We start from the raw sequence: 57,671 nt of genomic DNA on the forward strand, positions 1-57,671 counted from the left end.
TCAAGATTTCAAAGCTGCCCTTGTCCGCTAATTCTGTGTAGAGTTCAAAGGCAGCTTTGAAATCTTGAGCGTTGTATGCGTCATGTGCTTTTTTTATCATCAGTTTAAACCATTGTTTAGAATATATTACGCAAATGATACTCAAAAATGATAAAATTCGGCTAAAGAAAAAAATATGGAAATTATATGAATTATGATGTATTGGTAGTAGGCGGCGGACATGCAGGAGTTGAAGCGGCACTTAGTAGTGCAAGAATGGGAGCTAAAACTCTGCTTGTCTCAATGCTTGCCGAAAATGTAGGTGCGACGAGCTGTAATCCTGCAATAGGTGGATTGGCAAAAGGTCATTTGGTTCGCGAAATTGATGCTCTGGGTGGCGAGATGGCTCTTATTACAGATGAAGTCGGCATACAGTTTCGTATACTAAACCAGACAAAAGGTCCTGCTGTTCGTGGAAGCCGTGCACAGATAGATATGGACAGATACCGTGTAATTGCCAGAAATAAAATCTTAACCACGCCAAATCTTGAACTTGTTCAAGAGATGGTAGAGTCTCTTGTTGTCCAAAACAGTGAGATAAAAGGTGTAAAAACCAACCTTTTAAACGAGTATAGCGCTAAAAAAGTGATTATCACAAGTGGAACTTTTTTACGCGGCGTTATACATGTAGGAGAGATAAAGCAAGTAGGTGGACGTTTTGGTGAGCAGAGTAGTGAAGGACTTAGCATATCGTTAAAAGAGTGCGGGCTTGAAATGGGAAGGCTAAAAACTGGAACATGCGCAAGAGTTGATGCTTCATCTATTGACTTTTCGGTTATGGAGAAGCAGGATGGTGATGAAGTTCCAAGTCCTTTTAGTTTTAGGACCGACCGTGATGAGTTTAGAAAAACTAAAAAGCAAATTCCATGTTTCATAGCTTATACAAATGAAAATACGCATAGTATCATAGAGAGTAACTTCTACCGAGCACCACTTTTTACTGGGCAAATAGAGGGAACTGGACCACGTTACTGCCCAAGTATTGAGGATAAGGTTAACCGTTTTAGAGATAAAGATAGACACCATCTTTTTATAGAGCCTCAAACCATGGAAAACACGGAGTGCTATATAAACGGTATGAGCACATCGCTTCCGCCTGATGTTCAACAACAGATGATTCACTCCGTACATGGCATGGAAAATGCAAAGATAGTTCGTTACGGTTATGCTATAGAGTATGATTTTGTGGACCCAAGAGAACTGAAACACTCCTTAGAGACTAAAAAAATTAGCGGTCTTTATTTGGCAGGGCAGATAAACGGAACAACAGGTTATGAGGAAGCTGCCGCGCAAGGGCTTATGGCTGGCATAAATGCAACTCTAAGTCTGCAAGGCAAAGAGCCTTTAATTTTGCGCCGTGATGAGGCGTATATTGGTGTTTTGATAGACGATTTGGTTACAAAAGGCACAAAAGAGCCTTACCGCATGTTTACATCACGCGCTGAGTACAGACTACTTTTGCGTGAAGAGTCGGCAGATACAAGACTGAGCCGCTACGGACATGCTCTTGGACTTATTGATGATGAAATTTATGCAAAAGTAAAAGTAAAAGATGAGCAGATACAAGAGGGGTTAAGACTTTTAAACGAGACTGCTTTTACTCCAAGCAAAGAGTTTCTAGCTGTTTTAGAGAGCATGGGTGAAGAGAAGATAAAAGATAGTATTACAGCTCAGCAACTCATAGCAAGAAAAAGTTTTGATGTACAAAAGATGCTAAAGCTAGTTCCGGAGTTATCGAAATATGCACCGTATATACTTGAAGAGATTTTAGTAGAGGGAAAATATGCTCGCTATGTAGATAAGCAAAGCGAAGAGATACAGAAGATGAAAAAGTACCTCAAGATTGAAATTCCACCAAGTTTTGATTTTAGAAAAATCAGCGGGCTTAGTAAAGAGATAGTTGAAAAGCTAGAAGCTTTCAATCCACCAACACTCCAAGCAGCTTCGCAGATTTCGGGTATTACTCCGGCAGCGATAGAGATACTGCATATATTTATAAGAATTTCTATGAAAAATCAGAAATATTAACAATTTCTTGACCTACTCTACTACATGTAAGCTGTGTGTTAAATTTTTATGACAGCCTTTGTATAGTTCTTGATTTTTTTAACATTATCATAAGAGACAATCCATTTTATAACGTCTTCGGCAACAGTTCACACATATCTATTTCAAGTACATAAGCGATTTTTGCCAGATGCTCTATATTGAAGTGCTGTTTATTATGGTAAATCTCCGCAAGAGAAATGATAGAAACGGATTTATGCCCTATCATCTGCGCTAGTTTTAGTTGACTGAGTCCTTTTTCTGTACGTGCTTTTTTAACATTATTGCCTATTTCTACATGTAGGTCATCTATAAAATCTTCGGGTAAATCTAAAATATCTTTCATTTAATCCAACTTGTTATAAGAAGTTGTAAAGTTTATTAGGATAAAATTTTTCTATCAACTTGTAATAACAAGTTAAAATATAAAAAGTGAATTGAAAAGCAGTAATTTAAATGAAGTATGAATCTTATTTACAATATATTTCTTTAATAGGAAAACATGTACCTATTTCCGTTACCAACACACACGGTGTCATAACTTGCGTAAGTGATGCCTTTTGCAAAATGACGGGTTATTCAGAGCACGAACTTATCGGACAGAAACATTCCCTATTGCGTCATTTTGATACAAGAGATGAAATTTATAGCGACATGTGGAGCAAGATATCACAGGGAGTATCTTGGTATGGACGTCTGAAAAATAAGACCAAATGTAAAAAGACTTTTTTGGTGGACGAATATATAGAACCTCTGTTCAAAGCCGGCGAAGTCATCGGCTATATGGCTATACGAAAAAACGTCACCAATGAAGCGGCATTTGAAAAACTTGCAAAAATAGATCCTTTGACGGGGCTATATAACCGTTATGCTATCGAAGAGTTTTTACGTTTGTTCATAGAAGAAGCCCACAGATATGAGGTAGAGTTCTCCGTTATTATGATAGACTTGGATGATTTTAAAGAAGTAAATGACATGTATGGGCATTTGGCAGGGGATGAAGTTCTAAAAAGCTTTGCGACTATTTTTCAAAAAACGATTCGATTGTCCGACCGTGTAGGTCGTTGGGGCGGAGAGGAGTTTTTAGTTCTGCTTCCGCATGCATCATACGAAGAAGCGTTTGAGTTGGCTGAGCGCGTGCGCGTAAAAACATGCTCTTGTCGATTCGATGAAATAGGATATAAAACCGCAAGTTTTGGAGTTGCGTTGTTTGAAAAAGGAGATACTCTGACATCATTGATAAACAAAGCAGATCAAGCATTATATATATCTAAAAAAAAAGGTAAGAATCAAGTACGTTGTTTTAGATAACCTTGCAATCTCCTCAATATAATCGAACACGAGTGTTATATTTTCGAACTTAAAGATATACCTCTCTTTTGCGTCGTCGCCCCTCTTGGAACTCTGTAAGTTTTACGTATATAGGTTACAGAGACCGCATGAAATTTTTTGTCTTTTTTTATGAGAATTATCCTTTTGAAGTTCTCGTTTAGTTATTTTGATATAAGCAGTATTAATCAGCAAAACAGGTTAAAAGGATAAAATTTTAAAAATTATAAGAGAGATAGAGAAATGAATATCTACTACTATGTACATACTGGGCACAGAATAGGGCTTGACAGATTTAGAAGAGCATGTACGATAATCCGCTTGTTAAAAGATATGGATATTACGCTTCTTTGTTCGGATTTTCGTATTGCAAATGAGGCGAGACATTTTGGTGTGGATAAAGCGGTTGGAATAGATGTGATTAGGAACATTCCTCAAATTGCAAAACATGGCGATAAACTGATATTTGACTCTGAAGAAGCAAATCCTATCATGCTTGATGATATGAGAAAATTTTTCTCCACTTTTATCCGTGTAAGCGATGATAAAAATGATAAAAAAGAGCAGGGAGAATTTTTAATTTCTCCTTATTTAAGTGGCGAGGGCATCTGTAATGCTGTTGCAATAGATGATAAATATTTTCAAGATAAAGAAAAAACAATCAAGCTTTCATACTTTTTCGGCGATGATGATTATGAGAAGGATTTAGAGAAAAATTTAGCTTTTGTTGAGGATTTAAACCCTGATTTACTGCTCGGTTTTTATTACTTTTTGGATTATGAAGATTCCCTAAAAGGGAAGTTTAATAAGCATCATGAGTTTGAAGAGTATGACGATGTCATTCAAAAGTCAGAAATTCTCATAACATCATCCCCTCAAGCCGTTTTAGAAAGTTTAGCATCAGGTGCTAAACCAATATATATTCAAAGAGAGGATTATGCTTCAGATTTTCAAGAATTGTTTAAGAAAATGAACATTCCAATCATCGAAAATTATGAAAAATGTCAACTCTTGACAACATTGAAAAGCCTTGAAACAAGGGAGTATTACAATGTGCAACATAATAGCGATAAATTACGAGATTTTATAAAAGAAAACTTAAATTTATAATTACTTAAAACTATTTTAGTATATAATCAGGCTTTAATTTTATACGAAAGAGAGCTTAGAGATGCATAACAGTAGCCGTAGAGGTTTTATGGGTAAAGCATTTGGTGCCGTTGCAGGTATCGGTGCTGTTGGTTCATTGGTTGCAATGAAAAAGTCTTGGGACCCGCTTCCAAGCGTTAAAGCCGCAGGTTTTACCACTCTTGATATGACAATATATCCAGAAGGTGAACTAGTAACAGAAAAATGGAGAGGAAAGCCTATCTTTGTTTTGAAAAAAACAGCTGAAATGATTGCAAGCCAAACAGAGAGCCAAAAGGCAAGAGATGTTGTCGTTGGAGATTCTCATTTTATGATTGCTATTGGTTTATGCACACACTTAGGTTGTATCCCAGGTTACAATCCCGCAGAGAAGTCATTTTTATGTGCTTGTCATGGCGGTATGTTTAACTGGGCCGGTGAGGTAACTAAAGTTCCGCCACCACGTGCATTTGATATTCCTCCATTTAAAATTGAAGGTAACAATATGATTCTTGGCGAAGTAGGTCCGGAATTTCAAGCTATGAAAGATAGCGGAATAACGCTTTAAAGAGGGGGATGAATTATGGCACATTTTACAAAAGCAACAAGTGTTAAGGATTGGTTAAACCAACGCCTAGCAATTGAAAAAGTTGAAAAGGTTATGGCATCTGAGTATTGGATACCGAAAAATATTAACTTTTTATGGGCAATGGGTATGGTTTTGGCAATTACATTTGCATTACTATTAGTTTCAGGAATTTTTCTTTTAATGTATTATCAACCACATGTTGATTTGGCATTTGACAGTGTAAACTTCACTATCATGAGAGAGGTAGATTTTGGTTGGTTATGGAGACATGTTCACGGGGTAGCTGCATCTGTAGTTTTCTTGGTTATTTATATTCACATGTTTACGGGCATCTATTATGGTTCATATAAGAAGGGGCGTGAGATGATTTGGATCTCGGGCATGCTTTTATTTGTGACTTTTTCTGCTGAAGCGTTTAGCGGATATATGCTTCCTTGGGGACAAATGAGTTACTGGGCAGGTATGGTTATTACTAACATTTTTAGTCTTGGCGATTTGCACTTAAATGGTTTAGTTGAGTGGATTCGTGGAGATTATGTTCCTGCTCAAGCATTCTTAAGCCGTTTCTTTATGCTTCACGTACTTCTTTTACCATTGGCTATTATGGGACTTATAGGGCTTCACTTTGCAGCTCTTCGTATTCCACATGTTAATAATCAAGACGGCGAAGAGATTGATTTTGATGCAGAGAGTAAAAAATACCTAGCTGGCGATAAAGCTGGTTCTAAAGTTATGCGTTTTGCTAATGATTTTATGAGTAAAGATTTAATGGTTGTCGGTATATTCCTTATCTTTTTCTTTTATCTTGTATTTTATAATTACGGTTTTGCACTTGATCCTGTAAACTTTGACCCTGCAGATATGCTTAAAACTCCTGCACATATCTACCCAGAGTGGTACTTCTTGTGGTCTTATGAGATTTTACGTCCATTTTCTGTAAACATCGGTCTAATGGCTTTTGGTTTTGCACAAGTTATCTTTGTTCTTCTTCCATGGTTAGATAGAAGCCCAAATGCTGTTCCGGCAAGTCGTCGTGGTGCATTTAAAGTTTGGTTCTGGTTGTTATTAATCGATATGATTGTCTTGACAGCCATGGGCAAACTACCTCCAGAGGGTATATTCAGCACTATTGGTTTAGTTGCTGCATTAGCGTTTATAGTTTTATGGGTTGCACTTCCATTTATAACTATGAATGAAAAAAAAGTATAAGGAGAATAGGATGAAAAATAAAGAACCTTTAATATTGGTTATTGTTATTGCTTTTGCTCTCCTAACATACTGGTTAGTTGAGCCATTTGCACACTCTCAGATGCATAAACATGTAGAGGGTAAAAATTTTGCTTATGCAGATTTACCGGCTCTTACTAAAGTAGGTAATGCCGCAAACGGTAAAGAACTTACAATGGGAGCTGCCGGTTGTACCGGTTGTCACTCTATCATAAAAGAGGGAGCACCTGCTGGGATGGATCCTGTTACTGCTGCGCAGAGCTATGGTGTAAATCCACCAGATCTAGGTGAAGCCGGTGTTCTTTATGATGCTAAGTTTTTAGCAGAGCTGATTAAAAATCCTGCACATGCACTTAAAGTTGAGCATAAATTTGATGCCGCTAAAGGTCAAATGCACCCAATGGTTGCTTTTTACGGAGCAGGCGGAGATATTGATCAAGAAGTTGCAGACATGGTTGCATATCTGCAATCAATAGCAGTTAAAAAAGATGAACTAACGCCAAAAATGGCATATGAAAATGCTTGTGGTAGATGTCATGAGATGAGATATGAAAAATGGACACAAATAGGAACTAAACCTTCGTTTAAGTTTGAAAAAGATTTATTAGCGTTTGATATTCAAGTGTTAGAGTACCAAAATGCATTAACGGCGTATATGGGTAAACTTCCTCCGGATTTATCAATGTACATCCGTTCAAGAAGCGAGCATTTCTTAAGTACCTTTATCGAAAACCCTCAAGCACATTTAGCTGGTACAGCAATGCCTAGAGTAGGTATTACGGCAGACACTGCGCACAAAGTTATTGAGCATATGGCAAATTCTGGAGATACAAAAAGAGATGAAAGAGCGTCTATTGGAACCAATGTGATGTGGTATATTCTTGTTTTTGCTATCTTTGCATTCCTATGGAAAAGATCAGTTTGGAGAGATTTACACTAAACTATCCAAAATAACTTGCCTCTTCTGAGGCAAGTTTCCTTCAGCAACTTCAAACTCAACTCTAAAATAACAGTATATAAATCACTCAAAAAATTAAAACTACTCTTTTGTACTTACAACTAAAGTATTACAGATGATATCATGAAGAGCTTTTTTGTCTTTTCTATAAAATGGCACAAGGAGCCCTAAAAGTGTAGTAGCAGTAAACAAAAAGGCTACAAACCGCAACAGAGCTCTAAAAAAACTTAGATTTTTCCCTGTTTTATCATCTACAACTTTTAATTCGTAAGCTTTTTTCCCCGGAGTTTGCCCAAACTTGCTCAAAAGCACAGCGTAGATTAGCCCATAGAGAGACACACCAATAAGCGGTGCTAATTGTGAAGACTGAAACGCATCTTTACCATCTAAAGCAACATAAGTTATAAGGTAGAGTATGGGAGCATATATCATAAACAGATCTGTAATAAAAGCTTTTACTCTTGAACTATAATGTGCATAGTGGAGTTTATTTATCTTTTTTTTCTCTGTAATGTGCTTGTTTTTTTTTAGGTTTCTAAATCTCATGGCGCAATTATAACAAAGGAAAAGAACATTTTTAATGTCTAGAAGTATAAAGCAGTGCTTAAAATGTAGAATTAGCAAATAAAAGTCAACAAAATGACAATGAAAGGGTAAATTTAAACTAAATTTAAAAATTAGAGAGGTAGAATATGTGAGGTCGTAATTGCCTATAACTAGAAGTGATATACAAGCTATAAGATTTATAGCGTTATATATCACTTCTATAAAGAGGGTGATTAAGAGACAAAAAACAGGAGAATTAAATGAGAAATATGGTAAAAATGTCAATAGTGGCAGCTTCACTGATTGCAACTACAGCAATGGCTGCAGATAAAGGTATAGATATTACTACTACTGGTCAAGCGGTAGTTTATTATCAAACATTAGCTAATAATGGCGCTGGCGCACCAGATCTTTTTGATCAAGCAACCGGTAGAGCGAATGTGGGTATTCAGTTAAACTTAGATGCAGATCTTAAAAATGGGTTTACGTTTGGTTCAACAATTAACTACCTAGGAACTTTAGGTTTAGAAAAAAACATAGTTTCTGGTACTATGCAAAATACAAATGGTGGGATAGCTGAAAACAATATTGCTGATGATATCTACTTAAGTCAATTGTATATTGCTAAAAAGATTGCTAACACAACTGTAAAACTTGGTCGTCAAGAACTTCCACAATCTCTTTCACCATTTGCATATTCTGAGGGATGGAGTGTATTTAAAAATACTTTCGATGCTGCTTTAGTTGTTAATACAGATATTCCTGATACTACTTTGGTTGGTGCTTATGTTTCTAAAGGAAACTTTAACGCTGCTGCAAATGCTGATATGTCAAGCTATGGAGATCTTAGCACAACAGCAGGTGCTGTAAACAGTACTGCTTATATGGTTACTGCTCAAAATAAGTCTATTCCAGTGGCAACTTTAACGGGTACATATTATTCATTATCTGACGTAGCTGGGGTTGTAGATGCAGATGTTCTTTGGGGAGATGTTGCTATAGCTAGTAAAGATTTACCGTTGGGACTAAACTTTGGTATTCAAGGTGGATCTATCATGCCAGATTCTGGTTTAAAAGATACTGACGCTTTAGGTTTAAAAGCTGGCATGAAAATTGATGCTTTATCTTTAACTGCAGCATATACAACTGTTAATGATGGAGCTGTTGGTATAAGAAATACAGGTGGTATCAAAACTCCACTATATACACAAATGATTCTTAATCAAACTTCTCTATATTTAGACAATGACACTTACATGTTAAAAGTTGCTTATAGTTTTGGAGAAGCCGGTACTCTAATCGCTCAAGGTGCTATAACTGATGATAAATCAGTTGCTGATAGAGATTTAACTGACTTAGAGCTTGTATATAAAGTTAAAGCCGGCGGTGTTGATTTCTTAGCTGCTTACGTTAACCAATCATGGGACGCACCAGCAGGCGCTGCTGATGGTCAAGACTTAGTTCGTGTTGTTGCACGTTATAACTTCTAATAAACATTTAACACGCTAAATGTTTTCCTCTCTCAAGCTCTTGCTTGAGAGTACATCTTTTAAAATATCCGTTTCTTATAAAATATTCAACTCCTTATGATATAATCTAACATAAAAATAAAAAAGAGTAACTATGAAAAAAATTAAAATATTACTAAGTGCAACGGCATTGTTGCTCATAACCGGATGTGCAAATAAAGTTCCATTTGAAGAGAGTGTACCTCTTGAAAATGCATCTGTAGCTTATGTATATATGCCAAATTACAGTGAATTAGTTGAAGGCAGTTCTAATCAAAATTATTCTATAAGAATAAATGATAAAATGGTTGAAGGTAGAATTAAAAGCAATGAATATATGGTGCTTGACTTAAAGCCACAAAATATCAAATTTTCGGCAATAAGAGGTGCTATAGAGGAAAAAACAGTTACCTTAGATTTAAAAGCAGGGGAGACATACTATCTTAGAATCAGAGATAATCTGCAAAACGGTAGTTTCGGTTTTGAAAATGTTTCAAAAGAGATTGCAAAAAAAGAGATTATCAACACTGGTCTTGCCGGCTCAGTTATGGAAGATGCAAGCAATGTTCTTAGTGAACTTGTAGGAACTTCTGAGCCAAAAGAGGAAAAAATAAAAGCTAAAACAGTTACTTCAAAAACTGATGAATTGGAAAAAGCATATAACTTAAAACAAAAAGGCGCTCTAACAGAGGAGGAGTTTAAAGCTCTAAAGTCTGAAATCATCTCCAAATAACTATCTTCTTGTACCTAGTACAAGAAGCCCTCTTTTAATTTTTTCTGATTAGCATCAAACTTTATTTTAGCTCTACAAGATATAATACAAGCAACAATAAAATAGGAAAATATATGCTAATTGATAGCTTTGAGAGGGTAGTTGACTATCTTCGCATCTCCGTAACAGAGAGATGCAACTTTAGATGTCAGTACTGTATGCCTGAGAAGCCTTTTTCATGGGTGCCAAAAGAGAATCTGCTTACATTTGAGGAGCTTTTTTTATTTGTCAAAGTTGCCATTGACGAGGGAATTAAAAAAATCCGCATAACAGGTGGAGAACCGCTTCTAAGAGAAGACTTAGATAAATTCATAAAAATGATTTACGATTATGAGCCTAGCATAGATTTGGCTATGACGACAAATGCCTTTTTGCTCAAATCCACTGCACAAAAACTAAAAGATGCTGGATTAAAACGTTTAAACGTAAGCATTGACACACTAAAACCTGAAGTTGCGCAAAAAATAGCAGGAAAAGATGTTTTAAAGAATGTTTTAGAGGGTGTTGAGGAAGCAAGAGCAGTAGGTTTAAAGGTTAAGGTAAACATGGTTCCTATGAAAAATGTTAATGCAGATGAAATTATAGATGTTTTAAACTACTGCAAAGAGCGTGATATGACGATAAGATTTATAGAGTATATGGAGAACCAATATGCTTCTAAAGAGATAAGTGGACTTAAATCAGATGAACTTTTGGCAACTCTAAGAGAGCATTATGAGTTTGAAGATGAAGGATTTGATGGGGCATCTCCTTCACATTATTACCGTTTAAAAGATGGTTATAGATTTGGAATCATTGAGCCTTATGGGGATGATTTTTGTAAGCAGTGCAATCGTATTCGTTTAACTGCAGAGGGAAATCTTATACCATGCCTCTATTTTGATGAAGCTATGAGTATATCAAAATCCATAAAAGAGGATGATATTGCAGCGGCTGCTGAAGTTTTAAGAGAAGTTGTAAAGAGTAAGCCGGAAAAAAATCGTTGGGGTGGGGAAGATGGAGAAGTTTCATCCCGTGCTTTTTATGAAACAGGTGGTTGATGATATATTTAGTTGAACATTTTTACTCTATCCAAGGCGAGGGACGCTACACGGGTACGCCATCAATTTTTTTTCGTTTTGGCGGCTGCAATATGAAGTGTGAGGGTTTTGGCTGCCAAGAGAGAGCGCCTGATGGCACTAAAATTTTGGGATGCGATACGGTTTATGCGGTAAACAAAGAGCACTTTTTACAAAACTGGATTCCTATAAAGAGTGTAAAAGAGCTATTGGGTGTTTTAGATCTTTATGAGTTGCCAAAAAAAGTAGATATTGTCTTAACAGGTGGAGAACCGCTTATCTATGCAAGTGAGCATATTTTTATAGAGTTTTTAGAAGCGTTGCATGCAGCTGGGCATAGAATTACTTTTGAAACAAACGGTTCATTGGGAGTAGATTTTGAGCGCTATCCAATCTACAAAGAGTGCATTTTTGCGTTATCAGTAAAGCTCTCAAACTCAAACGAACCCTTAAGCAAAAGAGTTAGAGGCAGTGTTATAAACTCCATTGCTACAAATGCAAAGGAGGCTTTTTTTAAATTTTCTATTGATGCCGAGTCTATAAATTTGGGACTTGAGGAGGAGATAGAAGAGATTATTATACATTCGCCTACAACTTCACTTTACTGTATGCCTCTTGGCGGAACAAAAGAGGAAGTTGAAGCAAATACAGCTCCTCTAATAGAGTTTTGCAAGTCAAAAGGGTACAATTTTAGCGACAGACTTCATATACGAATATGGGACCAAAACAGAGGTGTTTAGTTTATGATAATAAGAAAGCTTTTTAAATTTGAAAACGCGCATATAGTCAGGGGATGCTCTAGCATAAAATGCAGAAGCTCTATTCATGGACACTCATACAGAGTCGAACTCCTATTTGAGTCAAATTTTTTAGATAACGGTCAGATGGTTTATGATTTTGGACTTATGAAGCAAAATATGAAAGATATTATTGACGGCTTTGATCATGCTATAACTATATGGAGCGGTGACGATAAAGAGTATATAACAGATATGAAAAAGCACTCTGCTAGATGGGTAGAAGTTCCTCTCTCCCCATCGGCAGAGCAGTTTAGCAGAATATTTTTTGTGCTTATTGACAGACTTTTAAAACTTACTAGTACGGTTAACGGAGAGAGGGAAGTAAAGCTTCACAGTGTAATAGTTCATGAGACGGCGACAGGTTATGCAGAGGCTTTTAAAGAAGATGCTTACTCAGATATAATGGGTAAAATTGACTTAAATGAGATTTTGTTCTCTTTGGAGATACAAAATAGCTGGCAAGACTCTAAGCTCTTTGAGAAGATTAAAAACGGTGAAAATTTCATAAATCCTAAGAGTGTTTAACTGCAGGAGAGGCTTTTTTGCTCTTTTGAGTTGAAACTAAATCTTGTAGAGATTATCTTAACCCTGCTATCCTTTTTTATCAGTTCACACTTCCCATCAGTTATAATATACGCGTTTGAGTGTGCTAAAGGTGTTATCATTCCGGGTGAAAAATTATCGTGTGGGGTAAACTCATAGCCGTCAAAGTAACCGGGAATCAGCGATCTTCTGCCGCCTCTTATGGTGCAGTCATTTGATATTTTTGTCTCTATTGTAGCAATGTATTTTTCCTCATCCCCGCTAAGAGCCAAGATAATGCTTTGAGCAAAAAGTTCAAAATTGAGTGCGGCGGCTAGTGGATTTCCCGGAAGATTGAGCACTAAAGTATCTTTTATGCGACCAAATGTTGTTGGCTTACCGGGTTTAATCTCAATTTTGTCAAAAAATATCTCATACCCGAACTTGCCAAATGCCTCTTTTGTAAAGTCCGCATCCCCGACACTTACCCCGCCTGAGGTTACTACCAAATCGCTCTCTAGAGCACTTTGAATATGTTCATATATAGCATCAAGCGAATCACATGCCGTTCCTATAAAGTCAACTTCGCATCCAAGCTCCTGCACTCTGCTGCAAAATGTAGGAGAGTTTGTGTTGTAGAGTTGATGAGATGCAACGCTCTCAAAGTGCATCTTTAGCTCATTTCCTGAAGCAAAAACAGCCACCTTTGGTTTCTTATGTACTTTTATATGGCTGATGCCCTGTGATGCTAAGAGTGTAATATGGTGCGCATGGATTCGTTGCCCTTTTTTTAGCAGGATGGTTCCGCTTTTGATATCTTCGCCGCATAAACGAATATGTTTTGATGCTTTTATAAAGCCGGGGAGTTTAACGCCGTTGTTAGTTAGCGTAACATCTTCTATGGGAACGATTGCCTCGCATCCTAAAGGAATTCTCGCGCCTGTCATTATTTTGATAGCAAACCCACCCTTTAATGCCTCTTTAGAGTCATCTCCCGCAAATATTGTATGCTCTACCGTTACCTCTTTAAGAGCATCTGCAACTTTTACGGCATAGCCGTCCATTGCCGAGTTGTCGTATGGTGGAAGATTGTGACTTGCCGTAATGTTCTCTGCCAAAACAGAGCCTAAAGCCTCTTCAATCGGTAATATTTTAAGTGATTTTGCCTTAACGTTTTTATAAATATAATCAAGCGCTTCTTCTATAGTAACAGCCATGTTTCTTCTTTTTCTCTTTTTATTGTAATATTCCACCATGAATGAAATGTATGATATGAGTATTGTAACACACAACTGGGGTGTTACGTTAGTGTTGGGCGTAATTTTTGTAAATATTTTTATGCTCTTTGGTATAAAAAGTTTAACAAAATATACAAAAGCAATGTCGCTTTTTACGCCGATTGTTGCAACGGCTATAGGTATGGTTGTTTTTACGGGTGTTGTTATGATGGCGGCAAAACATCTTGATTTTACGATAGAAAATATCATCATGATACTTTTTGCATTTCTGCTTATTTATCTTGAGATAAAGCGTGCAAAAGGGCTTAAGAAAATCAACAAAAAAGAGCCTGATACATTTAAAAACTTTAAAGCATATGCGTTTAAAATTTTTCTTTTGCAGATATTTGTGACACTTAGTATCTCATTTTGGATGTGGCTTTGATATATATACTTGATGATGAAGCAGGGAAGCAGGCGCTGCATGTAAAAGGGGAGCTGCATAAATATCTCATAAAAGTTCGTCGTCACAAAGAGGGCGATGAGATAAATTTCAGATCAAGACAAAACATAGAGATTTTGCACAGATATAAAATAGAGACAGTTGAACCAAGGAGTGCAGAGTTGTCTCTTATCTCTTCAGATATACATGAGGTCAAGAGTGAAAAATCGCTCCATATCGGCTGGTGCACAATAGATGCAAACTCTATAGAAAAGGTTCTTCCATCTCTTTGTGAGATAGGCGTTGCAAGAGTGTCGTTTATAACATGCCAGAGAAGCCAAAAAAACACTAAGCTTGATTTTAAAAGATTTCAAAGAATTATAGAGGCTTCAATGCAACAGTGCGGAAGAAGCACATATATTGAGTTTGATACCTATAAAAACGTGGAGGAGTTTGTGACAAAGTTTCCCGACGTAAATGTATTTGACTTTTGTGATGAGGTTTTAGAGGAGTATAGCGCCGTTAAAACGGTTTTAATTGGCTGCGAGGGAGGTTTCTCTTTAAGTGAGAGAGAGCTTCTTTCATCTTTAAAAAGATTCCGACTAAACACGCCGATGGTTTTGCGCTCAGAGAGTGCAGTTGTTGCGATAGCTAGTAAAATACTGCTTTAAGATATTTTTTGCTATAATCCGATTTCTAAAAATCCGCCCCCATACGGATTTAAAAAATATATAGATATTCGCACACAAACGAGTATCAAAAGGCAAAAAAATGAAAAAAGATCTTCACCCAAAATTAGTAACTTGTACAGTAACATGCTCATGTGGAAACACTTTTGAAACACAAAGCGCGAAAGAAGAGATGAGAATTGACATCTGTAATGAGTGTCACCCGTTTTTTACCGGTTCTGAGAGAATGGTAGATACAGCAGGAAGAATTGAAAAGTTCAACCAACGTTACGCAAAAAAATAATCAAGATTTTTCTTGCTTACACTTGTTCCAACTCCGATTGGAAATATAGGCGATATATCACTTAGAGCAATAGAAGCTCTAAGTGATGCCGATATACTTTTATGCGAAGATACTCGCGTTACGAAAAAACTTATCCACATACTCAAAGAGCGCTACAACACCTCTTTTAAATCCGAACAAAATTTTATCTCCCTTCATTCTCATAACGAAAAAGAGTTTATAGCCACTCTTGAGAGCTCTTTTTTTGAACAAAATGTTATCTATGTCAGTGATGCTGGGATGCCTGGAGTTAGTGATCCGGGTCAAGCACTTGTTAGATACTGCCAAAAAAATGGTGTCGTTTATGATGTTTTGCCGGGGGCTAATGCGCTTTTAACTGCTTTTGTAGCAAGCGGATTTGTAGAGACAAAGATGCTTTTTTGGGGATTTTTACCTCATAAAGGCAAAGAGAGGACAGCTTCGCTTCTTGGAGCACTCGGTAGCGGGTTTACCACGGTTGTTTATGAATCTCCGCATAGACTCGAAAAACTCTTAGATGAGCTAGCTTTCGAGGAACCGACAAGAGAGATATTTTTGGCAAAAGAGCTTACGAAAAAGTATCAGCGCTACTATTTTGGAACTGCTGAGGATATTAAACAAAAAGTTGATGCAAATCTTCGTGGCGAGTGGGTTGTAGTTATTAGTGCAGCTGAGGCACAAAATCCAAGCGCAATAAGTCAAAATGATATTTTAGAACTTGATTTGCCTAAGAAAGTTCAGGCAAAGCTTATCTCTAAAATAACGGGCGAAAATACAAAAGCCTGTTATGAGAGACTCTTAAAGCTATAGATATATACTATTTTCAATTTTTTGGATAAAATGCTCAAATGTTAATTTATGCAAAACAACCAATCAACTATATTATAAACAATCATCCTGCAAAGATAAAAACACTTTATCTGGCAAAAGAGATAGAGAAAAAAGAGTATTCTCGTCTTATGAAAATGGGTTTCGAGATAAAAAGAATACCCTCTGACGCAGCCGGAAAAATGTGCAAAAATGCCTCTCATCAAGGAATACTTGCGGAAGTGGACGAATACGAGCTGCAAGACTATAAGGCTTTTTTAAATTATGATTTTGTTCTTATACTTTCAGGTCTTAGTGATGTCGGCAATATCGGCGCAATTATCAGAACTGCTTATGCGCTTGGCGTTGATGCAGTTATTGCATGTGGTGTAAAATCACTTCCTCTTGAAGCCATTACTAGAACAAGTACCGGAGCGCTTTTTGATATGCCTTTTGCCATAGAGACCAATATCCATAATGTGATAAATGACTTAAAAATGTCAGGCTTTACTACATATGGCGCAGATATGGGAGGTGTTGACATAAGAGATATAAAAGTTCAAAGCAGACGCGCTCTCTTTTTAGGAAGTGAAGGCGAGGGACTTACTTCGCGGGTTAGCTCAAAGCTCGATAGCATCATAAGCATAAAAATGGCACACAAGTTTGACTCTTTAAATGTCGGTGCAGCGGGGGCAATTTTGATAGATAGGATGAGAAAATATGAGTGATGATTTTGAAAAATTAAAACGTATCGGTATACAGAAAATCCATGAAACAACTCATATCGCAAGAGCACATATTCAAGCGATATTTAATGAAAATTTTGAGGAGATGAGCAGTGTTCAGCTTTTTGGATTTATCTCTATACTAGAGAGAGAATATACTCTTGATTTAAGTGAATTAAGAGCTAACGCCAAAGAGTTTTTTAAAACCAATACTCTCCCTTTTGAAAACACAAGCAAAGTTAAAATTTTTGCAACACCAAAGAAAAAAAGCAATGCCACCTTTATCTATACCATTATAGCTCTTGTAGCTGCTGTTTTGACACTACTCTATTTTGCTTCAAGAGCGCCTCAAACTGAAGTTGCAGAAATTCACAAAACTATTGAGAGTGCCGCTATAATAGCTCAAGATGATGAAAATAGCTCAAAAATTGATGAAAATTCTACACAATTGCTCGAACCAACAGAAGTAGAAGAGGTACGAGTTCAAGCAGAAGCTAAGCCGATAACGCTGAAAATTATTCCAAAAACAAGGGTGTGGTTAGGCTATATTGATTTGTCTGATTATAAAAAGTATCAAAAAGTCTTTTCAGACGAACTTGAACTTAACACGACAAAAGATTGGCTTCTATCGTTTGGACATGGACATGTAGATATAGAGATAAACGGCGAAGTAAAAAGTTTTAAAGACCCAAAAAATATAAGATTTTCATATATTGATTCTGAGTTAAAAGAGATAAATTTTGAGGAGTTTAAGAGTTTAAACAAGGGTAGTGGATGGTAAAAATATTTTTATTTTTTGCTCTGCTACTCTCCCTCTCCTCTGCCGCCGAAGTAAAACAAAAGAGCAAAGATGACCCCTTGATTCAAAAAGTCAAAAGTTTGATAGCTCCTGCTACGTTTGCCAAAGATAGGGCTTATATAGATATTATTTTCTCTCCAAGAGCAGATTATTATAACAGCGAGGGAAGAGTAGATTCTGTAAAAGTTGTTCAAACACTCAAAGATAACGGCATTTTAAACCTCTTTTTTAAAACTCCACGTGAGATAAATATAAGTTTTAAAACCCAAGGGTTACCCCTGTTTTTTATAAAGATAATGAGTGATTCACTTAGAAATATAGGCTATTACAGGTATGTGACTAAGGAGTCGAGTTTTGATGAATCAGAATTTATTTGGAAGATAAGTCTTACCTCTGAATATGCTGCTGATCCGCTTATTCTTAGTCAAGAGCTAAGGAAAAGCAACTGCGAAATTGTTGATGTTGTAAGAGAGACGGAGAGTGACTGGTCGTATATTATTGATATGAAAAATGCCAAACTAAATGTAAGTGTACTTGAAGATTCTGAGGAGTTTAGGCTTAAGAGATCTCTGTACTCATATTGGCTTGATGTATCAAAGGTAGATGATATTGAGATAAGAAGTTCTAGTAGAAACGACTGGTATCCATATATAGCCTATTATGACAAATCTCTAAAGCTACTGCGTGTCATTAAAATAGATAAAAAAACAAGTAAAATTATGTTAAATATGAGAGAAAATACGCACTACATAAAGATTTCAGATATCTACTCTCTTAAAAATATCAAAGATGATTTGGTTTTAAAACCGACAGTTAAAGAAATAAACAAATTATAAAAATTTTCGATAGAATGTCATTAATAATTTAAGCAGGAATATTCATGTTTGACGAAATACAATTTGATAGAGTAAAAAGATTGCCAAAGTACGTTTTTGCTGAGGTAAATGAACTTAAAATGGCGCAGCGTAGAGCAGGTGCGGATGTAATAGATTTTTCTATGGGAAATCCGGATGGAGATACTCCTGAGCATATCAGACAAAAACTGATTGAGTCTGCACAAAAGACAAAGACACATGGGTATTCAACTTCAAAAGGGATTCCTAAGCTTTTATCAGCGATTGCGGATTGGTACAAAAGAAGATATGACTGTGATCTGGACCCTATGACTGAGTGTGTTGCTACAATGGGCTCAAAAGAGGGATATGCGCATCTCGCATACGCTATAACCAACCTCGGTGACGTTACTATTGTGCCCGACCCGACATATCCTATACATGAATACGCATTTATACTAGCAGGCGGAAGCGTAATCAAGTTTGGAATAGAGTTTGACGAAGATTTCAAGATAAATGAGGATAAGTTTTTTGAAGATCTTGTAAAAGTTTTTAAAGAGAGCTCGCCTAGACCAAAGTATGTTTTGGTAAATTTTCCTCATAATCCTACAACAGCAACTGTTACACAGGACTTTTATGTCAGACTCGTGGCACTTGCTAAGGAGCTTAGATTTTATGTAATTAGCGATATCGCTTATGGAGATATAACATTTTGTGATTATGTAACACCATCTATCATGAGTGTTCCTGGTGCAAAAGATGTGGCGGTTGAGAGTTTTACTCTCTCAAAAAGCTACAATATGGCTGGGTGGCGAGTAGGCTTTTTTGTCGGTAATAAGAAACTTATCGGCGCACTTCAAAAAATCAAATCCTGGCTTGATTATGGGATGTTTACTCCTATTCAAGTAGCGGCTACGATAGCATTAAACGGCGATCAGCAGTGTGTTAAAGATATTACTGCAAAGTACGAGCATCGCCAGGATATTCTTTTAGAGGCGTTTGATAGAGCAGGTTGGCATGTACGAAAAAATCGTTCAAGTATGTTTGTCTGGGCGAAACTTCCTGAGTGCGTAGCGCATCTTGGAAGCTTGGAGTTTTCAAAAAGATTGCTTGTAGAAGCTGGGGTGGCAGTTGCTCCGGGGATAGGCTTTGGCGAGTATGGAGAGGGTTATGTTCGTATAGCTCTTATAGAAAATGACAATAGAATTCGTCAAGCGGCACGAAACATAAAAGAGTTTTTAAAACAATTTGAAGAGAAAAAATAAATATGATTAAAGTAGGAATTATTGGCGTTGGGACTGTTGGAACGAGTGTAGCACAGATTTTAAAGGACAATGCCGATGTAATTTCTGCGCGTGCGGGAGTTGATATAGTCGTAAAAAGTGGGGTTGTAAAAAACCTAAACAAGGATAGGGGTTTAGATATAAAACTTACAGACAATGTTGATGACATTTTAGATGATGATGAGATTGATATTGTAGTTGAGCTTATGGGCGGCGTTGATGAGGCTTTTGAGATAGTAAAACGTGCGCTTAAAAACGGTAAAGCAGTCGTAACTGCAAACAAGGCGCTTTTAGCTTATCACAGATATGAACTTCAGGAGATTGCGCAAGATATAGCTTTTGAGTATGAAGCTAGCGTTGCGGGCGGCATTCCTATTATCAATGCTCTTCGTGATGGGCTATCGGCAAATCATATAGAGTCTATCAAGGGGATTATGAACGGTACGAGTAACTATATGCTAACTGAGATGATTCAAAACGGCATGAGCTATTTTGATGCCCTTAAAAGTGCACAAGATCTCGGTTATGCAGAGGCAGACCCGACTTTTGACGTAGGCGGCTATGATGCGGCGCATAAGCTTCTAATCCTTGCAAGCATCGCTTATGGCATAGATGCAAAACCAGAAGATATTCTTATAGAGGGTATTGAGAATGTCTCAAAAGATGATGTCGAATTTGCAAATGAGTTTGGATATGCTATCAAGCTTCTAGGCATTGCCAAAAAAGATGCAAACATGGTGGAGCTTCGCGTTCATGCAAGCATGATAAGCAAAGATGAGATGATAGCAAAGATAGACGGTGTTATGAACGGCATCAGCGTTGTTGGTGATAAAGTCGGCGAAACTCTATATTATGGACCTGGAGCCGGTGGAGATGCTACTGCAAGTGCCGTTGTCGCAAACATTATAGACATAGCAAGAAGCGGAAAGAGCAAACCAATGCTCGGCTTTGACAAACCGATGGAACGTGGACTTTTTTTAAAACCTGCGCAGGACATTGAGTCAAAATACTACCTGCGAATAAATGTCTCTGATAAAAAGGGAGTTTTAGCAAGAGTAACCAAAATGTTTGAAGATAACGATATCTCTATTGAGACTATGTTACAGCGCCCATCTTCAAAGGAGAGTGCAAATCTTCTTATCTCAACACATACAGCTTATGAGAGAGATATCCAAAAGCTTATAAAGGCACTATCTGAGTTGGAGTTTGTAAACTTCAAGCCTGTCATGATTAGGATAGTGTAAGGTTATTATCCTCTTACACTTTTAAAATAACTACATCTTTTTTTGAGTTTTCTAAGATGTCAAGGGCATAAAAACTTACACTGCCTGTTGTATGAACCGCCACTAGGTCAAAATTGATATCCTTGACTTCACTCTCAAATAGTTTCGGGTTTAGTGAACTTTTACGAACTTTGCCTGAGATATTTATATCTTTTGGTAGCTCTAAAGAGTTTATAAAAATATCTAACTTTTCTTCAGACTCCTGCATCAAAGAGAGTTGATAATCAATAATATCTGTATTATTAAAGCCATAAGTGTTTAATCTGTTTTCAAATGGGATTGTATAAAAGTTTAAAAGTTTTATATTTAAACTAGGAAATATATTGACTACTCTTCTTATAGCTTCTCTGGAGTCATTAGAAAAATCTGTAAGCATTAAAATATTTTTGTATTTTAACTCATGGTCGCTTTTTACAACCAGAACAGGAACAGGAGAATTTCTTATTATATCTTTTGTGTGTGACCCCATATAAGCATCGCCTAAAAAATAGGTCTCTCCGCTTTTGCCCATAATAATCAAATCACTGTTTAAAATTTGCGCAGCTTTTGCTACCTCGTTTTTTATTTTTCCATTTACACAGTGAAAGTTTTCATCGTTTATGCTAGGAAACTTTTCACTAAGTTTTTTTACACTATGCTCTCTAATATAGGAGAGATCTTTTTTTGGTGAAAAAAATGAGTTCTCAACAACATGAACAATATGCACGACTCCATTAAACTTTTTTGTAAAATTCATAGCCTTTTGTAGCACCCTAAGGCTGTCATCCGAAAAATCTACAGCTACTAGTGTCTTTAACTTATTCATGATTTTTCCCTGCTATTTTAACTAACATGTATTCTATCTTTTTATTGTAAAGAAATATGATAGAATTTATCAAATTTAAAGGAGCGGAAATATGAAATTTGTTGCTTTAGTAGTTATAGCATCTACGCAGTATGAGGAGAAGCTTAAAGATATTGCCAAAGAAGCAGGGGCAGGTGGCGGAACTATTTTACAAGGCAAGGGAAGTAGCTTAGGAGAAAAAAAGAGCTTTTTTGCCCTTACTTTTGAAGGGAACCAATCTGTGATTATTTATATCCTAGAAGAGAAGCTCTCAAGAGCAGTTCTCAAAGCTATAAACACAGAGATACAAAACAACCCAACAGATTGTATCGCTTTTACAATGCCGATTTCACACATGGTAGGGCTTGATAGAGAGCTGCTTAAAGTATTTGAAGATTCAATCAAACTTGAAGAGAACTTATAGGAGAAGATGATGATAGTAGAGAATGTTATGAAAAAGAGTGTAACCACAATTAAGCCATACGCAACTCTCAAAGAGGCACTTTTGCTTATGAAAGAGAAGAAGTTGAAATCACTAATAGTTGATAAAAGTTTACCGAGTGATGCTTATGGGATAATTACAAATACGCAGATATTAAAAGCAATATTGGCAGAAGATGGCGATATAGAGCTTCTGAATGTTTACGATGTATATAATAAGCCCGCCTTTAGCGTCTCTGCAAAAATAGATGTAAAGTATGCTGCAAAAATAATGATAGATCACAATATCAAAAGAGTCGTAGTAACCGACAATAACGAGCTCAAAGGCGTGCTCTCAATCACTGATTTAACTGATTATCTGATGAGTTTAGTGGATTAATGTTAGAATTAATAAAAGAGTTTAAAAAAACTTTTATTGAATCATTTTTAAATCTTATTCCGATTCTGCTTATTATTGCAGGGTTTCAAATCTTTGTTTTTCAAAGTGTTCCGGATGATTTAGATTCTATAGTTTTTGGCTTTTTTATAGTTATTATCGGGGTAACATTCTTTTTAATGGGGCTTGAGATTGGAGTGTTCCCGCTTGGAAACAGTCTCTCAAGTGAATTTTTGGAGAAAAAATCTATATTTTGGTTTGCACTATTTGGTTTTGCTTTGGGTTTTAGCGCCTCTGTCGCTGAACCTGCCATAATAGCCGTTGCTTCTCAGGCACAGACAATCACAAACGGTGTTCTTGATGCTTGGACGCTTAGGCTTATTATTGCGACAAGTGTCGGAACAATTACCGCTTTTAGCATTATTAGAACTATCTATGGCTGGTCGATTTCAAAGATTATTATCATAGGATATGCGGCAGTTCTGCTTATAACATACTTCGCCCCTCGTGAGATTGTAGGGCTCGCCCATGATTCAGGCGTTGTTGCTACTAATGTTGCGACTGTTCCTCTTATTGTAGCCCTTGGCATTGGGATAGCTTCGGCAATTAAAGAGAGAAGTGTTTTAAGAGACGGTTTTGGATTTGTGGCACTCGCTAGTATTACTCCAATGATCAGTATCCAGCTTTATGGTATATTTGTCCTTGATGATGGTTTCTCATCTCAAATCCAATATGTCGTAAATGAGGTAGATGGTAAGACTCATTATATCGGTGGCTTTAGTGTGATAAAGGTTCTTTTAGATCTCCTTGATACATTTACCAATATCTTGCCTATCATTGTTACTATCGTTCTTTTTCAATACTTTGTGATTAAAAAACCACTACCAAATATCAGTAGAGTTATATTTGGGTTTATCTTTTTAATTTTTGGACTTTATGGTTTTATTGTTGGAATCAAGCTTGGACTCTTTCCTATAGGAGAATCAATTGCCCAAAATTTGGTAATTATGAACAATGTATTTTTTATATATCTTTTTGCATTTTTGATAGGTTTTGGCACAACCATGGCCGAACCTGCTTTGGTGGCGGTTATAAAACAGGCAGATAAAATGTCGGAAAAGCAGATGAATGTTAAAATAATTAGGTTATTGGTCGCTATTGGTGTGGGAATGGGAATAGTAGTTGGTGCATATAAGATAGTAAATGGAGATGATATTTGGTTATATATTGCATTTTTGTATATGTTTGCAATTTTGCTTGCTCTGTTTGCTCCAAAAGATATTATAGCTTTTGCTTTTGATTTAGGTGGCGTTACAACTTCAGCGATTACAGTGCCAATAGTTACGGCATTTGGGCTTTACTTAGCGATAAATATAGAAGGAAGAGACCCTCTTATGGATGGATTAGGACTTATGGCATTTGCCTCCATATCTCCGATGATAACCGTAATGGGATATAGTATCTTGGTAGAAAAGTTTAAAAATTCTCTTTAATTAATATTAAATAGATAAAATTTTGTATAAAAATAAGATGTGAAAGTTTTAGATGGAAAATACTCAAACAATAGATAGCGTTTGCACATACTGCGGTGTCGGCTGTGATATAGCCGCACATGTAAAAGATAATAAAATTCAAAAAATCTTTGCACACAAAGATGGAGTCGTCTCGCAGGGGAAGCTGTGCGTAAAAGGGAAGTACGGATTTGATTTTGTTGACTCAAAAGAGCGTCTTAGGGCTCCTAGAATAAAAAAGAGTTTCTTAGATAAAAATCCTTCCATAAAGGAGGCGGTAGCATCAGCACTACTTGATTTTGACGATGTTTGGTATGAGAGTGATTTGGACAGTGCTACAACCGCTGCTGCCATGAAGCTTAAAGAGATTCAAAAGATGTACGGACGAAAAAGTATAGCTTCTATCGGGGGAGCGAGAACCTCATGTGAGAGTGCCTATCTTTTTCAAAAATTTACCCGTCACACGCTTAACTCCCCGCATGTAGATAACTGTGCGAGAGTCTGCCACTCACCGAGCTTAAAAGGGATGCGCACTACCATCGGAGAGGGCGCTGCAACGAACCCTTACAACGACATATATAACTGCGAATTTATGATAGTTATCGGCTCAAATACGACAGAGGCACATCCTATTATTGCAAATCGTATTGTTGACATGGCGCAAAAACATGACAATCTAGCTGTTTTTGATGTTAGAGAGATAAAACTCCACCGCTTTGCAAAATATAAGGCAATTGTGCCTTATGAGGCAAATCTTCTTGTGTTAAATATGCTCGCACATGTCATTATAAGCGAAGAGCTTTATGATGAGAGTTTTATAGCGGAGCGGACAAAGGGCTTTGCGGAGTTCAAGGAGATGATTTTAAATGATCCTTATGCAGATCCGAAATATTTTGAGAACATTAAAGGGTATGAGCAGTTAAGCAAGACAATTCCAAAGGTTGCAAGGGAGTATGCGCTTAAGAAATCGATGATTTTTTGGGGACTTGGAATCACTGAACATATAGATGGTTCTTATGCGGTTATGGCGATTACGCATCTCGCACTGATGAGTGGAAATATCGGTAAAAGTGGTGCAGGTCTTATGCCGCTTCGTGGGCAGAACAATGTTCAAGGCGCTTGTGATATGGGAATGCTTCCATATTATGACCCTGATTATCAAGTGCCAAAAGAGGTTGGCTTGATGACTCCGCAGCTTGTGGATGAGATGCTTGAGGGTCGCTTAAAAGCGGTGCTGAATATCGGAGAGGACTTGACGCATATTCATCCAAATGTAAATAAAGTTGAGGGAGCAATAAGCAACTTAGAGTTTATAATGGTGCAAGAGCTTTTTGTAACGGATATTACGGCAAAAGCGGACATCATCATAGGTGTTAAATCAGCGTATGAAAAGACAGGTGTTTACGTAAATGCTATGAGAAGACTGCATCTCTCTCAGCCGCTTGTTGAGTCTGATTTGCCTGATGACTGGGAAGTTTTACAACTTCTTGATAATAAAATGGGCGGAAGCAGCGCTTATAAAAACTCAAACGAAATTTGGGATGAGGTTCGGGAAGTGGCATACCGCCGCTTTAGCGGGGCATCATATATTAGACTTCAAAGGCATAGAAAAAGAGGGCTTCAGTGGCCTGTTCATACCGAAGATACGCCGATTTTGCATCAGCTAGACTTTAGAACGGAGGACGGTTTAGGCGAATTCCACTATCATCAGTACAAGTTACGAAACATGGTGCAGGAGATAGTTGAGCAAAAAGATAGAAACTACTATCTTACAACCGGAAGAACGATAGCCATGTACAACAACGCTGCGCAAACAAAACAAACGCCTAGTTTGGTAGATAGATACGAGGAGGATATTTTGCTTGTAAATAGTGATGACGCGGATGATTTTAGAGGGGAACGTGTCATCTTAAAAACAAAAAACGGGCAGACGAAACCGCTAAAGATTAAATTTACGGATAAGGTGGAGCCAAAAACTCTTTTTGTAACATTTCACTATGCAGACTCTAAAATAAATGCGCTTTTTGGGGATGAGAGTGATGAGCTGATTTTAACGGCTGCTTTTAAATCTCTAAAAGTTGAAGTAGTAAATCTTTAGATGAGCAGGGCTAAAGGGAATTTTGCAGAGGATAAAGCTTGCGAATTTCTTATAGATGCTGGATTTAGCGTTGTAGAGAGAAATTTTTACTCCCGTTTTGGCGAGATAGATATCATCGCTATCAAAGGGAATGTTTTGCACTTTATAGAGGTTAAGAGCGGTCTTGATTATGAGAGTGCGGTTTATAATATCACAAAAAGCAAGCTCTCTAAAATCATAAAAACGGCACATGTTTATATGAAAAGGAGCTCTTTAGATGTGGATTTTGTTTTTGATGCTTTGATTGTTGTGGATGCAAAGATAGAGTTTATAGAGAACATTACGCTCTAAGGTTATTTTTTTAAATCTACCTCTTCAAGGAGATTTAAAAATCCATCAACCTCTCTGCTTCCGTTGTCGGCGTGTATTATCTCGCCCCTATTTGTTAAGAAGTAGTGTCTAGGCACACCTTGGGTTTTAAACCTTTTTGGTATCTGATGCTTGTCTCTTGAGAGATATAAAAGCACATACTCCTCTTGAAGCCTATCTATAACCTCTTTTTTTGAGAGCGTCAACTCCTTAAATCTATCACACCATCTGCATACATCAGCACCTATAAAAAGATAGACTCCCTTGTTCTGTTTTTGAGCTTGTTGGAGTGCTTTATCGTAGTCGTTAAGCCAATTAAGTTCAGCACTATAGAGAGTTGCAAGAAGTGTAAACAGGAGTGCAAAAAGTTTCATGTTATTTGTAAAGACCTAAGAAATTATTTTTCACTATAATAACACAAGAATAAAAATAAAATAGAGCAGGAGAGTTTTTATGGTTGCAAATATATTTTTTGGCTCAAAAGAAGTATCAAGAAAAGAGATGACGTATAGAGTGAGTCCATACAGCAAAGAGGTCGTCTCCTCGGCGGTAATTTGTAGCGCTGATGATGCAAATAAAGCACTGCTTATCGCCAAAGAAGCTTCAAAGGAGGCTAGAAAAACTACAATAGCGCAGAGATGCGACTGGCTTTTAGATGTTGCTAAAAAATTAAAAGAAAATAGAGAGGATATAGCAAAAACCATTACCGATGAGGTAGGAAAACCCATCGTTTTTGCCAGAGTAGAAGTTGATAGATGCATAGAGACCATAACAATTTCTGCCGAGACTATGCGAACTATGCATGGGGAGACGATTAACACTGATGCTATGAGAAGCGGTAAAAAAACGACAGCCTTTTTTATACGCGAGAGTGCGGGGGTTGTTGTGGCAATTACTCCTTTTAACTTTCCGCTAAATTTAGTGGCGCACAAACTGGCTCCTGCTTTAGCGGCAGGAAATGCAGTTGTGTTAAAACCGACTCCCGAGGCCCCACTTACCGCCTATAAATTTGCAAAACTATTTATAGAGAGTGAGTATGCGATAAAAGATGCTCTTAGCGTTGTTTATGGTGATGCTGAGGTAGGTAGTGCGCTTATTACAAGCGAGATACCACGGGTTATAAGCTTTACGGGCAGCGTTGCTGTCGGTAATATTATTGCAAAGAGTGCCGGAATTAAAAAAATCTCTCTTGAGCTTGGAGGAAATGCCGCGACTTATATTGATGAGAGTGCGGATTTGGATTTGGCGGCTTCAAGATGTGCTATCGGCGCATTTGTAAACTCTGGGCAGGTCTGCATCTCGCTTCAGCGCATCTATGTCAATGCAAAAATATATGATGAGTTTGCGCAAAAGATGGCAGAGCAAACAAAAAAACTCGTTGTCGGTTCTCCTTATGAGGAGGATACTTTTATGGGTCCGCTTATTGATGATGAGGCGTGCAAGAGGGCTATGAGTTGGGTAGAGAGTGCCATAAAAGAGGGAGCAACCGCTATGCTCTCTCCAAAGATAGAGGGGCGGCTTTTTTACCCATGTATTATGAGCGAGGTTCGAGATGATATGGCGATTGTTTGTGAGGAAGTTTTTGCACCGATAGTCTCTTTGATTAGAGTTGAGAGTTTTGATGATGCGCTTGTGCGTATGAACAACTCTCCTTACGGGCTTCAATTTTCAATCTTCACAAATGATTTGAGTCTTACAAAAAGAGCAATCTACGAACTTGACGCAGGAGGAGTGGTAATTAACGACATACCGACTCTGCGTTTTGATATTCAACCTTATGGCGGAGTGAAACTTAGTGGTGTGGGACGAGAGGGGCCGCGCTTTGCTATAGAAGAGATGAGTGAGATAAAAAGTATTGTTATCTGCTGAAAATAAGAGAAGTAATGTTACAAAAATACTAAAAGTAAAAATATTCATTTTGTAATATAAAATCTTAAATCCGTTAAAAAAGTCTCATTTAATACATTTTAAAATTAAATTTAAAATGCCTAAAATAAGGGATATACAGGAAAAATTAAGTCTGTACAATTATTTAATAGAAGGTACAAAAACAGTGCAAAAAGATGAAAAAAAAAGATGATAAATTCATATTAAAATTAGAAAAAGTTATGATATAATCGGACACAGTATAACTAAAATAACTAAAACAAGGGAGCTTTTAGATGAAAAAAACAATAGTAGGCTTATCGATTTCAACACTTTTTTTGTGTAATATTTGGGCTCAAGATATAAGTGCCCAAAGAGGTCAAGTGATATTTGAAACAAAAGGGTGTGTGACATGTCATAAAGATGATATAGATACAATCGGGCCATCATTGTCTACAATTGCCAGAGAGTATCTAGGAAAAGAGAGAGAACTTCTCTCTTATCTTAGAGGACAGGCACCGGCTATTATTGATCCTGCGCGTGCACCGGTTATGGATCCGCAACTTGTAAAAATCAGGTCGCTTTTTGATCCGGATATGCAAGCGCTTACAATGTACATCATTTCTGCAAACGACAGACCGTTTTAATAAATAGTGAGGAAAGAGAAAAATAAATATGAAATATAGCTGGTTTTTTATATTAAAGATAGTAGTTGTCATGCTATCTGTTAGTGTCTTCGCACAAGGAGCTGTTTTAACAGATGCTGAGAAGTTTTACGGCACAGAACTCAAAGCATCAAAAAAAGTTCAGCACCCTCCTTTTGAGTGGGGTGACTGTACTGTTTGTCATACGGACGCAAAGGGGGAAGGAGCTCTTATTATGGATCCTCCTGAGTTATGTGCTATGTGTCATGAAGCAAAAGACACCAAAGCATTTATTCATGGTCCGGTAGCAGCAGGTGCATGTACAGCTTGCCATAATCCACATGAATCAGATAATGCAAAATTATTAACAGCATCTAGTATAAATGAGCTTTGTGTTTCATGTCATCAAGCTAAAGATGAGTTTATGCGCAATACCGCAAATATCCACTCGCCAGTAAAAGATCAGTGTATTAATTGCCATGACCCCCATACCGAGGATCATCAGTATCAATTAAAAGCCGATGGTAAAAAAGATCTCTGTGTTATGTGCCATGTCGATAAAGAAGTTTGGACAAGCACGGTAACAGATAAGCACGGCGCACTTGATAGACCTAGAAAGTGTTTAGAGTGTCATGATGCGCATGGCTCAGAGGTGCCGATGAATTTGATTAAAAATACTTCAAAAGAGCTCTGTTTGTCATGTCACAGCGAATCATTAACAAGAGATGAAGACGGTAGTAAGATTCTAAATATAGGAAAACATCTTGAAAATAATCCTGACTGGCATGGTCCTATTCTCTGGGGAGATTGTGCAGCATGTCACAATCCGCATGGTTCAAATAACTTAAGAATGTTGAACAAGCCGTTCCCTAGAACTTTCTATGATAAGTTTGAAGAGGATAACTATATCTGTTTTCAGTGCCATGAAAAAGAGAAGATTATGGATGCCAATACAACAACAGCGACAAATTTTAGAAACGGCTCAAACAATATGCACTTTGTACATGTAAACAAAGAAAAAGGTCGCTCTTGCCGAGCTTGTCATGATTTCCATGGTACAAAAGAGTATCCGCACCACTTAAGAGCAAAGACGAAGTTTGGTAAGATAAACTTCCCTATTCGTTTCATTGAAACGGAAAACGGCGGTTCATGTGCACCTGCCTGCCACGCTCGCCGTCACTATGACAGAGCAACGCCAAAAGTTAACCTTAAATAAAATGAGTTTTAAATTTATATACTTATTTCTCTTGTTATTTACCACAATAAGTGGTAATGCGCAAGAGATATCTTCCTTAATACTTCAGCCTCAAGATAAAACACGTTATATTGGAGAGAGCAGCACTTTTGTAATAAATGCTACGCTTAAAGAGGCAGACTATATAGTTATAGAGCAAAGTGATATAACTACGACATTAGAAATAAAACCGCAAAAAGATACATACTGTAAAACAATTAACCTCAATCCGGGAGAAAACACTGTTTTTGTTACTCTTTACAAGGATGCAAAACCTATAGGTAAAAGTAGTAGAGTGCTCTATTTTCTTTCAGAACTTTTTGAGGGAGTTGATGAATATGAGCTTGATGAGTACAAGATAAGATTTTTTCATCAGGATGCCAAAGAGAAGAAGTGTGCCTCATGTCACAATATGACATCAAATATTCCAACGAATAATGAAGCTCTTGAAGATGTGACAAAAACCACATGTTATGAGTGTCACAACAGCATGATAAGTACAAAAAACACACATGCTCCAGCTGCCAACTGGCTTTGCATCAATTGCCATAATGGAAAATTTGGCGAGTATAATATGCAAGATAAAGGCGCTTCAAAATACTTAGTAGCAGATCCAGTGGCAAAAACTTGTGCAGAGTGTCACGAGGATGTTAAAGAGTGGGAAGAGAGTAAATTTGGACATGGTCCTGTGAATGATGGAAGATGTGAGAGGTGTCATAACCCACACGGCTCAGACAACGAGTTTTTTCTAAGAAAATCAATCTGGGAGTTGTGCACTACATGTCATGCTGAAAAATCAAATGGACAACATGTTACATCAGCTATAGGTTTTGGTGCACCGAATAAAAGTGGAGGACATCCAACAAGAGATAGAGAAGACCCTGCACGTCCCGGAAGAGAACTTACTTGTAGCGGATGCCATAACCCGCACGGTTCCGGCGGAATATCTCTGTTAAGAATGAAGGGAACTATGCCTTATGGCGTATGTCAAAGATGCCACAAGAAGTAAACAAACAGTTATTCTTATCACAAAAATATCACAATATTACAATTTATCTATATTTTTGTTACAAAAAGTGACTTGATATAAGTCAAAGTGATTTTTTTCTCTCTTTTAATCATGTTTAATTTAGATTTAGTTATACTTGTACTAGAAAATAGTATTACAAAAAATTATATACTATTAGGGAAGGAGACAAAATGATTAGTAATAAAATCAAAGTTATTCTGTTTGCATCAATGTTAGGTGCCTCGTCTGTATTTGCTGGTCCGATTAGTGGTAGTCCGCATGACTTGTCCGCTCTTGCTGGATTAGATAGTTCAACTGCTGACAATGGGGAGATATGTGTATATTGTCATACGCCTCACGCGGCAAACTCCGCTTTTACAGGTGCGCCTTTGTGGAACAAGGCTACTCCAGCGGGAACATTTGATATGTATGGTGCAACAATAGCAGGAACAAATACAGAGGCAGCTCCGGCGAGTCCGTCTTTAGCATGCCTTAGCTGTCATGATGGTGTTAGTGCGATAGACTCTATTGTAAATGCACCCGGTTCTGGTATGAAATCAGTAACTGGATCTAAAGACATAGTAACTGGTCTTGCGACTCAGTATGGCGGGAACATAGGTGGTCCGCTAAATGCTACGACTACGGGTAACCCTGATTTGACAAACGATCATCCTGTATCGATTATATATACAGAGGGTAAAGCTGGACTTAGAGCGACTACTGTAAATCTTGCAACACTAGGTGATAATATTGCTTGGTTGGGTGCTACAACTATTGGAGATTTGCTTCGCGGGCCTACAAATGATCAAGTAGAGTGCGGTAGTTGTCATGATCCACATAACGGTGGAAATGATCAAGCAACAGCTACTGAAGTTAACTTCCTTCGCCATACAAATAAAAACAGCTACCTTTGTCTAGGTTGCCACAATAAATAATATTCAGTAGAGAGGTTCTTCCTCCCTGCTGTCTTCATTTTCCCATTATACTTTCTTTGTTATAATGCAATATTATTATATCAAAGTCGGAGTCTTATATGAAAATCATCTTTCTTTCAATTCAAGTTATTATAATGTTCTTTTTTCAGGCTTGTGCTACCAAAGAGGTTGAAGTAGAAAAAATTATAACATTTCCTCAATATCCACAAACACCAAAAATACTGTATCTAACCACATACAGAGGTGGTGCAAAAGAGGATAAGTCAAGTGCATTAGATGTTTTTTTGGGTGAAAAAAAGAGTGAAAAAAAGGTTTCAAACATCATCAAGCCATATGGTGTTGGACTTCAAGATGGCAAAGTGTATGTTGCGGATACAGGTTCGGATGCAGTATTTGTAATAGATGAGAATAGCAGAGAGCTTAAGTTTATAGGCAACGGTATAGTAGGCAGACTTGCTGCACCTGTTGGAATTGCATTTGATAGAGATAAAAATTTATATGTAAGTGATTCGCGTGAGAGAAAAATAAACGGCTATAACTTAAACGGAGAGCTAAATTTTGTTCTTGGGGATAGAATGGAGTTTGCAAGCCCTACGGGAATTGCAGTAGATAAAAAACAGCACAGACTTTATGTTGTAGATACAAAAGCGCATCAGTTTAAAGCTTACGATATTGCTACAAAAGAGCTTCTGTATAGCGTAGGTCAAAGAGGCACAAATGATGCAGAGTTTAACTTTCCTACAAACATTGCAGTAGATCAAAGAAATGGAAATATAGTAGTTGTAGATACACAAAACTTTCGAGTACAAATATTTGATAAAGATGGAAAATTTATAAGCAAGTTTGGAAATATCGGCAATAAGCCGGGAACATTTGCAAGACCAAAAGGTGTCGGTATTGACAGTGAGGGTAACATTTATATAGCTGATAGCGCGTTTAACAATATTCAGATATTTGATGAGAAGGGAAGCGCACTGCTTATGTTTTTTGGCGGTGGGGGTTATGGTCCAACTCAGTTTCGTCTAGTTACTGGAGTATATATAGATGAGAATGACAAGATAATAGTTGCTGATGGTTTTAGCGGAAGAGTACAGACATTTCAGTATATTAGTGAGAAATGGAAAGAGAACAATCCTCAGAAATATAGTGAAATTACTGCTCCTCCAAATCTAGAATCGGATAATAAAACAGAAAAAAAGTAGGGTGGGGTTTTGAATAAAGTATTTTTAATAGCCGTTTTAGGCACATTTTTATACGCAGGTAAGATACTGTTACCGGAATCTACGGTTGCAGTTGTCAATGGTACTGCTATTTCAGTAGATGAGAGAGACAAAGAGGTTGGAAAACTGCTTCCAAAAGCATATTTTCACTCAAGCGTAAATGCTGAAAAGCTAAAAGATTTACAAGAAAAAGCACTGGAAACATTGATTGAAAAAACACTGCTTTATACTTATGCTGTTTCAAAAAATATAAAAACAAGTGAGAGTGAAGTAGATGAAGTTATGACAAATCTCGCTGCAACTTACGGCTCTAAAGAAAAGCTAGAAGAAGCAGTGAAGCAGCTTGGATTTACAAAAGAGACTTTTAGAGAAGTTGTTAAAAAAGATGAAACACTAAAAAAACTTTATAAAAAAGAGATAAAGAGTGATATTAGCGATAGAGCGCTAAGAGACTATTATGAAAAAAATAGCTACAAATTTAAAGAACCTGAAAAGATAAGAGTTAGACTGATACATATAAGAAACAACCCTGAAGATCCAGAAGGCAAAAGCAAAGCAAAAAAGAGAGTTGATGATGCAATGGCAGAGATAAAAAAGGGGACTCCTTTTGCAGATGTAGCGGCAAAATACTCTACTGCTATGAGCCGCATTAAAGGCGGAGATATGGGATTCCTTCATAGAGGAAGACTGGAAGTAGCGGTTGAAGATGCTGCTTTTTCTATGGAAATTGGGCAAACAAGTGAGATTATAGAACAAGATATCGGTTTTTTTATAGTAAAAGTGGAAGATAAAGCCCTATCAAATCAGCTCTCTTTTGAAGAAGTCAAAGATGGACTTAAGAAGGATTTAAAAACCAAAGAAGAAGATGAAAAAAAAGCAAAACTACTTGAGAGGCTAATGCTAAATTCGGTGATTGTGAAACAATAGCGTGTTACAAAAAAAAACCCTATGTTGCCTCTGTCTAACCCTTGCATTAGTCTCAAGGCTTGCGGCAAATGATTATCCCGATGGTGGACTTTATGGAAGCCTAAATTATCTATATATTCAAGATGATTATACCAATAGCGGAAGAGAGAACTCAAAAGAGAACTTTTTACAAGAGTATAAAATGGGGTACAAAGGCAATATCTATAGTCCACGTCTGCTTGACTACTCACTTGAAGGTCTTATTAGATTTGATACAGAAAAACTTCAAAGAGACAAAGAGACATCAAAGCGTAAAACTTACGGGGAAGATTATAAAGCATATCTTGATTTTATCAAAGACACAAAAGTTCCTTTTACTATTTATGCGAATAAAACACAAAGACCGGTAAATACGGTTTATAGCGCTTACTCAACAAATTATCAGTATGAGACAAGCGGCGAGGGAGTAACCGGTTCTTTAAAATTTGAACCGTATATGGTTACATATGGGGCTACTACAATAAAAACAGTGGCAGAGTTCAGCGACAGACTGCAAGATTCTCGAACTACAACTTACAGTAGTTCATTTCGTTATAACAAAGAAAAGCATAACGTACAAGCAAACTATTCACACTCCATATTGGAAAATGAACAAAACTATATTAACGATGAAATTACGAGCATTAATCAAGTCAAAGATATATTTGCAATATCTCATAACTGGAAAGCTTCTGATGCTTTTAATATAGATTCTACTGCATCATATGAAAATGATGAATATTATGCAAGAGAGACTATGGATGCAGGCGTGAATCTAAACTATAGACCAAAAAATGCCGACTATGACACTTACTTATCGTTTCTTGGAACGACAATGGAGTATGGAGATTTAACAGGGGGTGAAAAATATATTTTTGACTCGTTAAACATTAATCAAGGAGTTAACTACAGGGTAACTCCGAGTATTACTTTATCAGAGTCTGCCATGGCATATTTATATGATAGCACGACCTCAAGTGGCAGCAATTCGTATGTTAATTTAGATGCTACTCACAACTATGCAACTACTATATTTTCAGATGTTTCTTTTACTCTTGTAAGCAGGGTGGGTGTGCAAAAAAATGATTCTATAGTAAAAACCATCTTAGATGCAAACTCAACCACTACAAAAACAAGTACAGAGAGATATAACATTCAGCTCACCGCTAGAGGGAGAAAAAATTTCCCTTCTATCAATTCAAATTTAAATATAGACAGTGGCTACTATCACTCTTTGTACTCTACAAAAAGAGAAGAGCAGAGATATAACTTTGGGCTCTATTTTTTGTCAAAAATTTTTAGTATCGTAAATAATAATATTACTGCCAGATACAGTCATACAAATACTATCCCTGCGCCTTCTTTAATTACGCCAGAAGGAAGAAGCAGCTATTCAACGACAAATATAATGGAGTCTTTAGATTTTCATTTTAGACTTGGCGCAAGAGGACGAATCAGATTTAGAGTTGGAGCAGAATATGTAAACACAAAAACTGATAATGAAACCAACAGCCGTGTTGACCCAAGAGCAGAGATGAATATGAACTATAGGTTTTTCAATAACTGGATGTTTGATGCTTCCGCAAGGATAAACGAAGCATACAATACTCTTGAGCATTCAGGAAATGCAAATTTGACATTCAAAGCAGGAAAAACTAGTTTTTTAATGGGATATCAGTATAATAAGAGTGAGATAGAGAGTGTTTTAAACACAATACAAAATGAGCGTTCAACTTTTAGAGTACAGTTGACGCGGACATTTTAAAGGGGAAAAAGAGATGAAAATTTTTTTATATATGCTGGTTTTTATAGGGGGCTTCAATACTTTTTATGCTCAAGAGAGAGTAAAATTGGTATGGCCACCGCCGCCGGATGAGGCCAAAATAGAGTTTGTCTCTTCTATCCATAATTCTGATGATTTAGGGATAAAAAAAGGTTTTTTTTCAAAGGCTTTTGATTTTTTATTCGGTAAAGAGGAGAGAAGCCTCCGAGCTCCGTTTGGTGTTCACGCTCATGAAGAGAGAGTTTATACGACCGATATAGCTACAAAATCACTCTATATATTTGATAAAAAAAAGAATAATATGATTACGATTAGCGGTTCTAAAAAGGAGCAGTTTTTATATCCTATAGATATTACGACTGATGAGAGTGGAAATATTTATGTCTCAGACTCCGTAAGAGCTAAAATATATGTCTTTGAAAAAGATGGAGATTACAAATACTCTATAGAGCCAAAAATGCTGCAAAGACCGGTTGGAATTGCTATAAGCCCAGATAAAAAACTCTATATCGTAGATGCGCTCTCAAGCCAGATACACGTAACTTCTCTAAAAGGGGACTACTTAGGATCTATCGGCAAAAACGGCACAGGCGATGGAGAGTTTAACAGACCTACCTTTATGGATATCGGTCATGATGGAAAGCTTTATGTGTCTGACTCTATGAATCATCGTGTGCAGATACTCGGTAGTGATGGAGGGTTTATAGATAAATTTGGTAAGTTAGGGCAAGAGATAGGGAACTTTGGTAGTCCTAGGGGTATCTCGATAGATAGTGATGAGAATATTTATGTATGTGATACGATGTTTAACAATATACAGATTTTTAATCAAAAAAAAGAGCTATTAATGGTGCTTGGTCGTTATGGAGATAAAAGAGGCGAATTTGCCCTAGCAGAAGATATTTCAATAACAAAAGATAATATAATATATGTAACAGATACCAATAATAACCGCATTCAACTCTTTAAGCTTATTAACTCAGCACAGATAAGGAGTTTAAAATGAAATCTTTAATAATTACTTTATTGGTTTTTTTGTTTTTTTCAACCATTGAGTCGGCAGCCTCGATTGTAAATACAAAGCATAACCTCTCGGTAACAAGTGCTGTAGGAAACATAAAAGCTACGAGTGAAACTGAGGTTTGCGTCTTTTGTCATATACCGCATTTCTCACAGACTATTGGAAAGCCGCTTTGGAACAGAAGTATGCCCACAACAGACTATGTTATGTATGATAGTGATTATCTAAGACGGATGGGTTACCCTTCAATTGCCTCAGACCTTGGCTCGGCAAATGATACTCCGGGGGCACTCTCTCGTCAATGTCTTAGTTGTCATGATGGAACGATTGCCGTCGGTGCAGTCTCAAAACTTAGACGTGATTATGATGGCTCCTCAACAATAGATATGAGCGGTGATGCCCCCGATGGAACCATACCCGATACAGCAGTAGGATTTATAGGCGCGGATCTCTCAAATCATCATCCCGTAGGAGTTGTCTATGACCCGACAATAAGTAAAACCTTTGGCAATGGCGGAATCCGCTCAATGGAGCTAAAAGCAATACCAGACGCTCCTATAAAACTTTATGAGTATGCAGGATACAGCGGAAAATATGTAGAGTGTTCCTCCTGCCATAATCCGCATAAAGAGAATAGTAAGTTTTTACACTATGACAGCGGGGCAAACCATGGGCAAAATTTTGTAGGCACATGTACATCTTGTCATGAAAAAACGGATTGGACAGGGAGTGTGCACCAAAATCCTCCAGGTAATCCAACATATACCGATGCAGAACTTATTGCAAGATATGGAACTGGTGCTGTAAAAGAGCTTGGGTGTGCAAATTGTCATGTGCCTCACAACGGGGAGGGTGTAGGATACTTAAATAGACAGGTTAACGAGCAGACATGTTTTCAAGGAGCTGCCTCTACTGAGGGTGGTGCTGCTTGTCATGGTGTCGGCGGGGCAAAAGATATAAAGTCTATTTTAAGCAGATTATATACTCATCCTGTCTTGGCGGAGGATAATATTGTGGGAACTCAGCATACAAATCTTGATACGCTCTATGGAACAGGCAATCTTGACCCGCTTGCTATAAAAGGGATGGACTGGGAAACAAATAAACATGCTGTTTGTATGGATTGTCACAATCCGCACCGTGCACGTGCCGGCACACATATAGTTGACGGTTCATGGTATGGCGTGCCCGGAGGATCTACAAATCTTGTCTCAAATGTACTTAAGGGAGTCTCCGGTATTGAGCCAACATGGCCGCCAGAATGGACACAGCCGACTACATTTACAACCATGGAGAGTTCAGAGAAGGAGTACCAAATCTGTTTTAAATGTCACTCATATTGGGGAATAGGTCTTGTAGCTAATAAATATGCTCCTTCAACTTATACTTCAGCAGGCGGTACTTTGCTTACGGATGTGGCATGGGAGATGAATATAAACAATAAATCTGGACACCCTGTTGTTATAAATTCTCTTGGAAGAAGTGGTGCTTATGCTCCAAAGGAGCTTGATACAATTCAGCTGCTTACGCCGTGGAAAGAGAATCCAGGGCTTAACACTATGTACTGTTCTGATTGTCACGGAGCCGATAATGAGCTTGGAGGCGACCCAAAAGGTCCTCATGGCTCAAACTTAAAGTATATTCTTAAAGGTGTAAATCAACACTGGCCGATGAAGCCAGATGGTATTACTCTTTACACTATGGATGATTTGAAAAACAATACTGCCCAAGAGCTATTTTGCGCAAACTGCCATGACCCTAAGGAGCCACATACTACATGGTGGAATAAGATGGCAAACAAAGGTTACCAATGCGTTCAGTGCCATGTAGCAATACCGCATGGTTCTTCTGTTTCTAGACTGGTTGGATATCAGGGTTGGCCGGCGCCATATAATTATCAAGGGAATAAGTTGACTATGATTGGATATCGAAAAAATGCTTACACGCTTGTTGACCCGCGGGATGCATATGCTACGCATGCAGGTGGTGGCAGCTGTCATACCACAAATGCCGGTGGTTATGACTTGAACTTGATGCCGTAGGTGTAAGATGAGATTTTTTTTATTAATATTACTATTTTTAGTGCAGCTTTGTTTTGCTAGCTCAAATGTAAATGATGATAAACGCATAAAAGATTCGTTGTTGAAATATAACTATGGAATCATCAAGATGACAAATAGCGGCAATACAAAACTTTTAAAAGATATGCTCTCTCAAGAGGTATATTTTAAGTTGATGGTTTGGGCAGACTCTTGGAAGTTCAGCAATCTTGCCATGGTTGCGCAGATAAATGACTTAAGGTTCTCTCCGATTGCTTACAATGAGAATAATGCCACCATAAGAACTATGGAGAACTGGACATTTGGGTATGCTGACTTGGTAAAGAGAGATTATGCATTAAAACCTATGACAATCTTTTATAAGATGAAATATACGCTAAAAAAACATCATGGGGAGTGGATAATAGTTGCTGTTGAAAATCTTCAAGAGGAGGTTTTTACGGAGCCAAATACGCATGAGACATCTTTGCTAGAAAAAAAAGAGAAGCCAAAAGAGGAGGCTGTGCAAGGAAAAATAGAGACACATTAACCGTTGCGTAATAACTCTGTGATAGACTCCCTGCTTCATAAAAGTATTACAAACTGTTATAATACTTTGCAAGATTTAAAACTTTAAGGACAAGTATGACATTTATTAAAAAAGTGTGGTCATTTTTAATCTCTATGAAATTAATGGCCGTTCTAATTCTGTTATTTGGAGCCGCAAGCGGCGTAGGAACGTTTATAGAAAATGATTACGGTGTAAATACTTCTTGGGCTGTTATATATGCAAGCAGATGGTTTGAGGCAATTCAGATACTGCTGGGAATAAGTATTTTGGGAAATATTTTTCGATATAAAATGATTCAGAAAAAAAAGATTCCTGTTCTTATATTCCACGTAGGATTTATAGTTATTTTAATAGGTTCTGGAATAACACGTTACTGGGGTTATGAGGGCATAATGAATATACGTGAAGGTGCAACTGAACACCGCATGCTCTCATCTGATGCATTTTTGCAGATAGAGGCAAAAAAGGGCCCTAAAGAGTTTATAAAACATAAGGTAGTTTATGTCTCTGAGCTTGGGGGAAGAGACTTTAGCGAGAGTTTATATATTGACGATAAAGAGCTTAAGGTAACCTATAAAGGTTTTATAGCAAAAGCGGTAAAAACGGTTGTTGAAGATCCAAACGGAAAGCCTATAGCAGGACTTGTCATAATGACGCCTCAGGGACCTGAGAAGTATTTTATAAGCAGCGGAGAATCTTTTGATGTCGGTCCGCTTGCCGTATTTTTTGACAAAGAAGTCTCTGTAAACAAGCCTGTTATTCGCCTTATGAGCGAGGGAGATAAAATATCTTTTGTGGCTAATGTTCCTATCGGATGGACAAAAATGGCTGATAGAACAGAGGGCGTTTATGAAGCAGGCGTGAAGTACGCATTTGATGCGGGAGAGCTCTATAATGTCAGAGGCGTTCAGGTAGTTGCCAAAGAAGTTTATGAGAGAGGTGCAGTCAAGGTTGTTGATGCAGATGAATATCAAAAAACTGCAAAACAGAATCTTAACATGGATAAAAACCCGCTATCTGCACTCGTAGTAGATGTTACATACAACGGAGAAACACGTGAGGTCGCTATGATGGGTAAAGGAAAGCGTTATCAGGGCTTTACAGAGCTGCTAAATATGGATGATATAGAGCTTACACTAGAGTGGGGTGCAAAGATTTTAGAGCTACCGTTTGCGCTTAAGCTAAATAAATTTGTGATGCTAAAGTACCCAGGCTCGATGAGTCCATCCTCTTATGAGAGCTATATTACTCTGTTGGATAATAAAAACAGTATAAAAGAGGATTATAAGATTTATATGAACAATGTACTTGACTATGGTGGATATCTCTTTTTTCAATCATCTTACGACAAAGATGAAAAAGGAACTGTACTATCTGTAAATCATGACCCAGGAAAGTGGCCTACCTATATAGGCTATATAATGCTTGGAATAGGGATGTTTCTAAACCTTTTAAATCCAAATAGCTACTTCGGAAAACTTGCCCGCATGAAATATGAGTACAAGGCTGGAGTTGTTGCAGCAGTTGTGGCTTTTACAACACTTTTTGGCACGCAGCCTCTTGTCGCATCAACTGCTGATGCCGGGCAAATTAAACATGTTGATGCAAACCATGCAAATCACTATGGGACTCTGCTTGTTCAGAGTCGTGACGGCAGGATTAAGCCTCTTGATACGATGAGTATGGAGTATCTAAATAAAATTACTGCAAAAAGTAGTATGTTTGGACTCAGTCACAATCAGATAATTTTAGGCATGGCATCAAACCCTGAAGCTTGGAAAGAGGTGGAGATGATTAAAATCTTCCACCCGAAACTGAAAAAAGAGCTAGGAATAGAAGAGTCAAAAAACAGTTTTGCCTACAGCATAGTTTTTGATAAATTCGGTAACTATATTTTAGGTCCATTGGCGGAAGAGGCTCTTAGAAAACGCCCTGCAGAGAGAGGCACTTACGAAAAAGAGATTATTAAAGTAGATGAGAGAGTAAATGTCGCTTATATGGTATATTCAGGACGTTTTATGACCGTCTTTCCTTTAAAAGGAGATCAGACTCATAAGTGGTACTATCCTCAAGAGGCATTAGAAACTTTTCCTAGTGAAGCCGCAAATGAGGTAATGGCTCTTTTAAGAAGCAACTCTCTGGGACTCTCTAAAGGGTTGCAGAGTGGTAACTGGAGTGATGCAAACAAGGCAATTGACGACATTAAAGCATATCAGGTTAAGATAAACCCAGAGCTAGTAGCAGAAGATATGCTTATAAAAGCAGAGTTGTTATATAACAAGCTACAAATCTTTGAGAGGCTTTACCCTATCTATCTGTTGTCCGGTCTTCTTTTGCTTGTGTTGATTTTTATCCGTTTAGCAAAACCTGCTCTAGACTTAAAAAGAGTTGTGCGCGTGATACTTGTTATTTTTGCAGTTGCATTTGTCGTTCATACGTTTAGCCTTGGACTTCGATGGTACATAGCAGGGCATGCACCGTGGAGTAACGGATATGAGGCGATGCTTTATATCTCATGGAGTATAATTTTAGCCGGTCTCTTGTTCGCAAGGTCATCAGAGCTTGCAGTTGCAACTACAGGTCTTTTTTCGGGAATAACACTTTTTGTAGCACACTTAAGCTGGCTTGATCCTCAAATCACGACCATGGTACCTGTACTTAAATCCTACTGGCTGACTATACATGTATCTATAATTACGGCGAGTTACGGCTTCCTTGGGCTTAGTACACTGCTTGGCTTTATATCGTTGATATTTTATATTATGCTTGCAAATAAGAGTAAACGTGAGCAGATTAGCGTTAACATTATGGAATCTACTCGTATAAGCCAGATGTCAATGATTGTGGGACTTTCTCTTCTTACGCTTGGAAACTTTATCGGAGGTGTTTGGGCAAACGAGTCCTGGGGAAGATATTGGGGATGGGACCCTAAAGAGACTTGGACTATAGTTACAATCGCTGTTTATGTTTTTGCAACACACATGCGTTTTATCCCCGCACTCAAGTCAAACTTTTTATATAATGTAGTCTCCGTTATAGCGTATGCATCAGTCATTATGACTTACTTTGGAGTGAACTATTATCTCTCGGGTATGCACTCTTATGCCGCAGGAGATCCTGTTCCGGTACCAGAGTGGATATACTATGTTATCTCTGTAATAGTTTTAGTTATTATCATGGCATCGTTAAATCGTGAAAAATTGGTAAAAGTAAAACCGATAATCACAAAGTAGATATAAGCAAACAGATACCAAAGGAGAGAAGAGATGAAAAAATGGTTTATGGCAGTTGCGATTGCTATTTTGACAGCGGGGTGTTCGACGCTTGAGGTACAGGTTGATTATGATCCGGAGTATAAATTCTCAAGCCTCTCTACGTTTAGCGTGGTCTATACAAACAGAAATGATGCGAGAGATTTTGACAGAGATCGCATCAGCAGACTGCTAGATGCGTATATGCAAGAGAAGGGGTATATAAAGTCTCCTAAGAACAAAGCTGAGTTTTATATTACAATGCATCTTGATGTGCAAAAAAAGAGTCAGATGGAGACTAATTATGAGACTATCGGAATCAGACCTATACCGTATGTATATTATGGAGCAATGGGTCCCGCAGCTATTTATCCAAGAGGCTATCCTTCAGGAATGGTTACAGCAGAGCCTGATGTTAGGGTAACTACAAGAACTAACGAGTATGAAGAGGGCAAACTTATTCTAGAAGTTTTTGATGTCAAGGAAAACAGGGTTGTTTGGCAGGGTATAGCAATAGATGAGCTCTCAAAAGGTCATACGCAAGAAGAGAAAAACAACTATTTAAAAAAAGTTATTTCCGAGCTTTTTAAAGATTTTCCTGCAAAGAAGTAGAGGCTAGAGTGGGTATCCTTTAAAGATATCCCAATCTATATATATATTATAAAGAGGTAAATTTAGCTTCTTCTATAAGTACAGAGAAGTTGTACCCGTAACCGAGGTCGATGTCTGTTTTGACTATTCCGTTTGCAGTAACTGTGTCTCCTACTTGTACGGTTGAGTTTACCGCCGTTGCGATTATATCGTTTGTGCCTGCACTACCAGAGCCATCTTGAAGATGAATCCAATCCTTACCCATAATATTTTTAGAAATTTTGACTATCTTAGCATTTATTTTTACGCTTTTGTCTTTAAGGGCAGCTTTTTTTGTATATAGCTCTTCTATAGTGTATCCGCCTTTGTTTTTTGCTACAGAGATGGCAGCTGAATCAGGCTGCGTTACCGTTGCTGTTGTTGCAGGCTCTTTTGAGTGGTCGCAATTTGCATGAGCATCCTCTAGGGTCAATGTTTTAGCAGATGCATCTGTAGCACTTCCATCTGCGGGTACAATAGCACTTACAAAAACTAACTGGTCAAAATGTTTATTTAACGACTTACTTGTAAAATCATTCATAACCATCTGCTCCAAGAACGAGATAGAGCTTCCAACAACAACATTTGTCTGTGGACCTGCTATCCAGTATATGTTTCCGCCTTCATCAACTTTAGCATAAGTGTAACCGCCGCCATTTATAGTCTCTAGTGCCTTTGCTATATGAGGCGTGTTTAACTGTACATTACCCTTAGCAGGTGCGTTTGCTTGTGCTTGCTCTGTGGCAGGCACGCCATACATACTTTTAGGAATACTCTCCTCGACACTTTTGCTTATTTGGGTTGAACTCTCTTGTTCTTTAGGCTTATCGCTACAGCCGTACATTAAAAGTGCGGCAACACTAATTGCTATTGATATTTTGTTCATTTTGTTCCTTTAAAATTTTTTTATGTTCTTCATATCTTTTTTTTGCTGCTTCAAAAGTTTCGTTGGGGTTTTTACTTGCTTTGAAGTATTCTTCCATAAAGTTGTTGTAGTCAATCTCTTCTTGAGTTATTTTTTTGGCTTTTTTCTGGGCATCTTTTTGTTCTTGAGTTAGAACTAGAGGTAGAGCTTCTATAAGAATAGCTACGGCATTCATCTGCTTCTCAGAGAGTTTTGAAGCCTGCCCATTCATCATGACTCCTTGACCGTAAGTATTTCTTGTACCTGCTTTATATTCCTTTAAATCTTTTACAACTTCTGTTGCACTCATTCCAGCAATCAGTTTGCTTACGCCAAGCGATTTTTTTTGACCCTTGTCGCCATGGCATACCGCGCATTTTTGAAAAATCTCTTCAGCAGTCATATCTTTTGTCCGTTTAGGCTCTGTAGCTATTTTGACTATCGGAGCAAGAGATGCTATATAGCCAGAGAGTTCTTTTATATCTGCATCAGAGAGTCGTTTTGCCTGTCCTTGCATCATGCTTCCGAGTCCGTATGTGTTCCTAGTGCCTGCTCTGTACTCTTGAAGTATAGCGGTAACCTCTTTTTGGTCCATGCCAGCAATGCTTTTTGTTAGATTTTGAGAGTGTTTTTCACCATTTTTTCCATGACAAGTCGCACATCTATCAAAGAGTTGTGTTGCGGAAGCTACAGTGGCGATTGAGATTAGAATAAGTAAAGCTTTTTTCATCTTCTACTCCTCTGGAAGAACCGACTCTTGAATTTCAACTTGCCACTGCTCTTGATCTAAAATCAGTTTTGCTTCCGAGTTTCCGTTTAGGTAAGCCTCTTTTAAGAGATCCTCTGCCTCTTTTTTATCTTTGGCAACACCGTCGCCTTCAAGATACATTCTGCCAAGCGTATATTGAGCCTCTCCGCAGCTTTGCATTGCGGACTTGCTTAGATACTCTTTTGCTTTTTCTATATCCTTTTTAACTCCTTGCCCACTTTTATACATATAGCCCACTTTGTTTTGTGCCAGTGGATAACCTGCATCGGCAACCTGCTTATATAGAGGAAAGGCTTTTGCATAATCCTGCTCTGCACCGTCACCTTTATAATATAAGTCCGCTAAATGAAGCGCCGATTTTTGATCACCTTTTTTAGCTGCTTTGGAAAACAGAGCGATAGCCTCTTTGTCATTTTGTTTTACGCCATCACCCTTGTGGTACATAACCGCGAGGTTATAAATAGCTTTTGCATGACCTTGATCTGCTGCTTTTTGGTACAACTTAGCGGCCATGGCATGGTCTTTATCGGTAACAATTCCTTGATAATACATACCACCCAATGCAAACTGGCTATTTGCTTCCCCTTTTTCGGCTTTTATTTTTACGGACATAAAAGCTTTTTTATTCATATCAATCTTCTCTGCAGCAACGGCTGAGTTTAAAATCAGCAAAGAGTGCAGAAGAAGTATAAGCACTGTTTTTTTCATAGTTATTCCTCGTAAATTACTTTGTCAGTAAGGGGTTATTATATCAGCAGTAAGTAAATTAATTTCTTAAAAATCGATATGCAGCTTTTTGTTTTGTATAAATAATAATAATTATAAATAGAAGGATAATTATATGTTTATATTATATTTACTATTTAATTATTGTATGAAATAATCACAAAAAAATCACATTCAAACAAAGTTTATTCTTTTGCTCTATATTTAGTTTAAATTAATAAAGAAAGGTTAATAATTACAAGAAGTATACATAAAAGGGAAGAGGGAAAAGTGCAAAAAGATGATATGAGAATAGAAAGAAAGAGAAAATACTCTTTTGGAATAAGGGTTATAATTGCTCTTATAGTAGGTGGAGTAGTTGTAGGGATGGGAACATCTTTTGTTACGGTCATTGCAGTAAAGCATACGTCAGACGTAAACTTTTGTGGTTCTTGCCACTCTATGAAGCCTATGGCTGATGCTTATAGAAATAGTGTTCATGGTGGGTACGGTGATAGCGGTATTATGGCTACTTGTGCGGATTGTCACTTGCCACATGAATCTACTCTTGGTTATATGGTACAGAAGGTTAAGACCGGTATGTGGGATGTGTGGGTTGAGACTACGCACGATACTTCAAAAATTGATTGGCATGAGCGTCGCAGAGAGCGTCGTAACTGGGTTTATGATAGTGGATGTCTGCATTGTCATGAAAACTTATTACGCGGTACCCGACCAAATAAAAAGGCATTTACTGCTCATAAAGCCTATTTCTCTGAAAAACTTTTAGTTGAAGGTGAAGATGGGAAAGAGCGTGCAAAGTGTGTTGATTGTCACAGAAATGTAGGTCACTATCAACTAGAAAAACATCTTCCGCCACCGCCAGTGGAAGTATATAATGAAAATAATAAAAAGCATTAAGGAGATATGATGGAACAAAAATATATTAAACCAACTATTATTGTGGGTGTGCTTGTTATCATTATCATTCTGCTTGCTATGTCAAATGCTGGTGAAAAGTTTGTGCGTTTAGGAAAAATTGGGGAGCAGATTGCAACCAATCTTGCTAATGCAAGTCATGGAGATCCTCGTTCTCTTAAAGAGATGGACAAAGAACGAATAAAAGCTACTACGGGTAGCTCTCATACCGTAGATGTCAGTGAGTTGCCAAAGGCATTTCTCCCACTCAAAGAGCATGGGCATCCACCTTTTACCCTGGGTGCGTGTAACGTATGTCATGCTTCAAGAACAGATAAGCCCGCTGCAATTACGACTCGTACGGTAGCTGAGCTTTGTTACACATGTCATTATCCAAAAGAGGAAATTGATAAGCGTATGGCTGCACTAGATTGTAATAAGTGTCACAGCCCTCATCACGCAGATAGGGAAAAACTTGTGCGAAATAAAGTTATTGAAAAAGAGTGTCCAGTAGGTGAATTTCAATCAAACTAATAGTTTGATTGAAATTTGGTAGTTAAAAAACACGAGGTATAGTAATGAAACAAAATATGACAAAAATAATAATAACAGTGTTGGTATTAGCACTGAGTGTATTCTTATTTCAGTCATATGGTGTTGCTGATAAGCTGAGTCGCTTTGTTACTATAATGGGTAATATAACAAATAGTCTTAAAAATGCCAAACATGCCTATGAAGAGGTTAATTTTACTATAAGCGATGATGAATTAAAAGATGTCAATATCACTAAACTTGCCCAAGAGTTTAAAAGTTCTATTGATAAGAAAAAAGAGGCTCTTGTTCTTGCTATAAAAGCACCGCCAGAGATTCAAGTTGATGAGATTAGAGAAGAAGAGATCCCAACACACACTAAAACACAAACAATAAAAGCAAAAATTGTTAAGATGGAAGATTTACCTGCAAAATTCAAACCGCTTAAGCAGTATCTTCATGAACCATTTAAGATGGGAGCATGCCAAATCTGCCATACATCAAAGAATAATAAACCCGGAGAGCTGGTTAAGAAAAATATTTCTGAGATATGTTATGAATGTCACAAGACTCGCTACACAAAAAAGTTTGATCATAAACCTGCAAAAGATGGACGATGCATGGACTGTCATGATCCGCATCAGTCAAATACAAAAAAGTTACTAAAGGCTGAGTCTGTAAATACCCTATGTCTGAAGTGCCATGACCGCAAAAGCACATTCAGTGCAAAAGCAGAAAAGCTGTTTGTCAACATGGACTTGGCGGTTAAGCATAAGCCTATTGTAGAAAAGAGTTGTTTAGAGTGTCACGATGCACATACGGCAGATCACAAATCACTCCTTTCTCTTGATGCAAAGATGGATTTATGTTTGGATTGCCATGATACAATTAAAGAAAAAATAACTCATGCAAAGTTTAAACATGGTGGTGTAAATACAAGTGAGAAGCGCTGTTTAGAGTGTCATGATCCGCATGCTACAAAACATGTTAAACTGCTTAAAAAAGACCCGGTTGCTACATGTTTAAAGTGCCATGACAAAGAAGTAAAGTCTGATGAAGACGGCGGAATGCTTATGAATATGAAAAAGCATCTAGACGAAAATCCAAATTGGCACAAACCAATAAAAGATGTTAAAAAAGAGGGAGGATGTTCAGCTTGTCACGATCCACACGGTTCAGATAACTTTAGCATTCTAAGAAAATCTTTTACGCAAAACTTTTATGCTGATTTGGCAAATAAAGAGTTTTTTTGTTTTAAGTGTCACACAGAGAAAAAAATTACAAAACAGTTTATCACTACTTCACAGGAGCACAATATTACTGCGTTTAGAGACGGCGAGGTAAATCTGCACTACCTACATGTAAACGATAGAAAAGGGCGTGCATGTAGAGCTTGTCATGATGAACATGCTTCTAAATACAAGCATCTTATAAGGGACTATACCGATTTTAACGGTATAAAATTTCCGCTTAGGTTTAAAGAGAGTGCTGAGGGTGGTTCTTGTGCTCCTGCTTGTCATAAAGAGTTTGCTTATGACCGTGTTAATCCAAAAGGGATAGGAAAGTGATATCTGCTTATGATTTTGCAAAAGCTTTTATAGCGTTGGCTATATTTTTCACAGGCGCTTTTGCAGAAGATGGGTTTATGCAGGTACTCACTCCAAAACAGAACCATCTTCAAACTGAGTTGACGCTAAATGTTGTTTTAGAGATAGACAAAAAAAGAGTAGATATCATTAAAATAATGACTCCCTTAGAGGAGATAGAGATAGATATGAAAAGCCAAAAAAATACAGAGTGCAAAAACATTCAGCTGAGACTCGGTGAAAACAGAGTTGATATTAGAGCCTATAAAGAGAATGTTTTAGTAGCTCAAGAGAATAGAGATGTTTATGTCTCATCAGAGCTTTATCATCAGTTTAGGTATCCGCCACAAGAGTATAGCCATACTTATTTTCACAATAAAGATAATGAGAAACTTTGTGCAAAATGTCACGACATGAGTGTGAATGAAGTAAGTGGTGTGGCATTTGAGGATATTACAAAATCAAACTGTTATGGATGTCACAAGAGTATAAACAAAGAGAAGTATGCTCATGCCCCTTCGGCAAACTGGCTATGTACTAGCTGTCATATACAGAGCAAAAAAGGTGTCTCCAAATATCTCACAAAAGAGCCTATTAATGCTTCATGTTTTGAGTGTCACGAGGAGAACAAAGAGTTATGGGGTAATGCAAAATATCGCCATGAACCATTGGATTCAGGACACTGCGAGAAGTGTCATAATCCTCACTCCGGTCCCTACATCATGTTTATACGCAAAGATGTAAACCTGATATGTCTGGGATGCCATAAAGATAAGCATATAAAAGCGCAGCAGAGCAAAAATTCTGCATGTAGTGGTACTAGCGAGGGGGGCTTATGTATAGAGTGCCATACGCCGCATGCGTCAAATCAGCCGTTTTTTCTAAAAAAGAGATTTGAGAGAGTTGTAAAATGAGAAGGTATATCTGCATAAAATATATACTCTCTTTACTGTTCTGCTCTTTCTTGCTTTTTGCGCAGGATGAAACAGGATTCAGATTGCTTAATCCGCAAATCTCTAGTATAAATGAAGAGAGGATTGCTTCATTTGTGATTGAGGCTGATAGCCAAAAAATAGATTTTATTTCAATAACGACAGATGCAAACAAGACGTTTAGCATTGAGGTTAATGAGGAGCGCTCACACTACTGTAAAAGTATAAATCTTCATATTGGGCTAAACAGTATAAAAGTGGCAGGCTACAAAAATGCTTTAGTTATAAAAGAGCAGAGCAGAGAGCTCTTTTTTGTATCAAAAGTTGACAAAGATTTTAGATACCCGCCAGAGGGGTATAGCAAAAAACATTTTCATAACCAAGAGAATGAGAAGCTATGTATAAAATGCCACGACATGAGTGTGAATGAAGTAAGTGGCGTGGCATTTGAAGATATTACAAAATCAAACTGTTATGGATGTCACAAGAGTATAAACAAAGAGAAGCACTCACATGCACCATCGGTAAATTGGCTCTGCACATCTTGTCATAACGGTGAGGTAGGAGTGTTTAATAAGGCAGATAAAGATAGGACAAAATATAGTGTTCCAGATCCGATAGAGGGAGTTTGCTTCTCCTGCCATAAAAAATATAAAGAGGAGTGGAGCAAAAAAAGGTTCCATCATGAGCCTGCGGAGTCCGGACGCTGCAATAGGTGTCATAATGCACACTCATCGCTTAGCGAGTTTTACCTAAAAAAGCCTTCTTGGGAGCTCTGTACAGATTGTCATAAAGATAAAATTGAGGGGATGCATATTGTTAAAACATTTGGGAGAAAAGCGCATCCGACCCATAATGTAAAAGATCCCTCCAGAGAAGGCAAGGATTTAAGCTGTACAAGTTGTCATAACCCGCATGCCTCAAACGCGCCATCTCTTCTACAGAGTGAAACCAGCATGGGGCTCTGCTCCCGTTGCCATAAAAAATAAAAAGTGTTGTCATTTGTTGAACTTTTTAAAGTGCTATAGTGCTGTTTTTAGATATAATCGCGCAATTTTATACTAAGAGATACACTTATGGATATTAGAGAAGAATTTTTAAGATTTTTTGAATCAAAAAATCATGACAGAGTGGCTAGCTCGCCTCTTGTTCCCGATGATGCGACGCTACTTTTTAACAATGCGGGGATGGTTCCTTTTAAGTCCATCTTTACAGGCGAAGTTCCTGCTCCTCACAATCCTAGAGCAGTCTCATGCCAAACATGTATTCGTGCCGGCGGAAAACACAATGACTTGGAAAATGTAGGTTATACGGCAAGACATCACACTTTTTTCGAGATGCTAGGTAACTTTAGTTTTGGGAATTATTTCAAAGAAGAAGCAATTGAGTATGCCTGGGAGTTTATAACAAAGGTTCTTAAGCTTCCAAAAGAGAAACTCTGGGTTACAGTGCATGAGAGCGATGATGAAGCGGAGAAGCTTTGGCAAAAGCATGTAGCGCATGAGAGAATTATGCGTCTTGGCGATAAAGATAACTTTTGGCAGATGGGTGACACGGGACCATGTGGACCATGTAGTGAAATTTTTTACGATCAAGGCGAGGAGAATTTCAATGGTCCTGAGGATTGTATGGGAGGCGAGGGCGATAGATTTTTAGAGATTTGGAATCTTGTCTTTATGCAGTATGAGAGAAGCAGTGATGGCACCCTAACTCCTCTTCCAAAACCTTCTATTGATACAGGAATGGGGTTTGAGCGTGTTGTGGCAATTAGCGAGGGCGTTACAAGTAACTACTCCTCCTCACTTTTTATGCCTATAATCAAAAAGATTGAAGTGCTTATAAAAAAAGAGTATATTTATGCCGATGGCGCATCTTACCGCGTTATAGCAGATCACGTAAGAACTGCTCTTTTTCTTCTCTCTCAGGGTGTAAATTTCTCCAACGAGGGTAGAGGATACGTACTTAGAAGAATTCTCCGACGCGGGGTAAGACATGGTTATCTGCTTGGGTTTAGTGAGCCTTTTATGTATAAACTTGTAGATACTGTTGTCGCAATCATGGGCAAAGAGTATGATTATCTAGCTCAAAAAGCAGAAGTTGTAAAAGAGCAGATTGAGCTTGAAGAAGCAAGATTTTTCAAAACTATTGCATCTGGAATTGAGCTTTTTAATGAAGAGCTTAAGGAGACAAAAGAGGTATTTAGCGGGGAGGTTGCATTTAAACTCTACGATACTTTTGGCTTCCCTCTTGATTTGACCGAAGATATGTTAAGAGAGAAAAATCTCAAACTTGATGCAGTTACGTTTGAAACACTGATGAGTCAGCAGCGTACACGTGCAAAAGCTGCTTGGAAGGGTAGCGGAGATGAAGCTGTTCATGGCGATTTTAAAGAGCTTTTAGAAAAATTCGGTGAAAATAGCTTTGTTGGGTACGAAAGTACAAAGCACAAAAGTAGAGTTTTGGCACTCTTGGATAAGCAGTATCGTCATGCCGATATGCTCCCCTCAGGCGCAAAAGGTTGGGTGCTTTTAGAGGCAACTCCTTTTTATGCAGAATCAGGCGGACAGTGTGGAGATATAGGCACACTTACAGGCTTGGCAAAGGTAGAAGATACTAAGAAATTTTTCGGTTTAAACCTCTCTGAGATAACGGTTGAAAAAGAGTTAAAAGTATCAGATGAAGTTGAAGCTGTTGTGGATATTTCAAGAAACGAGATAACTAAGCATCACTCTGCAACTCACTTGCTCCATGCAGTGCTTTTTGATGTGCTAGGAGAGCATATCTCTCAAGCAGGTTCGCTTGTTGAAGCAGATAGACTTCGCTTTGACTTCTCTCATCCAAAAGCTATCTCGCAGGAAGAACTTCTTGAGATAGAAAACAGAGTAAATGAGCAGATTATGCGCGGTCTTGGTGGTAAAACTGAGGTCATGAGTATTGAGGACGCTAAAAAATCAGGTGCAAAAGCACAGTTTGGCGAGAAATACGGACAAGAGGTAAGAGTCGTTAGCTTCGGTGATGCAAGTATTGAGTTTTGTGGCGGAGTGCATGTGGATAACACTGCATCAATCGGCTCATTTATTATCACAAAAGAGAGCGGCGTAAGTGCAGGTGTACGCAGAATTGAGGCAGTTTGCGGATATGCGGCGTATGAGCACTTCTGTGAGAATAGAGCACTGATTAAAGAGATTCAAGCAGAGGTTAAAAACCTAGATGCTATGGCAGGAATCTCAAGACTAAAATCAACTATCTCTGAGTTAAAAGTAGAGCTTCTTGAGGCGCAAAACAGCATACACGTAGAGATAAAAGCGGATAATATTAACGGCGTTGCAGTTGTGGTTGATGAGCTGACAAGCGGCGATATAAAAGAGAAAATTGACGAACTTAAAAACCAAAACGAAAAATTATGCGCAATGCTCTTTCAAGTTAAAGGCGATAAAGTTTTGATAGCTGCAGGTGTTAAAGGTGCTGATGCAAAAGCAGGAGAGTGGATTAAAAACATTGCTCCGATTTTAGGCGGAGGTGGAGGCGGCAGAGCTGATTTTGCGCAAGCCGGTGGAAAAGATATCTCTAAGATTGCCGAAGCTAAAGTAAAAGCAAAAGCTTACATAAGTGAGGTTTTGGGGTAGTGCAAGATATATTTTTAGAGCATAAAACAGTCATAGTTTTTTTACATGTGATTAGTGCAGTTGTTTGGGTAGGTGGCATGATAGCTATGCGTTACGCTGCTCACTACTCTTTTTTAGAAATTGAGTCTCCGCAAAAGAGACTTGAGCGCATCTCTCATGCCCTAAAGAGACTTTTTTATATAGTGCTTCCGTTTGTCGTTACTCTTATAATAACTGCAATTTTTATGATAAAAGGTTATGGACTGAGCCAGAGCGATTTTTCCGCGTTTTCTCATATAAAAGAGGGCATTTGGAGCATCATGTTTATTAATTTAATCGTCATGATTTTAAGAAGAAGCAGAGGCGAGAGAATGTTAAATGAGGGCAATATGCTTGGAGCTAAAACTCAAATAGAGCTTATTGGAAAATTTATGGTTCCTCTAAATATCACTCTTGGTATTATCGCTATATTTTTAGGGACATACCTCTCAAGCACTCTGTGATGATAAGACTTGCATCTTCTTCGCAAACCCGTGCAAAACTTCTCAGAGATTCGGGTATCGGGTTTATTCAAGAGAGTGTAGATTTTGATGAAGATAGCATAATCGCCTCATCTGCTAAAAATTTTGTATATCAGGCAACAATAGGAAAATTTGAAGCAAATCTAAGAGCTTTTGGATATAAGGATTACCCGCTTTTAGTTGCTGACACAGTAGTTGCCTCAAGTGGGCAGATTCTTAGAAAAGCAAGATGCGCTGATGAAGCGCGAAATATTTTGTTTACTCAAAGCGGGAGTGAGACAAGTATAATTACCTGCATGGTATACCAATCTTGTGAAATGAAGATTATAGATATCTCTGAGACCAAGTATCTCTTTAATGATTTTGACTTTGATGAAGTAGAGAGATATTTAAAGAGCGGGGAGTGGCGAGGTAAAGCAGGAGCTTGTATGGTTGAAGGGTTTTGCAAACAGTATATTAGAGAAGTAAAAGGGTATGAAAGTACCGCTATGGGATTAAATACCGATTTATTGTCAATTTTTCTATTGGATAAAGAAAAATATTGTTAAAATATATCAAAAAAGGATTTCTCATTTTAAAATCTAGCAGATTCTCTCTAATTGGAGTTATTGTTATAGTAACACTGCTCTTAGGCGGTTGGCTCTATGTTGATTTTGTTGAGGATTCCAAGCGTGTGCTGGAGATTTCAAATAACGGCTTTGATTTTTTTATATATAAGTGGCTTACCATTACGCTAATTACTATTATGATTATTGCCGTGATAGTAGGTAATTATATTCATGAAAAAAATGACAAGCAAAGAATGTACTATAAAAATATTATAGATTCTTCATCAAATATTGTAGTGGTGGTAGATAAGAACAGTATTATTGAGGTAAACAAGACTTTTTTCAAATATTTTAACAAATACAGCACCCTCGAAGAGTTTAAAAAAGAGCATAAATCAATATCTGGTTTTTTTGTAGAAAAAGATGGATATGTCCATAAAAATATGGGTGGAGTAAACTGGATTGAGTATGTGATGCAAAATCCTAAAGACAATCAAATAAAGATTCTCATCGGCTCAAATCTCTACTACTTTACGGTCGGAATCTCTCTTATTTCTCCAAAAGATGGTCATTACAGTGCAATTTTTTCAGATATAACCAAAGAGAAGCTCTACCAAAAAGAGCTAGAACATACAAATATAACAGACCCTCTTACAAAGATAAGAAACAGATATTACTACAATCAGCAGATAAAGCAAGGTAGTTCAAACGCAAACCACTATTTTTATCCACTTTCGCTTATTGTTTTTGATATAGATTATTTTAAAAAAATAAACGACAGTTATGGTCATGATATTGGAGATGATGTGCTTGTTGAATATACAAAACTGATATCTTCACATCTAAGAGACGGTGATATTTTTTGCAGAATTGGAGGAGAGGAGTTTACTCTTATACTTCCATATACAGATAGAGCAAGTGCGTACAAAGTAGCCGAAAAATTAAGAGTAGCAGTAAAAGAGCATAAAAAAATAGTTCCAATCACTATGAGTTTTGGAGTTGTGGAGTATGCTAAAGGGGAAGACTTAGAGTTTCTTTTTAAAAGAGCAGATGAGGCTCTTTATGATGCTAAAGAGGGTGGCAGAGACAAGGTTATGGTTAGATAATGTACTATGAAAGCGAACTAAAAGCGCTTAAAAAATCTAAAAGATACAGGCAAAGAGAGCTTTATGACGACGCTTTTTTAGATTTTGCTTCAAACGATTATCTTGGACTTGCACATAAAAAAGAGCTACATACTCTCACATGTCAAACTCTCTTAGAGATGCCGCTTCATAGTTCAAAAGCTTCACTTTTAGTAAATGGCTATCATCAAATTCATAAAAATTTTGAGACGGCTTTATGTGAAGCAAACGGCTTTGAAGATGGAGTGATTTTAGGAAGCGGCTTTAATGCAAATATAGCGCTTATTGAAGCTCTTGTTAGACGTGGGGATACCCTTTTTATGGATGAGAAGTATCATGCCTCGGGAGTTCTTGCATCAAATATAAAGAGTGTAAATGTAAAATTTTTCTCTCATAACAATATGCAGGAGCTAGAAGAGCTTCTAAAATCATCCGAGGCTAAAAGAAAGATAGTCGCAGTTGAGGGCATCTACTCAATGGACGGCGATTTAGTAGAAAGCGCGGTTTTTGAAATTTGTGATAGATATGATGCTCTCTTGATAGTGGATGAGGCGCATAGCAGCGGAGTAATCGGGGAAAATCTCATGGGAGTTTTTGACTACTATAAGATTGCCATCAAGCCAAACTACATAAAAATGGGAACGCTTGGAAAGGCTTATGGGAGTTTCGGTGCTTTCATTCTTGCCTCCTCACATATCGTCGAGTATCTTATCAACCGTGCAAAACCAATTATCTACGCTACTTCTCTTTCACTATATGATACACTTTTGGCGCATAATGCACTTAGATATATTTTGCAAAATAGAGAGTATTTAAAAAGTGAGATACAAAAACGCCAAAAGATTGTTTATGAAGAGTTGGGAGTTAAGGTAAAGGGTCTTATCGTTCCCATTACTATCAATGACAACAAAAAAGTTATAGAGATTCGTGAGGCACTTAAAAAATTAGGTTTTGAAGTTGGTGCAATAAGGCAGCCGACTGTTGAGAGAGCTATTATACGTCTTATAGCAAGAGTGGGCGAGAGTTGCGATATGTTAAGAGAGTTGTGCATAAGTTTGGCTAAAATAAAACAATGAATGTAACAAAACTGCGAATAACAATAGAGAAAAAAAATCTAGTTGACATTGCTTTTAACATCTCCTCCTCCCTCGCACTTGTCGGACAGAGCGGAAGCGGAAAGAGTTTGACAATAAAGGCTTTGCTTAACATGCTGCCAAAGAGTATGGAGTTGGAGATAGAGCACGAGGGCAATTTTGAGCTTATAGCCGGAAAGACTTTGGCTTTTGTGCCTCAAAATCCCTTTACGGCACTCTCTCCTCTAACAAAGATTAAAAAACAGTTTTTCATACCTGAGCAAAAAGTGCAAACGCTTTTTGCTCAAGTCGGACTTGATGCAGATCTTTTAGAGAGATTCCCACCTGAGCTATCGGGCGGGCAGCTTCAAAGAGTGGTGATTGCTATGGCGCTAAGTAATGAGCCTGAACTTATTTTGCTTGATGAGCCTACAACCGCACTTGATCCAAAGAGTAGAGTTGTTATTTTAGATCTACTAAAAACTCTCCAAGCTGAGTTTGGTTTTAAAATACTTTTTGTAACACATGACATGAATTCTGCTAAAATTTTATGTGAAGATATCTGCGTTATAAAAAATGGAAAAGTTGTAGAGAGTGGAAGAATGGAAAATGTTTTGCAAAATCCACTGGATGCGTACACAAAAGTTTTAATTGATGCAAGTTTTGCAAATAGGAGTTTTAGAACATGAGAGTTGTTAAAAATATATTTTTCACGTTTCTTCTGTTTGGATTTTTAGCTCCATTTTTAGTTCTTGCTTATTTTTTGCTCGAAGAAGAGTATGATATATCTTCACTTGAAAATTATAAAC

General features: G+C 37.5%; 58 protein-coding genes (1 of these 58 running past the window's edge). 50 read left to right on the forward strand and 8 right to left on the reverse strand.

Translation table 11 applies throughout. The features are described from left to right. Window positions 1-186: 186 nt before the first annotated feature. A complete protein-coding gene (gene mnmG / locus M0Q17_RS00005) occupies window positions 187-2,067 on the forward strand; it encodes a tRNA uridine-5-carboxymethylaminomethyl(34) synthesis enzyme MnmG (RefSeq protein WP_295081899.1) in 1,881 nt (626 codons plus the stop codon). A 106-nt stretch (window positions 2,068-2,173) separates the two neighbouring features. On the opposite strand, the gene M0Q17_RS00010 is transcribed toward mnmG, so the two are convergent. Continuing rightward, on the reverse strand, window positions 2,174-2,431 hold the full coding sequence (locus M0Q17_RS00010) for a helix-turn-helix transcriptional regulator (protein ID WP_295081902.1): 258 nt from the start codon (window positions 2,429-2,431) through the stop codon (window positions 2,174-2,176). A gap of 110 nt (window positions 2,432-2,541) precedes the next feature. On the opposite strand from M0Q17_RS00010, the gene M0Q17_RS00015 reads away from it, so the two are divergent. From M0Q17_RS00015 to M0Q17_RS00035, 5 genes are all read left to right on the forward strand, one after another. Then, window positions 2,542-3,396, forward strand: coding sequence for a sensor domain-containing diguanylate cyclase (locus M0Q17_RS00015; RefSeq protein WP_295081904.1), 855 nt, complete (start codon window positions 2,542-2,544; stop codon window positions 3,394-3,396). A gap of 261 nt (window positions 3,397-3,657) precedes the next feature. After that, window positions 3,658-4,524 carry a hypothetical protein gene (locus M0Q17_RS00020; RefSeq protein WP_295081907.1) on the forward strand — a complete coding sequence of 289 codons (867 nt, stop codon included), beginning with the start codon at window positions 3,658-3,660 and terminating at the stop codon, window positions 4,522-4,524. A gap of 61 nt (window positions 4,525-4,585) precedes the next feature. Further along, the gene (gene petA / locus M0Q17_RS00025) at window positions 4,586-5,110 is read left to right on the forward strand and encodes a ubiquinol-cytochrome c reductase iron-sulfur subunit (protein ID WP_295081910.1); all 525 of its coding nucleotides are present in this window, start codon (window positions 4,586-4,588) and stop codon (window positions 5,108-5,110) included. A gap of 15 nt (window positions 5,111-5,125) precedes the next feature. Then, a complete protein-coding gene (locus tag M0Q17_RS00030) occupies window positions 5,126-6,340 on the forward strand; it encodes a cytochrome bc complex cytochrome b subunit (RefSeq protein WP_295081912.1) in 1,215 nt (404 codons plus the stop codon). 10 nt (window positions 6,341-6,350) lie between these two features. Then, window positions 6,351-7,298 carry a c-type cytochrome gene (locus M0Q17_RS00035; RefSeq protein WP_295081914.1) on the forward strand — a complete coding sequence of 316 codons (948 nt, stop codon included), beginning with the start codon at window positions 6,351-6,353 and terminating at the stop codon, window positions 7,296-7,298. Window positions 7,299-7,397: 99 nt separating this feature from the next. Here M0Q17_RS00035 and M0Q17_RS00040 read toward each other — a convergent pair whose 3' ends face one another. Next, window positions 7,398-7,862: an RDD family protein gene (locus tag M0Q17_RS00040; protein WP_295081917.1), complete on the reverse strand. Its 465-nt coding sequence runs from the start codon at window positions 7,860-7,862 to the stop codon at window positions 7,398-7,400. Between the two features lie 260 nt (window positions 7,863-8,122). Between M0Q17_RS00040 and M0Q17_RS00045 the strand changes: the two genes are divergently transcribed. The 5 genes from M0Q17_RS00045 (at window position 8,123) to M0Q17_RS00065 (ending at window position 12,525) form a co-directional block, all read left to right on the forward strand. Next, on the forward strand, window positions 8,123-9,352 hold the full coding sequence (locus M0Q17_RS00045) for a hypothetical protein (protein ID WP_295081920.1): 1,230 nt from the start codon (window positions 8,123-8,125) through the stop codon (window positions 9,350-9,352). A gap of 133 nt (window positions 9,353-9,485) precedes the next feature. Beyond that, window positions 9,486-10,103, forward strand: a complete 618-nt coding sequence (locus tag M0Q17_RS00050; protein WP_295081921.1) for a hypothetical protein — start codon at window positions 9,486-9,488, stop codon at window positions 10,101-10,103. 113 nt (window positions 10,104-10,216) lie between these two features. After that, entirely contained in the window at window positions 10,217-11,182 is a 966-nt protein-coding gene (moaA, locus tag M0Q17_RS00055) for a GTP 3',8-cyclase MoaA (protein ID WP_295081922.1), read from the forward strand. Next, complete coding sequence (locus M0Q17_RS00060) at window positions 11,182-11,940, forward strand: 7-carboxy-7-deazaguanine synthase QueE (RefSeq protein WP_295081923.1); 759 nt, start codon at window positions 11,182-11,184, stop codon at window positions 11,938-11,940. Before moaA ends, M0Q17_RS00060 begins: the two co-directional genes overlap by 1 nt. Window positions 11,941-11,943: 3 nt before the next feature. Beyond that, window positions 11,944-12,525, forward strand: coding sequence for a 6-carboxytetrahydropterin synthase (locus M0Q17_RS00065; protein ID WP_295081925.1), 582 nt, complete (start codon window positions 11,944-11,946; stop codon window positions 12,523-12,525). On the opposite strand, the gene glp is transcribed toward M0Q17_RS00065, so the two are convergent. Beyond that, window positions 12,522-13,739: a gephyrin-like molybdotransferase Glp gene (gene glp, locus M0Q17_RS00070; protein ID WP_295081928.1), complete on the reverse strand. Its 1,218-nt coding sequence runs from the start codon at window positions 13,737-13,739 to the stop codon at window positions 12,522-12,524. The genes M0Q17_RS00065 and glp overlap by 4 nt on opposite strands. A gap of 37 nt (window positions 13,740-13,776) precedes the next feature. Between glp and M0Q17_RS00075 the strand changes: the two genes are divergently transcribed. The 9 genes from M0Q17_RS00075 to M0Q17_RS00115 all read left to right on the forward strand — a co-directional run bounded on the left by M0Q17_RS00075 (window position 13,777) and on the right by M0Q17_RS00115 (window position 20,862). Next, entirely contained in the window at window positions 13,777-14,184 is a 408-nt protein-coding gene (locus tag M0Q17_RS00075) for a hypothetical protein (protein WP_295081930.1), read from the forward strand. Beyond that, entirely contained in the window at window positions 14,175-14,852 is a 678-nt protein-coding gene (locus tag M0Q17_RS00080) for a 16S rRNA (uracil(1498)-N(3))-methyltransferase (protein ID WP_295081933.1), read from the forward strand. Before M0Q17_RS00075 ends, M0Q17_RS00080 begins: the two co-directional genes overlap by 10 nt. A 100-nt stretch (window positions 14,853-14,952) precedes the next feature. Further along, window positions 14,953-15,153, forward strand: a complete 201-nt coding sequence (rpmE, locus tag M0Q17_RS00085) for a 50S ribosomal protein L31 (protein WP_295081936.1) — start codon at window positions 14,953-14,955, stop codon at window positions 15,151-15,153. Window positions 15,154-15,165: 12 nt separating this feature from the next. Then, window positions 15,166-15,981, forward strand: a complete 816-nt coding sequence (rsmI, locus tag M0Q17_RS00090; RefSeq protein WP_295081939.1) for a 16S rRNA (cytidine(1402)-2'-O)-methyltransferase — start codon at window positions 15,166-15,168, stop codon at window positions 15,979-15,981. A gap of 38 nt (window positions 15,982-16,019) precedes the next feature. Continuing rightward, the gene (rlmB, locus tag M0Q17_RS00095; protein ID WP_295081941.1) at window positions 16,020-16,706 is read left to right on the forward strand and encodes a 23S rRNA (guanosine(2251)-2'-O)-methyltransferase RlmB; all 687 of its coding nucleotides are present in this window, start codon (window positions 16,020-16,022) and stop codon (window positions 16,704-16,706) included. Continuing rightward, window positions 16,699-17,484 (forward strand): hypothetical protein, encoded by a 786-nt coding sequence (locus M0Q17_RS00100; RefSeq protein ID WP_295081943.1) that lies wholly within the window; start codon window positions 16,699-16,701, stop codon window positions 17,482-17,484. The genes rlmB and M0Q17_RS00100 overlap by 8 nt, the downstream gene beginning before the upstream one ends. After that, a complete protein-coding gene (locus tag M0Q17_RS00105; RefSeq protein WP_295081944.1) occupies window positions 17,478-18,338 on the forward strand; it encodes a hypothetical protein in 861 nt (286 codons plus the stop codon). The genes M0Q17_RS00100 and M0Q17_RS00105 overlap by 7 nt, the downstream gene beginning before the upstream one ends. Window positions 18,339-18,382: 44 nt before the next feature. After that, window positions 18,383-19,600 (forward strand): LL-diaminopimelate aminotransferase, encoded by a 1,218-nt coding sequence (locus M0Q17_RS00110; protein WP_295081946.1) that lies wholly within the window; start codon window positions 18,383-18,385, stop codon window positions 19,598-19,600. Between the two features lie 2 nt (window positions 19,601-19,602). Beyond that, entirely contained in the window at window positions 19,603-20,862 is a 1,260-nt protein-coding gene (locus M0Q17_RS00115) for a homoserine dehydrogenase (protein ID WP_295081948.1), read from the forward strand. Window positions 20,863-20,875: 13 nt separating this feature from the next. Here M0Q17_RS00115 and M0Q17_RS00120 read toward each other — a convergent pair whose 3' ends face one another. After that, the gene (locus M0Q17_RS00120) at window positions 20,876-21,706 is read right to left on the reverse strand and encodes a universal stress protein (RefSeq protein WP_295081949.1); all 831 of its coding nucleotides are present in this window, start codon (window positions 21,704-21,706) and stop codon (window positions 20,876-20,878) included. Between the two features lie 91 nt (window positions 21,707-21,797). Here M0Q17_RS00120 and M0Q17_RS00125 point away from each other — a divergent pair, with 91 nt between their 5' ends. From M0Q17_RS00125 to M0Q17_RS00145, 5 genes are read left to right on the forward strand one after another with little or no spacing between them, the layout of a single operon-like run. Further along, window positions 21,798-22,148 (forward strand): hypothetical protein, encoded by a 351-nt coding sequence (locus M0Q17_RS00125; protein ID WP_295081951.1) that lies wholly within the window; start codon window positions 21,798-21,800, stop codon window positions 22,146-22,148. 9 nt (window positions 22,149-22,157) lie between these two features. After that, a complete protein-coding gene (locus M0Q17_RS00130) occupies window positions 22,158-22,544 on the forward strand; it encodes a CBS domain-containing protein (protein ID WP_295081953.1) in 387 nt (128 codons plus the stop codon). Then, entirely contained in the window at window positions 22,544-24,034 is a 1,491-nt protein-coding gene (locus M0Q17_RS00135; protein ID WP_295081956.1) for a DUF1538 domain-containing protein, read from the forward strand. Before M0Q17_RS00130 ends, M0Q17_RS00135 begins: the two co-directional genes overlap by 1 nt. A 52-nt stretch (window positions 24,035-24,086) precedes the next feature. Next, complete coding sequence (locus tag M0Q17_RS00140) at window positions 24,087-26,150, forward strand: molybdopterin-dependent oxidoreductase (RefSeq protein WP_295081958.1); 2,064 nt, start codon at window positions 24,087-24,089, stop codon at window positions 26,148-26,150. Continuing rightward, window positions 26,151-26,480 carry a YraN family protein gene (locus M0Q17_RS00145; protein WP_295081960.1) on the forward strand — a complete coding sequence of 110 codons (330 nt, stop codon included), beginning with the start codon at window positions 26,151-26,153 and terminating at the stop codon, window positions 26,478-26,480. A 2-nt stretch (window positions 26,481-26,482) separates the two neighbouring features. Here the strand turns inward: M0Q17_RS00145 and M0Q17_RS00150 are convergent, their stop codons facing one another. After that, complete coding sequence (locus M0Q17_RS00150) at window positions 26,483-26,872, reverse strand: thioredoxin family protein (RefSeq protein WP_295081962.1); 390 nt, start codon at window positions 26,870-26,872, stop codon at window positions 26,483-26,485. A gap of 79 nt (window positions 26,873-26,951) precedes the next feature. On the opposite strand from M0Q17_RS00150, the gene M0Q17_RS00155 reads away from it, so the two are divergent. The 13 genes from M0Q17_RS00155 (at window position 26,952) to M0Q17_RS00215 (ending at window position 43,628) form a co-directional block, all read left to right on the forward strand. Continuing rightward, window positions 26,952-28,367, forward strand: a complete 1,416-nt coding sequence (locus M0Q17_RS00155; protein WP_295081964.1) for an aldehyde dehydrogenase family protein — start codon at window positions 26,952-26,954, stop codon at window positions 28,365-28,367. Window positions 28,368-28,660: 293 nt separating this feature from the next. Further along, window positions 28,661-29,011, forward strand: a complete 351-nt coding sequence (locus tag M0Q17_RS00160) for a c-type cytochrome (RefSeq protein ID WP_295081967.1) — start codon at window positions 28,661-28,663, stop codon at window positions 29,009-29,011. Between the two features lie 28 nt (window positions 29,012-29,039). Further along, window positions 29,040-30,224, forward strand: a complete 1,185-nt coding sequence (locus M0Q17_RS00165; protein ID WP_295081970.1) for a cytochrome c3 family protein — start codon at window positions 29,040-29,042, stop codon at window positions 30,222-30,224. 1 nt (window position 30,225) lies between these two features. Beyond that, window positions 30,226-31,251 carry a cytochrome c3 family protein gene (locus M0Q17_RS00170; RefSeq protein ID WP_295081973.1) on the forward strand — a complete coding sequence of 342 codons (1,026 nt, stop codon included), beginning with the start codon at window positions 30,226-30,228 and terminating at the stop codon, window positions 31,249-31,251. Between the two features lie 191 nt (window positions 31,252-31,442). Continuing rightward, complete coding sequence (locus M0Q17_RS00175; protein ID WP_295081975.1) at window positions 31,443-32,186, forward strand: cytochrome c3 family protein; 744 nt, start codon at window positions 31,443-31,445, stop codon at window positions 32,184-32,186. A gap of 98 nt (window positions 32,187-32,284) precedes the next feature. Beyond that, window positions 32,285-33,388 carry a 6-bladed beta-propeller gene (locus M0Q17_RS00180; RefSeq protein ID WP_295081978.1) on the forward strand — a complete coding sequence of 368 codons (1,104 nt, stop codon included), beginning with the start codon at window positions 32,285-32,287 and terminating at the stop codon, window positions 33,386-33,388. Between the two features lie 9 nt (window positions 33,389-33,397). Next, entirely contained in the window at window positions 33,398-34,333 is a 936-nt protein-coding gene (locus tag M0Q17_RS00185) for a peptidylprolyl isomerase (RefSeq protein WP_295081980.1), read from the forward strand. 1 nt (window position 34,334) lies between these two features. Beyond that, window positions 34,335-36,116: a hypothetical protein gene (locus M0Q17_RS00190; protein ID WP_295081982.1), complete on the forward strand. Its 1,782-nt coding sequence runs from the start codon at window positions 34,335-34,337 to the stop codon at window positions 36,114-36,116. Window positions 36,117-36,129: 13 nt separating this feature from the next. Further along, entirely contained in the window at window positions 36,130-37,140 is a 1,011-nt protein-coding gene (locus M0Q17_RS00195) for a hypothetical protein (protein ID WP_295081985.1), read from the forward strand. After that, window positions 37,137-39,197, forward strand: coding sequence for a cytochrome c3 family protein (locus M0Q17_RS00200; protein WP_295081988.1), 2,061 nt, complete (start codon window positions 37,137-37,139; stop codon window positions 39,195-39,197). Before M0Q17_RS00195 ends, M0Q17_RS00200 begins: the two co-directional genes overlap by 4 nt. 7 nt (window positions 39,198-39,204) lie before the next feature. After that, window positions 39,205-39,744, forward strand: coding sequence for a hypothetical protein (locus M0Q17_RS00205; RefSeq protein WP_295081991.1), 540 nt, complete (start codon window positions 39,205-39,207; stop codon window positions 39,742-39,744). Between the two features lie 95 nt (window positions 39,745-39,839). Further along, a complete protein-coding gene (gene ccsA / locus M0Q17_RS00210) occupies window positions 39,840-42,998 on the forward strand; it encodes a cytochrome c biogenesis protein CcsA (protein WP_295081994.1) in 3,159 nt (1,052 codons plus the stop codon). Between the two features lie 33 nt (window positions 42,999-43,031). After that, on the forward strand, window positions 43,032-43,628 hold the full coding sequence (locus M0Q17_RS00215) for a DUF4136 domain-containing protein (RefSeq protein WP_295081996.1): 597 nt from the start codon (window positions 43,032-43,034) through the stop codon (window positions 43,626-43,628). 46 nt (window positions 43,629-43,674) lie between these two features. On the opposite strand, the gene M0Q17_RS00220 is transcribed toward M0Q17_RS00215, so the two are convergent. From M0Q17_RS00220 to M0Q17_RS00230, 3 genes are read right to left on the reverse strand one after another with little or no spacing between them, the layout of a single operon-like run. Continuing rightward, entirely contained in the window at window positions 43,675-44,532 is an 858-nt protein-coding gene (locus tag M0Q17_RS00220) for a hypothetical protein (RefSeq protein WP_295081998.1), read from the reverse strand. Then, window positions 44,507-45,280, reverse strand: a complete 774-nt coding sequence (locus tag M0Q17_RS00225; protein ID WP_295082001.1) for a c-type cytochrome — start codon at window positions 45,278-45,280, stop codon at window positions 44,507-44,509. Before M0Q17_RS00225 ends, M0Q17_RS00220 begins: the two co-directional genes overlap by 26 nt. A 3-nt stretch (window positions 45,281-45,283) precedes the next feature. Next, window positions 45,284-46,027 carry a tetratricopeptide repeat protein gene (locus tag M0Q17_RS00230; protein WP_295082004.1) on the reverse strand — a complete coding sequence of 248 codons (744 nt, stop codon included), beginning with the start codon at window positions 46,025-46,027 and terminating at the stop codon, window positions 45,284-45,286. A 288-nt stretch (window positions 46,028-46,315) separates the two neighbouring features. On the opposite strand from M0Q17_RS00230, the gene M0Q17_RS00235 reads away from it, so the two are divergent. From M0Q17_RS00235 to M0Q17_RS00290, 12 genes are all read left to right on the forward strand, one after another. After that, window positions 46,316-46,945: a NapC/NirT family cytochrome c gene (locus M0Q17_RS00235; RefSeq protein WP_295082006.1), complete on the forward strand. Its 630-nt coding sequence runs from the start codon at window positions 46,316-46,318 to the stop codon at window positions 46,943-46,945. 9 nt (window positions 46,946-46,954) lie between these two features. Further along, window positions 46,955-47,476: a cytochrome c3 family protein gene (locus tag M0Q17_RS00240; RefSeq protein WP_295082008.1), complete on the forward strand. Its 522-nt coding sequence runs from the start codon at window positions 46,955-46,957 to the stop codon at window positions 47,474-47,476. A 44-nt stretch (window positions 47,477-47,520) separates the two neighbouring features. Continuing rightward, on the forward strand, window positions 47,521-49,041 hold the full coding sequence (locus M0Q17_RS00245; protein WP_295082010.1) for a cytochrome c3 family protein: 1,521 nt from the start codon (window positions 47,521-47,523) through the stop codon (window positions 49,039-49,041). Further along, a complete protein-coding gene (locus M0Q17_RS00250) occupies window positions 49,038-49,973 on the forward strand; it encodes a cytochrome c3 family protein (protein ID WP_295082013.1) in 936 nt (311 codons plus the stop codon). Before M0Q17_RS00245 ends, M0Q17_RS00250 begins: the two co-directional genes overlap by 4 nt. Further along, window positions 49,970-50,980: a cytochrome c3 family protein gene (locus tag M0Q17_RS00255; protein WP_295082016.1), complete on the forward strand. Its 1,011-nt coding sequence runs from the start codon at window positions 49,970-49,972 to the stop codon at window positions 50,978-50,980. The genes M0Q17_RS00250 and M0Q17_RS00255 overlap by 4 nt, the downstream gene beginning before the upstream one ends. A gap of 87 nt (window positions 50,981-51,067) precedes the next feature. After that, window positions 51,068-53,617 (forward strand): alanine--tRNA ligase, encoded by a 2,550-nt coding sequence (alaS, locus tag M0Q17_RS00260; protein WP_295082020.1) that lies wholly within the window; start codon window positions 51,068-51,070, stop codon window positions 53,615-53,617. Further along, window positions 53,617-54,099, forward strand: coding sequence for a hypothetical protein (locus M0Q17_RS00265; RefSeq protein WP_295082022.1), 483 nt, complete (start codon window positions 53,617-53,619; stop codon window positions 54,097-54,099). Before alaS ends, M0Q17_RS00265 begins: the two co-directional genes overlap by 1 nt. Further along, a complete protein-coding gene (gene maf / locus M0Q17_RS00270) occupies window positions 54,099-54,665 on the forward strand; it encodes a septum formation inhibitor Maf (RefSeq protein WP_295082024.1) in 567 nt (188 codons plus the stop codon). Before M0Q17_RS00265 ends, maf begins: the two co-directional genes overlap by 1 nt. Beyond that, window positions 54,659-55,771, forward strand: coding sequence for a GGDEF domain-containing protein (locus M0Q17_RS00275; protein WP_295082027.1), 1,113 nt, complete (start codon window positions 54,659-54,661; stop codon window positions 55,769-55,771). Before maf ends, M0Q17_RS00275 begins: the two co-directional genes overlap by 7 nt. Further along, entirely contained in the window at window positions 55,771-56,865 is a 1,095-nt protein-coding gene (locus M0Q17_RS00280; RefSeq protein ID WP_295082030.1) for a pyridoxal phosphate-dependent aminotransferase family protein, read from the forward strand. Before M0Q17_RS00275 ends, M0Q17_RS00280 begins: the two co-directional genes overlap by 1 nt. Beyond that, a complete protein-coding gene (locus M0Q17_RS00285; RefSeq protein WP_295082031.1) occupies window positions 56,862-57,551 on the forward strand; it encodes an ATP-binding cassette domain-containing protein in 690 nt (229 codons plus the stop codon). Before M0Q17_RS00280 ends, M0Q17_RS00285 begins: the two co-directional genes overlap by 4 nt. Continuing rightward, window positions 57,548-57,671, forward strand: the 5' end (the start) of a protein-coding gene (locus M0Q17_RS00290; RefSeq protein ID WP_295082033.1) for a penicillin-binding protein 1A. 1,877 nt of this gene lie beyond the right edge of the window; 124 of the gene's 2,001 nt are visible here — the first part of the coding sequence; its start codon is at window positions 57,548-57,550; its stop codon lies beyond the right edge, outside the window. The genes M0Q17_RS00285 and M0Q17_RS00290 overlap by 4 nt, the downstream gene beginning before the upstream one ends.

Source organism: Sulfurimonas sp. (assembly GCF_023229105.1).
Lineage (GTDB): Bacteria > Campylobacterota > Campylobacteria > Campylobacterales > Sulfurimonadaceae > Sulfurimonas.

What these genes read in the sequence shown, in the direction of transcription:
- glp (WP_295081928.1), bottom strand. Translation starts at nt 13,739, where the DNA reads ATGGCTGTTACTATAGAAGAAGCGCTTGATTATATTTATAAAAACGTT.
- M0Q17_RS00175 (WP_295081975.1), top strand. Translation starts at nt 31,443, where the DNA reads ATGATTAGTAATAAAATCAAAGTTATTCTGTTTGCATCAATGTTAGGT.
- M0Q17_RS00140 (WP_295081958.1), top strand. Translation starts at nt 24,087, where the DNA reads ATGGAAAATACTCAAACAATAGATAGCGTTTGCACATACTGCGGTGTC.
- M0Q17_RS00285 (WP_295082031.1), top strand. Translation starts at nt 56,862, where the DNA reads ATGAATGTAACAAAACTGCGAATAACAATAGAGAAAAAAAATCTAGTT.
- M0Q17_RS00280 (WP_295082030.1), top strand. Translation starts at nt 55,771, where the DNA reads ATGTACTATGAAAGCGAACTAAAAGCGCTTAAAAAATCTAAAAGATAC.
- ccsA (WP_295081994.1), top strand. Translation starts at nt 39,840, where the DNA reads ATGACATTTATTAAAAAAGTGTGGTCATTTTTAATCTCTATGAAATTA.
- M0Q17_RS00040 (WP_295081917.1), bottom strand. Translation starts at nt 7,862, where the DNA reads ATGAGATTTAGAAACCTAAAAAAAAACAAGCACATTACAGAGAAAAAA.
- M0Q17_RS00010 (WP_295081902.1), bottom strand. Translation starts at nt 2,431, where the DNA reads ATGAAAGATATTTTAGATTTACCCGAAGATTTTATAGATGACCTACAT.
- M0Q17_RS00245 (WP_295082010.1), top strand. Translation starts at nt 47,521, where the DNA reads ATGAAACAAAATATGACAAAAATAATAATAACAGTGTTGGTATTAGCA.
- M0Q17_RS00120 (WP_295081949.1), bottom strand. Translation starts at nt 21,706, where the DNA reads ATGAATAAGTTAAAGACACTAGTAGCTGTAGATTTTTCGGATGACAGC.
- M0Q17_RS00100 (WP_295081943.1), top strand. Translation starts at nt 16,699, where the DNA reads ATGAGTGATGATTTTGAAAAATTAAAACGTATCGGTATACAGAAAATC.
- M0Q17_RS00035 (WP_295081914.1), top strand. Translation starts at nt 6,351, where the DNA reads ATGAAAAATAAAGAACCTTTAATATTGGTTATTGTTATTGCTTTTGCT.
- mnmG (WP_295081899.1), top strand. Translation starts at nt 187, where the DNA reads ATGAATTATGATGTATTGGTAGTAGGCGGCGGACATGCAGGAGTTGAA.
- M0Q17_RS00125 (WP_295081951.1), top strand. Translation starts at nt 21,798, where the DNA reads ATGAAATTTGTTGCTTTAGTAGTTATAGCATCTACGCAGTATGAGGAG.
- M0Q17_RS00180 (WP_295081978.1), top strand. Translation starts at nt 32,285, where the DNA reads ATGAAAATCATCTTTCTTTCAATTCAAGTTATTATAATGTTCTTTTTT.
- M0Q17_RS00200 (WP_295081988.1), top strand. Translation starts at nt 37,137, where the DNA reads ATGAAATCTTTAATAATTACTTTATTGGTTTTTTTGTTTTTTTCAACC.
- M0Q17_RS00065 (WP_295081925.1), top strand. Translation starts at nt 11,944, where the DNA reads ATGATAATAAGAAAGCTTTTTAAATTTGAAAACGCGCATATAGTCAGG.
- M0Q17_RS00130 (WP_295081953.1), top strand. Translation starts at nt 22,158, where the DNA reads ATGATAGTAGAGAATGTTATGAAAAAGAGTGTAACCACAATTAAGCCA.
- M0Q17_RS00060 (WP_295081923.1), top strand. Translation starts at nt 11,182, where the DNA reads ATGATATATTTAGTTGAACATTTTTACTCTATCCAAGGCGAGGGACGC.
- M0Q17_RS00030 (WP_295081912.1), top strand. Translation starts at nt 5,126, where the DNA reads ATGGCACATTTTACAAAAGCAACAAGTGTTAAGGATTGGTTAAACCAA.
- M0Q17_RS00230 (WP_295082004.1), bottom strand. Translation starts at nt 46,027, where the DNA reads ATGAAAAAAACAGTGCTTATACTTCTTCTGCACTCTTTGCTGATTTTA.
- M0Q17_RS00145 (WP_295081960.1), top strand. Translation starts at nt 26,151, where the DNA reads ATGAGCAGGGCTAAAGGGAATTTTGCAGAGGATAAAGCTTGCGAATTT.
- M0Q17_RS00240 (WP_295082008.1), top strand. Translation starts at nt 46,955, where the DNA reads ATGGAACAAAAATATATTAAACCAACTATTATTGTGGGTGTGCTTGTT.
- M0Q17_RS00155 (WP_295081964.1), top strand. Translation starts at nt 26,952, where the DNA reads ATGGTTGCAAATATATTTTTTGGCTCAAAAGAAGTATCAAGAAAAGAG.
- M0Q17_RS00015 (WP_295081904.1), top strand. Translation starts at nt 2,542, where the DNA reads ATGAAGTATGAATCTTATTTACAATATATTTCTTTAATAGGAAAACAT.
- M0Q17_RS00215 (WP_295081996.1), top strand. Translation starts at nt 43,032, where the DNA reads ATGAAAAAATGGTTTATGGCAGTTGCGATTGCTATTTTGACAGCGGGG.
- M0Q17_RS00110 (WP_295081946.1), top strand. Translation starts at nt 18,383, where the DNA reads ATGTTTGACGAAATACAATTTGATAGAGTAAAAAGATTGCCAAAGTAC.
- petA (WP_295081910.1), top strand. Translation starts at nt 4,586, where the DNA reads ATGCATAACAGTAGCCGTAGAGGTTTTATGGGTAAAGCATTTGGTGCC.
- M0Q17_RS00225 (WP_295082001.1), bottom strand. Translation starts at nt 45,280, where the DNA reads ATGAAAAAAGCTTTACTTATTCTAATCTCAATCGCCACTGTAGCTTCC.
- M0Q17_RS00045 (WP_295081920.1), top strand. Translation starts at nt 8,123, where the DNA reads ATGAGAAATATGGTAAAAATGTCAATAGTGGCAGCTTCACTGATTGCA.
- maf (WP_295082024.1), top strand. Translation starts at nt 54,099, where the DNA reads ATGATAAGACTTGCATCTTCTTCGCAAACCCGTGCAAAACTTCTCAGA.
- moaA (WP_295081922.1), top strand. Translation starts at nt 10,217, where the DNA reads ATGCTAATTGATAGCTTTGAGAGGGTAGTTGACTATCTTCGCATCTCC.
- M0Q17_RS00115 (WP_295081948.1), top strand. Translation starts at nt 19,603, where the DNA reads ATGATTAAAGTAGGAATTATTGGCGTTGGGACTGTTGGAACGAGTGTA.
- M0Q17_RS00195 (WP_295081985.1), top strand. Translation starts at nt 36,130, where the DNA reads ATGAAAATTTTTTTATATATGCTGGTTTTTATAGGGGGCTTCAATACT.
- M0Q17_RS00020 (WP_295081907.1), top strand. Translation starts at nt 3,658, where the DNA reads ATGAATATCTACTACTATGTACATACTGGGCACAGAATAGGGCTTGAC.
- rpmE (WP_295081936.1), top strand. Translation starts at nt 14,953, where the DNA reads ATGAAAAAAGATCTTCACCCAAAATTAGTAACTTGTACAGTAACATGC.
- M0Q17_RS00075 (WP_295081930.1), top strand. Translation starts at nt 13,777, where the DNA reads ATGAATGAAATGTATGATATGAGTATTGTAACACACAACTGGGGTGTT.
- rlmB (WP_295081941.1), top strand. Translation starts at nt 16,020, where the DNA reads ATGTTAATTTATGCAAAACAACCAATCAACTATATTATAAACAATCAT.
- M0Q17_RS00205 (WP_295081991.1), top strand. Translation starts at nt 39,205, where the DNA reads ATGAGATTTTTTTTATTAATATTACTATTTTTAGTGCAGCTTTGTTTT.
- M0Q17_RS00105 (WP_295081944.1), top strand. Translation starts at nt 17,478, where the DNA reads ATGGTAAAAATATTTTTATTTTTTGCTCTGCTACTCTCCCTCTCCTCT.
- M0Q17_RS00150 (WP_295081962.1), bottom strand. Translation starts at nt 26,872, where the DNA reads ATGAAACTTTTTGCACTCCTGTTTACACTTCTTGCAACTCTCTATAGT.
- M0Q17_RS00220 (WP_295081998.1), bottom strand. Translation starts at nt 44,532, where the DNA reads ATGAACAAAATATCAATAGCAATTAGTGTTGCCGCACTTTTAATGTAC.
- M0Q17_RS00135 (WP_295081956.1), top strand. Translation starts at nt 22,544, where the DNA reads ATGTTAGAATTAATAAAAGAGTTTAAAAAAACTTTTATTGAATCATTT.
- M0Q17_RS00255 (WP_295082016.1), top strand. Translation starts at nt 49,970, where the DNA reads ATGAGAAGGTATATCTGCATAAAATATATACTCTCTTTACTGTTCTGC.
- M0Q17_RS00050 (WP_295081921.1), top strand. Translation starts at nt 9,486, where the DNA reads ATGAAAAAAATTAAAATATTACTAAGTGCAACGGCATTGTTGCTCATA.
- M0Q17_RS00160 (WP_295081967.1), top strand. Translation starts at nt 28,661, where the DNA reads ATGAAAAAAACAATAGTAGGCTTATCGATTTCAACACTTTTTTTGTGT.
- alaS (WP_295082020.1), top strand. Translation starts at nt 51,068, where the DNA reads ATGGATATTAGAGAAGAATTTTTAAGATTTTTTGAATCAAAAAATCAT.
- M0Q17_RS00165 (WP_295081970.1), top strand. Translation starts at nt 29,040, where the DNA reads ATGAAATATAGCTGGTTTTTTATATTAAAGATAGTAGTTGTCATGCTA.
- M0Q17_RS00170 (WP_295081973.1), top strand. Translation starts at nt 30,226, where the DNA reads ATGAGTTTTAAATTTATATACTTATTTCTCTTGTTATTTACCACAATA.